Below are 56475 nucleotides of genomic sequence, written 5' to 3' on the forward strand. Positions count from 1 at the left end.
CACACCCTTGTTGATGTTGATTTCCACCACAGCGCGTGCAGGCATGGTGCAGACAAGACTTGCGGCAATCATGCAGGCGAAAGCCGAGAGGACTGTCCGGATCTTAGTTGTCATGATGCCGGTTTTCATATCTTCTGGGACCTCTTTTGTCCTTTGCCCATAGTGGGCTTCATTTAGTCTGGTGACCGGGAAACCCCGATCAGAACATTTCGCTCGGGTCGAAGTTGACGATCACTTCCGACCATGAATCATATTTGTCGACTGGCAGATTGTACGGGGCGCAGCGTGCGACCGCGCGCTTGGCGCTTTCAGCCGCTGCACGACCAACACCATCACCGCCACCGCCGGATGTCACTTCTGGAACGCCCTGGATGGAGCCGTCCTGGTTCAGTTTCATCTTCACGGTCACAACCAGTCCCGGCGCATCGGCCACACCGGCAGGCACGTTCCAGCACTTGGAAATCGCACCGCGCAGCGCATCCATTTCACTCTGGCTCAGCTTGGAGCCGCCGGTATTCTTCTTGCCGCCCAGCGATGCCTGATCGGTCGAGCGCTTTGCGCCGCCACCGGAAGCCTTCTGCTTGTTGAGCAGCGCCGACACTTCATCGGCAATCGCATCGTTTTTCGACTGCGATGTCTGTGATGCGGACTGCGTCGGCTTCTTCTCTTCCGTCGGCTTGCGATCCGGCGTCTTGGCGGTCTGCGCCTGCGGCGGCTTCGGCTTGGTCTGCGGAGCGGGAACATTGTCCGGCAGCTTCGGCGTATTCGCATCCGGCGTTTCAGCCTGCTTTTCGATGGCTTCCGCCACCGGGTCAGGCTTCACTTCCTGCTTCGGCTCAGGCTTGGCCTGCATTTCGGTCGCGGGAACCGGCGTCGGCTTTTCTTCCGGCTTCGGTTCGGGCTTTGGCTCAGGCTTCGGTTCCGGTTTCTTCACCGGTTCCGGTTGTGCCTTGGGCTCTTCTGCCGCCTCAATTGGCTTTGCCTTGGTGTCGGGTTTCGGCGGGGTCGTGGTATCGACCTCCTGATCACCGACATTCTGGGCATTGGGAACGGTTTGCGGCTTAGTGGTCGGAATCGGCGCGGACTTCTCCTTCATCGGAGCCGTCTTTTCGCCTTGCTGAATTTGCGTGATGGATTCAATCGGCACGATGTCGACCGGGAACGATTCCGAATCCTGCACGTCGAAAGCCTTCGGCGAGGAAAAGGAAAAGAGCCCCAGCGCAATGACGATGGTATGGAGCGCTACAGAAGATGTCAGGCCAGCCTTCATGATGGCGTCAGCTATCCTGCTCCTGGAGGGTCACAAGGCCGATATTCTTGAAACCGGCGGCGGAAATGCGGGCCATGACCTTCATGACGGTGCCGTAATCGGCAGCCTTGTCACCGCGCACGAAAATGCGCTCCTCATAGCCCGTCTTGGAAATGGCCTGAAGCTTCGGCACAACCTCTTCAATCGGAATTTCGGTTTCCTGCAGATAGATCTTGCCTTCGTTGCTGACCGAAACCGTGATCGGCTGCGTATCGGCGTTCATCGCCTTGGCCTGCGTATCCGGCAGGTCAATCGGCACGCCGACCGTCAGAAGCGGCGCAGAGACCATGAAGATGATGAGCAGCACCAGCATCACGTCGACGAACGGCGTAACGTTGATTTCACTCATCAATGCCTTCTTGCGACCACGCCTGCGGCGTCCGCCCGACTGCATTCCATTTCCTACCGACATGCCCATTGCAAGATTCCCGAAAGCTCGATTTGCCGTATTCGCTGGAAGGCGCTCAACTGCGCGGCGTCAGCTTCTCATCAATTTGGCGCGACAGTATGGCGGAAAACTCGTCCGCAAAGCCCTCGAGCCGTCCACCGATCTTGCCCGCATCGGACGAGAGCTTGTTGTAGGCGATAACAGCCGGAATGGCGGCCAGAAGACCAATGGCCGTCGCCAGAAGGGCTTCCGCGATACCCGGCGCCACAACCGCAAGGCTGGTATTCTTGGAGGCCGCGATAGCCTGGAACGAGGTCATGATACCGACGACCGTACCGAACAGACCGATAAACGGTGCCGCTGAACCGATGGTGGCAAGGAAGCCGAGGCGCGATTCCATCTTTTCGCTTTCACGCGCCAGCGCAACATCCATCGCCTTGTCGATACGCATCTGAAGTCCGATGGGGGAACGTGCGCCCTTCTCGAAGGATTTCTTCCATTCGCGCATGGCGGCCATGAAGATCGACGCCATGCCGGTGGTGCGGCGTTCGCCAAGATTGCGATAGAGTTCTTCCAGAGACTGGCCCGACCAGAAAGCCTGTTCGAAGCGGTCGATGGCGCGGCGCGCGCGGCTATAGGCAATCACCTTGTCCACGACGATAGCCCAGGTCCAGACCGAAGCGCCAAGCAAGCCCAGCATGACCAGCTTGACCACCCAGTTCGCCTGCATGAACAGGCCCCAGAGGGTAACATCGGCGGCGGGGGCCGCTAACGCAACATTTTCCATCGATCCACCGTTTCGAGGCTCGTGTCGGTCTGCCGCGCAGACCGATGACCCCAACCTTCTCTGTCTTTAGGCATTTCCATCCGCAGAGCCGTTTCGTACTTCTGCTGGAAATATCCTGTTTTTGAATCCAAACGCCCGGCACGGGACCGGGCGGCATCGCAAATCGTCACGGATCGCCCCTAAACGCGGGTGACCCAAATCTGCGCAGCTTTACGTCTTGTTCGATGCAGTTCGACCAGGAAAAACGCTCGGCACTTTTCCCGAAACTGCTTCGCGCGCTGTTCGCACATCCAGGCAGGACATGCAGACATTCGCATCACAACCGCCCCAAAGCACACATGCCGGATTTGCAACTTTAAATCCCTACGGCGCTTGTTACGGTTAATTTTGGTGAAAGGAAGGCGCTGCGCTTCAGCCCGACCCTTCAACCGATTCCGTCAGGATGATTAATCGGAGATTATGGTTAAAGATGCGTTAGCATTTGCACCTATATCGGCCCAACGCGCCAAAATCGGCCATCAAATGAGCCTGCGCTTTAAAATAAACGCGACAGGCGCACCCTCAATTCTTGGGAGCGCGCTGGAAATCAGCTTTGCTTCGTGAAAGCCTCGCGCCACTCATCCGGTATTCGGCGCGGGTGGCCTTCCTTGGTGATCATCACCGCTTCCACTTTCGCTTCCGAAAGCAAGCGGCCGTCGCAAGTGATCTTCTGCGCCATGATAACCCGTGCGCCGCGAATTTCGCTGACACGCGTTTCAATCAGGATGAGGTCGTCCATTCTGGCCGGAGACTTGTAATCGATCTCCATACGCCGCACGACCCAGACCATTTCTTCACCAAGCGAGCCTTCGGCAAGCTCGATATGATGCACATCCTGCAAGCGAAGGAAATCGGTGCGTCCGCGCTCGTAAAATTCCAGATAGCGCCCGTGATAGACAAAGCCGGAAAAATCCGTGTCGGCATAATAGATGCGCGCATAAAGGTGATGCGCCCCGTCTTTCAGCGCACCCGATACGGCTTCAAGCGCCGAATGTTCGTTTCGATCAGTCCCGATACTCTTAGTCATTGTCTTCCATGAAGAGGCCGAATTGCGCCTGCTGGATGATTTCCGCTGGCGCAGGCAATCCCAGATGCTGCCATGCAATCGCCGTCAGAACACGACCGCGCGGCGTGCGCTGCAAAAAGCCCTGCTGAATGAGATAGGGTTCGATAATGTCTTCAATCGCATCACGCGGTTCGGAAAGCCCAGCCGCAATGGTTTCAATCCCGACCGGACCGCCGCCGAAGTTGCGCGCGATGATATTGAGGTAACGCCGGTCGAGCTGATCCAGCCCGCGATTATCCACTTCAAGCCGTGACAGCGCCTCATCGGCAATCTTGCGGTCGATGACGTCGCTACCAGCGACCAGCGCGAAATCGCGCACGCGGCGCAACAGACGTCCGGCGATACGCGGTGTGCCCCGTGACCGGCGCGCGACTTCCAGCGCACCATCCGGCGAAATGCCCATCTGCATGATGCGCGCGCCGCGGCGCACGATATATTCCAGTTCCTCAACCGTATAGAAATTGAGCCGGACCGGAATGCCGAAGCGATCGCGCAATGGCGTGGTCAGAAGGCCGAGCCGCGTCGTCGCGGCAACCAGCGTGAATTTGGCAAGATCGATCTTCACCGACCGCGCCGCCGGGCCTTCGCCGATGATCAGATCAAGCTGAAAATCTTCCATCGCCGGATAGAGAATTTCTTCCACTGCCGGGCTGAGGCGATGAATTTCATCGATGAAGAGCACGTCTCGCTCTTCGAGATTAGTAAGCAGAGCCGCCAGATCGCCCGCCTTGGCGATAACCGGGCCCGAAGTAGAGCGGAAATTGACGCCCAGTTCCTTGGCCATGATTTGCGCCAGCGTCGTCTTGCCAAGACCGGGAGGGCCGACGAACAGCACGTGATCGAGCGCTTCGCCGCGCACCTTGGCAGCTTCAATGAAGACCTTGAGATTGGCGCGCGCCGCCGCCTGCCCCACGAAATCGTCGAGCATCTGCGGGCGCAGCGTATTGTCTTCGTCTACGCGTCTGTCGGCATCGATGAGAGGGTTGCGGTCGCTCATGCCTTCCTCCTCGCATGAACACTCTGCCGAGACAAGCTAATCACCGCGACAATTCCTTCAAACCCAGACGGATAAGCTTCGCCGAATCGGCGTCCTCGCCCGCCTCTTTCAGCGCAGCCGCAACGGCATTCGCCGCCTGATCGCGCGAGTAACCGAGATTGGAAAGCGCCGACACGGCATCCGCGACGGGAGCCGGGGCCGCACCGGCTCCAAGCTCCTGCTTCAGCCCGATGGTGCCGCTCGCCTCACCGGCGAAAGCCGGGGCCTTGTTCTTCAATTCGGTGACGATGCGCTCCGCCACCTTCTTGCCGACACCCGGCGCGCGCGACACCATGGCGATGTCTCGCAGTGCAATCGCATTGGCCAGTTCCGACGGCGACAATGTGCCAAGCACCGCCAAAGCCACCTTGGCGCCAACGCCCTGCACGTTCTGCAACAGGCGGAACCATTCGCGCTCAAGCTGATTGGCAAAACCGTAAAGACGGATCATGTCCTCACGGACATAAGTCTCGATGAACAGAATGGCCGCCTCGCCCGCGCCGCCAAGATTGCCCAGCGTGCGCGGCGAACAAAACGCGACATAGCCAACACCATGTACGTCGATGACCGCATGATCATCGGCAATTTCATCGATCACGCCCTTAAGCTTGCCGATCATTCTGGTCCTACCCCGCTAACAACGCCTGCATCCGGCGGGCGCTTACAATGCTCTGACGATGATGGGCATGGCAAATGGCAATGGCCAACGCATCGGCAGCATCGCTCGTATCGAACGACGCGCGCGGCATCAGCACTTTGACCATCATGTGTATCTGTTGCTTTTCGCCGTGACCGACGCCGATCACCGCTTTCTTGACTGCGTTCGGCGCATATTCCGCAACGGGCAGGCCCGCCTGTGCAGGAGCCAGCAAGGCAATGCCGCGCGCCTGGCCGAGCTTGAGCGTTGCGGTCGCATCCTTGTTGACGAAGGTATGCTCGACCGCCGCCTCGTTCGGCATGAATTCATGCAGAACTTTGGAAAGCCCCTCATGCAACTGGCAAAGACGTGAAGCAAGATCCATCTCGGCATTCGATGTCACCGTGCCTGAGCCGATGAAGTGCAGTGAATTGCCCAGCGATTCGACAATGCCCCACCCCGTGCGGCGCAGGCCCGGATCGATGCCAATAATGCGAATCGTTTCTTTCATAAGCGAACCCTATCCTCAGACGGATTCACTTGACAGCAGAAAAGTGAACAAAAGAGAAACATGCGCATCCATAGACGCACATGAAGAGATATTAAGAAGCGCCGAAGGCAGTCTTGAGCAGCACAATCTGCTCGGAAACCGGGTTGCCGTGCGGGTTGGCCTGCAAGGAAACCACATCGCCATAGACTTCGCGGTCCATGCGGCGCACACGCGCTTGCAAGCGCATTGAGCGCTCCACCAGTTCGGCAAAAGCGGCAGGCAGTTCGCTCCAGCCCGGAGCGCCTTCGCCAGCCGATGGCGTGTCGAGACGCACCTTTGCCTTTTCGGCAGACACCTGCTGGCGGTTCATCTCGCCGTTGCGGGCAGCGCGCTGCAGCAGAAGCCAGGAAGCGATCTGCATCAGACGGGTGGTGAGACGCATCGATTCGGCGGCATAAAGCGTCGCAGCAATCCGTGACAGATTGCGCGCTTCTTCACGGCCTTCGCCGTCGAGATAGCTCGCCGCTTCCTCGACCATATCCATGCCCTGGCTGTAGATCGGCTTGAACGAATCCGAGAAGACCATGCGCTCTGCGAGGCTGATCATATTGCTCGGCACCTGTCTCTGTTCGCTAATCACTGCTCTGTCACCCTGCATGACCGCCTGCATCGGCGGCCCATTCCGTTGATCGCATCCACTGGAGGATGAACGCGACTGAAAATTACTGAACCGCCGTTCGACCACGCGAGACGTTCGGACGGAACAGTCACATCAAACAAGTCCACGATAAACTGCACCTTCATGCACGGTCGCGCAAGATTATGTTTAACGTTCGGTTAACATTTTCAAGGGGTGGTTAACTGCCCCTGCAAGCAGAACGGGTCGAACCGGTTTCCGGTTCCCCTCATGCGTTCAAAACGCCAGTGACTAGTGAGGTTAAAGCCTTGCAGGCACAAAAAAAGAGCCGCGATGGCGGCTCTCAGGAGTTTAACAGGGAGGCGTCAAACAGAGTGGCTAAACCACTCGGTAAGAATCCAGCCGAACTGGATGTAAATGATTAAACCCTCTTAAGATTAATGAATGGTTAATTTCGGCCTCACCCTGAGGAAAATACCAGCAGGCCCGGGCCGTCCAGAAAGAAAAAAGCCGCCCGAAGGCGGCTCATTATCAATAGCGCTGCATCGCAGGCTGGGGTTTCGTCGCCGCTTGAACCTTGACCGGCTCGGCGGCTGGGACGGCAGGTTTGACTGCACCCTGTTTGCCCCAGCCAATGGTCGGCAGCCATTCCAGATAATAGGCCAGCGCGAACTGCATCACGATACCGGTTGCAATCAGCAGCGTGTCATAGGGAAGACCGCCCGGATTCACCAGCTTCATGACCTGCGCCACCATGGCAAGCAGCGTGCCTGCGATGAACACCGGCAACGAATGCTTGCCGAGGATTGCCAGCGGATTATCCGGCGCAGTGCGGGCGATATTATTCAGCGTCGGCACCACGGCGATGAGATAGGCCATCGCCAGAATGTGCAGGAGACGCGGACCCGACAGGAAGGTCTTGTCGAAGCCCGTGATGACCATCGGCATGCCCATCGAGGCGTCAATGCCCCAAAGCGGAATGCGGACCCAGGCCAGTGCCAGCACCAGATAGCCGACCGCAAGGCCGATCAGGGCCGGATGCGTCGGCAGCTGGCCGCCACGGCGCACATGCATCACACCTGCAATGCCAATGGCAAACAGGAACTGCCAGGAAAGCGGGTTCAGGAACCAGACGCCCTCCGTCGGATAATTGATCGGTGCGACCTGATAAAGACCGGACAGGAACCAGACCATCCCCGAAACGCCCAGCATCAGCGGCAGGCTGATGCGCGCCAGCAAAAGCAGGAGCGGCGTCAGGACCAGCATGACGGCATACATGGACAGGATGTTGTTATAGCCAAGCTGATGGCCGAGCGTGACGAGACCGAACAGCGATTCCACCGGATGCTTGAGCAGCGGCTCGATATTGATTTCCTTGAGCAGTTCGGAACGCTTCAGGAAGATCGCAGCGGAAGCGAAGATGGCGATTGTCGCCATGGTCGTCATGATGTGGGTTGTATAAAGCACGCCCGCGCGACGCCACATCTTCAACGTCAGAAGAAGACGGTTGCCCGGGCCGAACTTGCTGCCATAGGCCAATGCCACAGCCATGCCGGAAATCAGCACGAAAGCTTCTGCCGAATCGGAAAAACCGAGGTTCTTGTGCGTGAAATGCTCGTAGATGGTGCCCGGCACGTGGTTGATGAAAATGGTCAACAGGGCGAGCGCACGGAACACGTCAATGCGCGTGTCGCGCACTTTCACGTTCTGCGCGGGCATCGCTTCTCTAGCGGTCGCAATCGTCATTTACCAGCCTGTCTGTCTCTGCTGGAAAGCACCGGCGCTTGGGACCGCGACACTCTCCAATCTCTCAGTTGCAGCTCTCCGAATGGGAGATCGGATGAAAGCCACATGCTTCATCGGGGCGTTCATTGCCCGACGTTTGATGGGACCTATATACGCAATAATCCCGGCAGAACGGGGTTGGTTCCGATCAACTTTCGTTCCAGTGGATAACATAATGCCATACCGGGCGATGAACCGGGGGCTCGAACAGCCCGCAAGCAAGACAAGACTTGCCGTCTGTCCGTCGGATCGCATAAATGCGCCGGAACAATTAGCCTGACGCATATCTGCGTCAAAACAATTAGATAGAGCGCGGCTTCCGTTTCGGATAAACAGAACTTCACTCTTGCCCGAATTCCATCATGTTTTTCTCGTTAGGCTTCGCCCCATGAACAAGTCCGCTCCCAAAACCGAACCCGAACGCTGCCGCATCGTGCTGGTCGCCCCGCCGATTGCCGATAGCGCGGTTTTGGCCAGGCTTTTGACGGAAGCGCTTTCCGGCGGTGATGTTGCTAGCGTGATTCTCGACACCGGCGATCTGGATGAAGCAACCTTTCAGGCCGTCGCCGCAAAGGCCGTGCCGATCATTCAGGAAAAGGGTGCAGCCGCGCTTATTTTGAACGATACGCGCATTGCTGGCCGCGTCGGCGCCGATGGCGTGCATATCGAAGGCAAGGCGGCTGAACTCGCCGACGCCATCGAAAAGCACACACCGAAGATGATTGTTGGCACCGGCAATCTGCGCGACCGCCATGGCGCGATGGAAATCGGTGAATTGCAGCCGGACTATATATTCTTCGGTAAAGTCGGCGCGGACAACAAACCGGATGCGCATCCGCGTAATCTAGCACTCGCCGAATGGTGGGCGCAGATGGTCGAAATTCCCTCCATCGCGCAGGCTGGAAACACGCTCGAAAGCATCATCCCCGCAGCCGAAACCGGCGCGGATTTCGTGGCGCTCGGTCGTGCCGTATTCGACGCGGAAGATCCAGCGAAAGCCGTTGCGGAAGCCAATCGGCTTCTCGATGAACACGCGCCGCGTTTTGAAAACTAATCCTCCAGATTTGGTTCCCAAGGTCTTGTTGATGCCCATGAAGAGCAAACTTCTTCTCGCTGCCGCTTTGACATTCGCGCTGCCTGCCCTGCCGGCGGTCGCCGCTGGCGAGGCAGCGAAAAGCCAGAGCGACAGCGCCAAGGGCAACCACAAGGACAAGAAGAGCGACAAGCCCGCCAAGCAGCCGGTGATGCTGCCGCAGCCCGCGACAACCGCACCGATGCCGCCCATCGATCTCAGCCGGTTCGGTGACAAGCCTGCCGACGAGGCCTTCGGCGCTTTTCAGCGCGGGCTTTATCTGACCGCATTCAATCTCGCGAAACCGCAGGCCGAAAAAGGCGATCCGGCATCGCAGGCGCTGATCGCTGAAATATATGCACGCGGCATGGGCATTCCTGCGGATCAGAAACTTGCAGCCGAGTGGTACGGCAAGGCCGCCGATAACGATATCACCGAAGCGCAGTTCCGTTATGCGGCCCTGCTGCTTCAGGGCACTTTTGTCAAAAAGGATCAGGCCAAGGCCGAAGCCCTGATGCAGAAGGCGGCAGAAGGCGGTAACGCCATGGCGCAGTTCAACTGGGGCCAGATGCTGATGGTGAAGCATCCCGGCAAGCCCGGTCTCGACCTCGCCTTCCCCTGGTTTGAAAAGGCGGCTGACGCCAAGCTGGCCGATGCTCAATATGCGATAAGCCAGATCTATGCCAATGGCACCGAAAAAATCGCTCGCGACGACAAGAAGGCGCGCGTCTATCTGATCCTTGCAGCCCGCAAGGGCTACGATACGGCCCAGTTCGATCTCGGACGCTGGCTGGTGGAAGGCCGCGGCGGCGACAAGGATTATGAACAGGGCTTCCGCTGGATGCAGCTTGCCGCCGGACGCGGCATGGTCATGGCGCAGGTCTGGCTCGCTCGCCTTTATCGCGACGGGATCGGCACCGACGGCGATACGGTGAAGGCTGCGGCATGGTATATCATTGCGCAGCGCGCCGGTTTTCGCTCTCCGGACCTCAACGACCTGATGGACGGACTGGCCGATGATCAGATCAAACAAGCCATTCAGACGGCTAACGATCTGCGCGTGCGCTAGCAATTCTGACGATTCTACGTCTCCAAAAGATTCTCTTTTCGTGCTCAGGCTTGCACAAAGCGCCGTTTTGTGGTCTTGGAGACGCCGATTATCGTGGTTCGAGTATAAGACGCTGACGCAATCCCCGTAACAGAGCGGGTGGTTGCCTTTCTGTCGTCATGCGCCGGACCGCAATTGGTTTCAATTCATTCCGGATCAAGCTCATGAAGATCAATGGTAACGAAATCCGTCCCGGCAACGTCATCGAACATGACGGCGGGCTCTGGGTTGCCGTCAAGACCAACGCCGTCAAGCCCGGCAAGGGCGGCGCCTACAATCAGGTCGAACTGAAGAACCTCATCAACGGCACCAAGCTCAATGAGCGTTTCCGTGCTGCTGAAACCGTCGAGCGCGTGCGCCTCGAGCAGAAGGACTTCTCGTTCCTCTATGAACAGGGCGAAGCGCTGATTTTCATGGACACGGAATCCTACGAACAGCTCGAACTCCAGAAGGATTTCGTCGGCGATCGCGCTGCCTTCCTTCAGGACGGCATGATGGTCACGGTTGAACTCTACGAAGACAAGCCAATCGGCATTCGTCTTCCGGATCAGGTCACGCTGGCGATCACCGAAGCCGATCCGGTCGTCAAGGGCCAGACTGCGGCTTCGTCCTATAAGCCTGCCGTGCTTGAAAACGGCATCCGTATCCTCGTTCCGCCATTCATCGCTTCCGGTGAACGCGTGATCGTCGACACCAACGAACTGACCTACGTCAGCCGCGCTTAATCCAGCGCCGATCTTTTGCGATGCCCTCACGGGCATCGCAGCTTGTCGCGATTGAACCGCGACTGTTCTTTCTCAGATTGCTCAATTCCTCGAAAGTCTGTGCGCTCGCATGTGTTTGGCACATGGGCCGGATTTCAAGGATCTGTTTAACTGCATGGTCCACGCTCATATCCACGCCTTATCAATGGCCGTGGGATCATGCCAAAAAGGATAAAGAAATGGCCCGCTCAGCCCTTCTTAACGTTATGGTACAGGCCGCTATGAAAGCTGGCCGTAACCTTGCCCGCGACTTCGGCGAAGTCCAGAATCTTCAGGTATCCCTCAAGGGCCCCGGCGACTATGTCAGCCAGGCCGACCGCAAAGCGGAACAGATCATCTATACGGAATTGAGCCGCGCCCGCCCGGATTTCGGCTTCCTGATGGAAGAATCCGGCGAGGTGGAAGCCAAGGACGGACAGCATCGCTGGCTGATTGATCCGCTCGACGGCACAACGAATTTCCTGCACGGTATCCCGGTTTTCGCAGTCTCTATCGCTCTTGAGCGTCAGGGACAGATTGTGGCTGGCGTCATCTATAATCCGGCCATGGACGAGCTTTACACCGCTGAACGCGGCGGCGGCGCGTTCCTCAACGATCGCCGCCTGCGCGTTGCTGCCCGCAACAAGCTGGTCGATACGGTGATCGGCACCGGCATCCCGCATCTGGGCCGCGGTCATCACGGCCATTATCTGGTTGAACTGCGCAATGTCATGGCGGAAACAGCCGGTGTGCGCCGCATGGGCGCCGCTGCGCTCGACCTCGCTTATGTCGCTGCCGGTCGCCTGGATGGTTTCTGGGAAGATGGCCTCAGCCCATGGGATATCGGCGCGGGCATTCTGATGGTGCGCGAAGCCGGTGGTTTCGTCTCCGACAAGGACGGCGGACAGGACATGTTCGACAAGAAGAACATTGTTGCTGGCAATGAAGCCATTCAAGGCGCGCTTCTCAAGACGCTGAAGAAGCCGATCTGATCCGGATCGCCCTCCATCTTCAATAACCTGCCTTCAGCGCGCCCATGGCGCGCTGAAGTTTTTTACAGCTCATTTTTTCCTGCTCAGACGATTCCGCTTCACATAATTATGAAGTAGGCTCCGCATCAAACAGCCGACGATGGAGCGGAGCGCATGAGTGACTTTAGGGAAACGAGAACACGTCTGGATGAGGGACGCGATTATGACCCCTATCGCCTGAGCAGCCCGCGTATTGTTATATTATCCATGGTGATTTTCCTGATCATCGTTGCCTTTCTGGCAGCGGTTTTGATGCGGCAGATCCATACATTCTTCGTCACCAATCCCGGCCTCAACGGCCTCATTCTCGGTGTTTTGCTGGTCGGTATCTTGCTGGCTTTCGGGCAGGTTCTGCGGCTTTTGCCGGAAATACGCTGGGTCAACTCCTTCCGCGATGGTGACCGCGACGGCACCACCCGCCCGCCGGTTTTGCTTGCGCCGATGCGCGCGCTGATCGGGCGTCGCCAGTCCATGGCGCTGTCGACCTCGTCTATGCGCTCCATCCTCGATTCCATCGCCACCCGCCTCGATGAAAGCCGCGACATCTCGCGCTATCTCATCGGACTTCTGGTTTTCCTGGGCCTGCTCGGAACGTTCTGGGGCCTGCTTGAAACGGTTGGCTCCATCGGGCGCACCATCCAGACACTGGACCCAAGCTCCGGTAGCACGGGCGATGTTCTGGATGCACTGAAGGCCGGATTACAGGCGCCGCTGTCCGGCATGGGCACCGCCTTCTCGTCCTCGCTGTTCGGTCTGTCTGGCTCGCTCATTCTGGGCTTCCTCGACCTGCAGGCAGGTCGTGCGCAGAACCGCTTTTATACCGAGCTGGAAAACTGGCTTTCCTCGGTTACCGATCTCGGCTCCGACCTCAACGCCGAAAACGGACAGGCAGGCGAACTGCATGCGCTGGCCGACCGTCTGAAAACGCAAGGCGGCGACGCCTCCACCCAGCGGACGACCGCAGCCCTTGCCAATCTGGCCGAAGGCATTCAGGGGCTGGTGAAAAGCATGCGCAGTGAACAGCAGATCATGCGTGACTGGGTGGAAAAGCAGGCTGACGAGCAGAAGGCCATTCGCCAGACGCTCGACCGGCTATCCAAGGCGATCGGTACACCACCACATGAGCGCAAATCTGACCGAACCGATTCCCATCCAAGCGACAAGGCGGAGTAAGCCCCATGGCTCTTGCCCGCAACCGCCGCCAGCAAAGGCATGTCGACTACTGGCCCGGCTTCGTCGACGCGCTGACCACGCTGCTTCTGGCGATCATGTTTCTGCTCACGGTTTTCGTGCTGGCGCAGTTTCTCCTCAGCCGAGAGGTGAACAACAAGGATAGCGTGCTGGCCCGCCTCAACAGCCAGATTCAGGAGCTGACGCAGCTTCTGTCGCTGGAGAAGAGCAATTCGCAGGACATGCAGGATACCATCGCCAATCTGCAAGCCTCGCTATCCAACGTGGAGAGCGAACGCTCCCGCCTGCAAACGCTGCTGAGTGAAGGCAGTGGGGCTGGTGCCGCCGCTGAAAAGCGCGCCGGTGAACTATCCGATAGTCTTGATGCCGAAAAGCAGGTCAGCGCCCGGGCGCTCAGCCAGGTGGAACTGCTGAACCAGCAGATTTCCGCCCTGCGTCGGCAGATTGCAGCACTGGAAGATGCGCTCAACGCATCGGAAAGCCGCGACCGCGAATCGAATGCCAAGATTGCCGATCTCGGCAAGCGCCTCAATGTGGCGCTGGCCCAGCGCGTACAGGAGTTGAACCGCTATCGCTCCGACTTCTTCGGACGGCTGCGAGAAATTCTTTCCGACAAGGACAATATCCGCATCGTCGGAGACCGTTTCGTCTTCCAGTCGGAAGTGCTGTTCCCGACGGGATCGTCGGATATCAATCCGGCTGGCGAAGTGGAGATGAAAAAGCTCGCCGACGCCGTCATCGAGCTGAACAAGGAAATCCCGGACGATATCAACTGGGTACTGCGTGTGGACGGCCATACCGACAATGTGCCGCTCGCCGGTACGGGGCGCTTCCGCGACAACTGGGAGCTTTCCTCAGCCCGCGCCACGTCAGTCGTCAAATTCCTGATCGCCAATGGCGTTCCGGCCAACCGCCTCGTTGCAGCAGGCTTCGGCGAGTACCAGCCGCTGGAGGCATCGGATGCTCCAGACGCACGCGCCCGAAACCGTCGTATCGAGCTGAAACTGACCGAGAGATAAAGAAAGGGCGCAAAAGCGCCCTTTTTCTCTAATTCGTTGGATTGATTAATACACCCCTGCCCCGGCCTCGAATTGCAGCTTGGCCAGACGCGCATAGATGCCGCCGCGTTCCACAAGGCTTTGGTGGGTGCCTTCTTCGACGATCTTGCCCTTGTCGAGCACAAGAATGCGATCCGCCTTCAGAACAGTTGCGAGGCGGTGTGCGACCACCAGCGTGGTGCGTCCATGCATGAGACCGTCGAGCGCCTTCTGCACCAGCATTTCGCTTTCTGCATCGAGCGCCGAGGTGGCCTCATCCAGCAGCAGGATCGGAGCCCCACGCAGAATGGCGCGGGCAATGGCAATGCGCTGGCGCTGGCCGCCGGACAATGTCACGCCGCGCTCACCGACCTCAGTATCGTAGCCATTGGCGAGCGCCATGATGAAATCATGCGCCAGTGCCGCCTTGGCCGCAGCCTCGATTTCCGCGTCGCTTGCACCAGGTCTGCCGAAGCCGATATTGTCCCGGATCGAGGTGGCAAAGATCGCCACGTCCTGCGGCACCATCGCCACGCGCCCGCGCACGGCTGCGGGATCGGCTTCCGGCAAGGCAACGCCATCCATCAGTATCTTGCCGGACTGTGGATCGTAATAACGCATCACCAGCGAAAACACCGTGCTCTTTCCTGCACCTGACGGGCCAACAATGGCGACCGTTTCGCCGGGTTTGACCGCAAAGCTCACACCATTCAGCGATGGCGCATCGGGACGCGTCGGATAGGAGAAATAAACGTCATCGAAGACGATCTCGCCACGCGCAGGCTCCGGCAAGGCGACCGGATTGCGAGGGGCGGAAATATCCGGATCTTCGTCAAGAATTTCGGCAAGGCGCTCTGTGGCACCGGCAGCCTGCGCCAGTTCACCGCCGACCTCCGATAGCGCGCCAAAAGCGCTGGCCGCGAAAACGGCATAGAGCACAAACTGACCGAGCGTGCCGGGCGATATGGTGCCGGACAGCACATCGCGCGAGCCAAACCACAGTACCGCCACCACGCTGGAAAAGATCAGGAAGATGGCGAAGGCCGTCAGCACCGCGCGTGCTTTGATGGACGAGCGCGCCGCCTGATAGGCATTTTCCACCGCACGGGCAAAACGCCCGACCACCATGTTTTCATTGGTGAAGGCCTGCAAGGTGCGCATCGCACCAATCTGCTCGCTGGCATAGGCATTGGCATTGGCGAGCATGTCCTGCGTCAAACGCGAGCGGCGACGCACAGAGCGCCCGAAAGCGATCAGCGGCACGACGATCACCGGAATGGCTGCAATCACCAGCACGGACAGTTTCGGACTTGTGACGACCATCATGGCCAGCGCGCCGACGCCCAGAATGACATTGCGCAGCGCCACCGACGCGGTCGCGCCCACCACCGACTTGATCTGCGTCGTATCGGCGGAAAGCCGCGACACGATTTCACCGGACTGCGAACGATCGAAGAATTCCGGTGAAAGCGCCGTCACATGCGCGAAGACTGCATTGCGCAGATCGGCCACGACCCGCTCACCCAGAGAGATCACGAAGAAATAGCGCAGCCCCGATGCAACAGCCAGAACCAGCGCCAGCAGCACCAGCATTCCGAAATAGTTGTTCACGAAAACGGCGTTGGCGCCGGTAAAGCCGTGATCAATCATGCGGCGCAGCGCAACAGGCACTGCAAGCGTGGTGACCGCAGCCAGAACCAGCGAAAAAAGAGCGCCAATGACCAGCCGCTTGTAGCGGGCGACGAACGGAACCATTCGCCGGAGAGGCTTAAGGGAACGGCGCTTGCGCGCCTCTTCTGCATTCGATTCCGGATTCACACCAGTTGGATTATTATGATCGGCCATTCTTGAGATTGTGCCCTTGTTATTGCCGTGCGCCTGATGTATAGGCTCGGCAACCCTTTTGGAAGCCGTCGCTTGCGGGTGATGGGTCTTCATAAATGCCATTGGGCGAAAGTGCCGCAGTTTTGACATTCAGGCTGCGCTTTTCTTCCAGACTTTCAGGCCAGACTATCAGGATTGAGAAGATGAAAGCCAATATCCATCCCGACTACCACACCATCAAGGTCGTGATGACCGATGGCACCGAATACCAGACCCGTTCGACCTGGGGCAAAGAAGGCGATACGATGAACCTCGATATCGACCCGACCACCCATCCGGCCTGGACTGGCGGTTCGCAGACCCTGCTCGATCGCGGCGGTCGCGTTACGAAGTTCAAGAACCGTTTCGGCAACCTCGGCATCTAATACCGGGTTACCTATTCAAAGAACCCCGCTTCGGCGGGGTTTTTTATTGCCTGCTCTTTGCCGGAAGCGGGCATAAAAAACTCCCGGACAAACTTGGGTTTTGGCCGGGAGTTTCGAAAATCCATGAGCGTTGAAAATCAGGCGCTCAGCTTTTCCATCACTTCGTCGCTGACTTCGAAGTTGGTGTAGACGTTCTGAACGTCGTCATCATCTTCAAGCGTGTTGAGAAGCTTGAGAACGGAGCGGGCCTTTTCTTCGTCCAGCTCGGTGTTGGTCTGCGGCTTCCAGATCGTCTTGATCGATTCGGCTTCGCCAAGGGCTGCTTCAAGCGCCTTCGACACTTCGCCGATGTCTTCGAAAGCGCAGATGATGACGTGCTCTTCCTCACCGGACTGCACATCCTCAGCGCCAGCTTCGATGGCCGCTTCCATGACCTTGTCGGCATCGCCGACGGAGGACTTGTAAACGATTTCGCCAACGCGATCGAACATGAAGGAAACCGAGCCGGTTTCGCCCAGCGCGCCGCCAGACTTGGTGAAGGCTGCACGAACGTTGGATGCGGTGCGGTTACGGTTGTCGGTCAGTGCTTCAACGATGACCGAAACGCCACCGGGGCCGCGGCCCTCATAGCGCACTTCATCATAGTTTTCGCCGTCATTGCCGGCAGCCTTCTTGATGGCGCGCTCGATGTTGTCCTTGGGCATCGACTGCGCCTTGGCGTTCTGGATCGCCAGACGCAGGCGCGGATTCATCGTCGGGTCAGGCAGACCCTGCTTGGCGGCGACGGTAATTTCGCGTCCGAGCTTGGAAAACATTTTCGACCGCACGGCGTCCTGACGGCCCTTGCGGTGCATGATGTTCTTAAACTGTGAATGGCCAGCCATGGCACCCCTGTTCTGTTCTAATCAACGCGCACGGAAGAGCGTTACGCATGAACAGACAATCTCACGCAGAGAGTATCACGCAGGCGGGGCCGCAAGTCCGGCCACAATGCTTTCCGTGCAGAATGGCGGCGTTATAAGGAATTGAGCCTCATTCGTCCAGCAAAAGCGCGGATCGATGCCCGCACCTGTCAAAAAATTCAATAGTGCTCGACCGGCGCGACAAAGCAGCTTATCGATAAAACCATGAATCAACGCCCGCAAGACCCGTCCCCAAAGGCCCCGAACGAGACCATCGCTGCCCGCATCAGCCGTGTTCTGGCCGACCGTATCATCGAAGGGGAAATCGAGCCGGGCACCAAATTACGGCAGGATCACATCGCCGAAGAGTTCCAGACCAGCCATGTGCCGGTGCGTGAGGCTTTTCGGCGGCTGGAGGCGCAAGGGCTTGCCGTTTCGGAGCCGCGCCGGGGCGTGCGGGTCGCGTCCTTCGATATCAGCGAGATTCGCGAAGTGGCGGAAATGCGCGCAGCGCTTGAAGTGCTGGCCTTGCGGCACGCGGCCCCGCATATCACCCGCGCCACACTCGACGCTGCGGAACGCGCGACGCTCGACGGCGACAAGTCACGGGATGTGCGTAGCTGGGAAGACGCCAACCGGCGCTTTCACCGGCTCATTCTGGAACCGTGCCGGATGCCGCGTCTGCTCGCCGCCATTGACGACCTGCACGCGGCCAGCGCACGGTTTCTGTTTGCGACCTGGCGGTCGGAATGGGAAGCGCGCACCGATCATGATCACCGGGCGATTCTCGATGCCCTGCGCAAGAACGACATAGACCACGCCGCCGCCATTCTCGCCCGTCATGTGCAATGGATCGGACACCGCCCAGTCAGAACGGCTTCCGGCAAGGTGCGCGATTCTTTTGCGATTGTGGGCTAAAGCACATCCCGGAAAGTGCGGTGCGGTTGCGACGATTCAATCACCGCTGGAACCGTTCTAGCGCCAGAATTCGGGGATTGTTTCTTCCAGACGTGCACCGATGCGCAAAGGGGCTGCTTTTTCGGCAAGGCCAGTGCGATCGGAAATCTCGATACCAACGCCGCAGATGGTCGCCGGACCATTGGCCGCTTCGAAACGTCCTTTCGGCACCTTGGACAGAAAGCGGTTCAGCGGCTCTTCCTTGTCCATACCGAGCGAAGAATCGTAATCGCCGCACATGCCGGCATCCGACATATAGGCTGTGCCGTTGCGCAGGATCTGGCAATCAGCGGTCGGCACATGCGTATGCGTTCCGACGACAGCACTGGCGCGACCATCGACGAAATGGCCGAAACACTGCTTCTCGCTGGTCGCTTCCGCATGGAAATCGAAGAACACCGCATCCGCCTGCTCGCCCAGAGGGCAGGCTTCGAGGATTTTCTCCGCCGCGATGAACGGATCATCCAGATCAGGATGCATGAAGACGCGCCCCATGACATTGGAGACGAGCACGCGGGCGCCGTTTTTGGCGATGTAAAGCCCCTCGCCCTTGCCTGCCGTTCCTTTCGGAAAATTGGCTGGGCGCAGGAAGCGATCCTCGCGCTTGGAGAAATCGAGCGCCTCGCGCTGATCCCAGACGTGATTGCCCGTTGTCACAACATCCGCGCCAGCGCGGATCGTTTCATGGAAAATCTCTTCGGTAATGCCAAAACCGCCCGCGGCGTTCTCGCCGTTGACGATCACGAAGTCCAGCTTCAGATCGGAAATCAGCCCCGGCAGCTTTTCATACACTGCCGTGCGCCCCGACCGGCCCACCATGTCACCTAGAAAAAGCAATCTCATGAGATGAGCCTTATAAGCCTGCGCCCAGCGAACGCAAGCCGCTCTCCGTCAGTATCTGATTGAGCGCGATATCGTGCGGCTCATCGGGCACACGCTCCAATTCCTGACAGTCATAGGCCATGCCGATAAGCAGTGGCTGCAAATCGCGCTCGGCAAAGCGCGCCAGCGCGCGATCATAATGTCCAGCACCATAGCCGAGGCGATGCCCGCGCCGGTCAAAACCGGCAAGCGGCATCAGCATGATGACCGGGTCGACCAGCGGTGCACGTGCATCGGGGCCCATGGTGCCAAAGCCCGTCTGCACAAGCTGCGCATCGGGCAAAAACTCGCGAAAAGCAATCGTTTCCTTGTCCAGCACGACCGGCAGGCAAAGCCTTGCGCCCTTGCCACGCAAGACGGACAAAAGCGGACGCGGATCGATTTCAGAGCGGATCGGCCAATAGCCCGCCACCAGCGTTCCCTTGGGAATGACCAGCGCCTCTTCACCATGTTTTGCAGCAGCCAGCGACGCTTCATATTGAAAGCGCGGATCCAGCGCATCACGACGGGCAAGCACGGCACGCCGCAGCGTCTGCTTTTCCTGACTGCTTTCCGGTTTCGTTGCTGCCATCCCCAAAACCTCTCCGCTTGCATAATCCGACTATAACAGTGGAACCGCAATGAGACGATCCGTCAAGTGATGGATCAGACAGCCTCCGCAATCCGCTCCGACCGGTCACGGATGACCTTCAGCACAACGCCATGAAAATCGTTGAGAAACACCTTGCCCCACAGGTCGCAATAGAAGTCGATCGGGGTTGCAATGCGATAATGCGTGGTCAGCGTCAGACGGGTGCGACCATTCGGCAAAGGTTCCAGCCGGTAATCGCCATTGGCCAGTTGCAGATAGCTGCTATTCACCTTGATATGGGCTTCGACGGCAGAGGGAATGGAGCCCGGCGCGAAACGGAAATCCCACGCCAGCAGCCGGTTTTCTTCCCACTGCGTCACGATCTCCTGAAAATTCACCCCGCGCGTCCACTGCAACTGACGCACGGCCCCGACACCCTCGCCTTCAATACGCGCATCAACCGGCTGCGGAACGCCCAGAACGCCGTGACTGAACGTCCAGGACAGTTCATCCGCGCGCACATTGCGGATTTCGACGGTCTGCTTCCACACCACTTCCGGCGGCGCGGCAATGTCGATCACAGTCGTGACCGACCCGTCATGTGGGGCATAATTGACGTGAAGCTCGGCTGGAAAGACAACCAGCGGCAGGGCGATCACCAGCATCGTTGAGCGGCGCGAGCGCAGCTTGCGGATGATCCACAAGGTCAATGTCGAGCCAAGCGTCGAGAACACCACAAAGAAGGGGGCCGCCATGGCGACGCAGATGCCCGCTTCGCGAAACAGCACCATACTCACCACGACCAGCACACCGATGATGGCCCAGCCCATGCGGACATGCCGCCACAGGTCTTTCTCGGCACGCGGGTCCGCCAGACAGGACGCGAGGCTCGCGACCGCCATCGGCAGCAACATGAGACCGGCGAAGAACGGCATCGCATCGTCGGCCACACCGGACCAGATCAGCATGTATAAAATCAGGCCATAGATGAAAGCCACCGGCACAGCGACCGACAGTCTCTCAAACGAGCGAGGTGTATGGGGAGGCGTGGCTTGGGGCGTTTCCATCAGAACATGCGAAAATTGAATGTTACCGCATGTTTACGGGCAATACGCAGAGCAGATCAAGCCTCGAAGGCTGAATTTGCATTAGCATTGCAAGATGAAAGGAAAGCGGCGACCACGACAACCGATGGTAGTGATTGATCCCGGGAACCTACAAAGTAGGTGGGCACCATATGCGAAAGCCCGCAAGCCTTCACAGGGACAGTTCCCTTAGAGATCAATAAGGCCCCGGGGATGCTGTTACACCTGTCGGGAAGCGCAGTACGCCGCTGACGAATATAGTCGCTCGTGACGGGCTGCGCCAGTGGTCCGCAAGCTTTCGCCACGAATTCTTTTCAGAAAATTCAGAAGGGTGTTACGAGCCGGCACGCGGCGCGATGCGCGACGCCACCTGTTCCAGACGCGATGCGACATCCGACAGCATGCCGGTCAGCGCCGCATCGTTGCTGTCGGCGCGGCCAAGCGCTTCATCGCGCGCACGGCGCAGCGTTTCAACTTCGCTCTCCAGACCATTGATGCGCTTTTGCATCTCGGCCATCTCGTCCATCACCATGATCCCGGCCATGACGGTCAGGCGCAAATCGCCGATCTCTCCGAAAGACGATTTGAGATGCGTGACATATTGATCGAAACGGTCGGCAAGTCCGCTGAGGTGCTCTTCCTGCCCCTCATCGCACGCCATGCGATAAGCCTTGCCATCGATGGTTACGGTAACGGTCGCTATGATAGCCTCCTATCGATCCAGAACGGCGCGGATGGTTTCCATCGCCGTGACAAGGCGCCGCGAAACTTCGCGGTTGGCAGCTTCAAGCCGTTCAGCACGGGCTTCGGATTGGTCGAGTTCCTGAGCGAGACGGCTGCGGTCAGCATTCATGCGCTGCACCTCTTCCTCGGCCTCGGCGAAATCGCCTTCCTTGTCCAGCCGCAGATCAACCGCGCCTTCGAGCGTGTTGAGTGCTTTTTCCAGCCGTTCCAAAACGTGCCTGAGGGTCGCTTCGGGTGCCATCCATGTCCTTTCTGACGCCTTTTACCGGCATCGAATCGCGTCTGCCGGACAGGCCTCTTTGAAAAGATTGTAATAATCGACCGCCGGATAAGCAACAAATGAGGTGTCCATATGAGCTTTCATGCACCGTTAATCGGTGCAAAAATGGCATTTAAGGGATTGCCGCGTCGCTTTCCACAGAACTCAATCGATTAGTCGCAGACAGTTTATTACCCAAAAGCCACGCATTTATTGACTCCTCATGCGCAGGTGCTATGTGTCCCGGTGCCTTCTGGAGTACGGACCCGAAAAACGGAGGACGGTTTTCGGCGCCATTCGTGCTCAGCCAAAAGGCATCGCCGCAACCCCGTTAAACCCTCCCATGGAAAGACGGCTGAGACCATGAGCAATTCCGACAAACAGAACCAGTTGGCCAACGCGATCCGCTTCCTCTCGATGGATGCGGTTGAGAAAGCCAATTCCGGCCATCCCGGCCTGCCGATGGGCGCAGCTGACATAGCGACGACGCTTTACACCCGCTTCCTTTCGCACGACCCGCAGAACCCGCATTGGCCGGATCGCGACCGTTTCGTGCTTTCAGCCGGTCACGGCTCGATGTTGCTTTATTCGCTGCTCTATCTTTCGGGCTACGAAGACATCACCATCGATGAAATCAAGAATTTCCGCCAGCTCGGCGCCCGTACGGCCGGTCACCCGGAATACGGCCATGCAGCCGGCATCGAAACGACGACCGGCCCGCTCGGCCAGGGCATTGCCAATGCCGTCGGCATGGCGCTCTCCGAACGCATCCTGAACGCACAGTTCGGCGACAGCCTCGTCAACCACTACACCTATACGCTTGTCGGCGACGGCTGCCTCATGGAAGGCATTAGCCAGGAAGCCATTGCGCTTGCCGGCCACTTGAAGCTCAGCAAGCTGATCGTCTTCTGGGACGACAACAACATTTCCATCGACGGCCCGATCTCGATCGCCGACAACACCAACCAGCCTGCCCGTTTCGCCGCTTCCGGCTGGAACACGCTGGCCGTTGACGGTCACGATCAGGACGCCATTGCCAAGGCAATCGAACTGGCCAAGGTTTCCGACAAGCCGACCCTGATCGCCTGCAAGACGACCATCGGCTTCGGCGCACCGAACAAGGCCGGCACCAACAAGGTGCATGGTTCGCCGCTCGGCGCGGACGAAATCGCAGCCACCCGCAAGTCGCTTGGCTGGTCGGCAGAACCTTTCGTCGTTCCGGCTGAAATTCTGGACGCATGGCGCGTGGCTGGCCTCAACGCCGCCAAGAAGCGCCAGGAATGGGAAAAGCGCTTTGCCGCTGCCGATCCGGAAACCCGTGCGGAATTCGAACGCCGCATGCGTGGCGATCTGCCTGCCGGTTTCGATGCAGCGATCGTCGAATACAAGAAGAAGCTTTCCGCTGAGAAGCCGAAGGTCGCCACCCGCAAGTCTTCGGAAATGGCGCTGGAAGTCATCAACGGCATCGTACCGGAAACCATCGGCGGCTCTGCCGACCTCACCGGTTCGAACAACACCAAGACCAGCCAGACCAAGGCTGTCACGCCGGAAAATTACGGCGGCCGTTATGTCCATTACGGCATCCGCGAACTCGGCATGTCGGCTGCCATGAACGGTATCACGCTGCATGGCGGCCTGATCCCTTATTCCGGCACCTTCCTGACCTTCTCGGACTATGCGCGTCCGGCAATGCGTCTGTCCTCACTGATGGGCATCCGCGTCATCTATGTCATGACGCATGATTCCATCGGTCTGGGTGAAGATGGCCCGACCCACCAGCCGGTTGAACATCTGGCAGCACTGCGCGCCATTCCGAACCACAATGTCTTCCGTCCGGCTGACGCTGTGGAAACGGCGGAATGCTGGCAGATCGCCCTGCATTCGACCAAGACCCCGTCCACGCTGGCTCTGACCCGTCAGAACCTGCCGGTCGTCCGCACCGAACATCGCGAAGAAAACCTCTCCGCTTACGGCGCTTACGAACTGGCGACCGCCAGCGACGAAGCCAAGGTGACGATTTTCGCCACCGGCTCGGAAGTGGAAATCGCACTCAAGGCCCGCGACCTTCTCGAAGGCAAGGGCATTGCCACGCGCGTTGTCTCGGTACCATGCTTCGAACTGTTCGAAGGCCAGAGCGACGCCTACAAGCACGCAACCATCGGCAATGCGCCGGTCAAGCTTGCCATCGAAGCGGCAATCTCGCTCGGCTGGGAACGCTTCATCGGTGAAAACGGCGTGTTTATCGGCATGAAGGGCTTCGGCGCTTCGGGCGAGATCAACGATCTCTACAAGCATTTCGGCATCACGGCGGAACACGCCGCTGAAGCCGCGGAAAAGAAGCTTAACGCCGCAGCATGATTTTTGAACGCCGGCGTCTCAAAAACGCCGGCGTTTAAGTTTCCGGTCAGTGCCGCGCGGGATTCGTCCGAATGCCCCGCACCGGCTGAATTATGAAGCACTGCAAGTGCAGTATCCTATCGGGAGATTTACAGAAAATGGCAGTCCGCGTCGCAATCAACGGTTTTGGCCGCATTGGCCGCAATGTTCTCCGCGCCATCGTGGAATCGGGCCGCACCGACATTCAGGTCGTCGCGATCAACGATCTCGGCCCGGTGGAAACCAATGCGCATCTTCTGCGCTATGACAGCGTCCATGGCCGTTTCCCCAAGGAAGTAAAGGTCGCAGGCGACACCATCGACGTCGGCTATGGTCCGATCAAGGTACATGCCGTTCGTAACCCGACCGAACTGCCGTGGAAGGAAGAAGGTGTCGACATCGCGCTCGAATGCACCGGCATTTTCACCGCACGTGACAAGGCGGCCATGCATCTCGAAGCTGGCGCAAAGCGCGTCATCGTTTCGGCTCCTGCTGACGGCGCCGACCTCACGGTCGTTTACGGCGTCAACCACGACAAGCTCACCAAGGACCATCTGGTCATCTCCAATGCCTCCTGCACCACCAACTGCCTTGCACCGGTGGCACAGGTTCTCAACGATGCCATCGGCATCGAAAAAGGCTTCATGACCACGATCCACTCCTACACGGGCGACCAGCCGACGCTGGACACCATGCACAAGGATCTCTACCGCGCCCGCGCGGCCGCCCTGTCCATGATCCCGACCTCGACCGGTGCAGCCAAGGCTGTTGGTCTCGTTCTGCCGGAACTGAAGGGCAAGCTGGACGGCGTCGCCATCCGCGTACCGACCCCGAATGTCTCGGTCGTTGACCTGACCTTCATCGCCAAGCGTTCGACCACCGTGCAAGAAATCAACGACGCGATCCGCGCCGCTGCCAATGGCCGCCTCAAAGGCATCCTCGGCTACACGGACGAGCCGCTGGTTTCGCACGACTTCAACCACGATCCGCATTCCTCGGTCTTCCACATGGACCAGACCAAGGTCATGGACGGCACCATGGTTCGTATCCTGTCGTGGTACGACAATGAATGGGGCTTCTCCAACCGTATGGGCGACACTGCCGTCGCTCTCGGCAAGCTGATCTAAGCCTCGTGGCCTGACTATGTTTCGCGTCCTTCTCCCCACTGTCGCCCGCTGGCGTCCGCTGGAAGGAGAAGGGCTCGAACATTTGAATCTTGCGCCCTCGGGCCGTAATATTCACGCCGAAAGCGTGGTGATCGGCAATCGCGGCGGCGATGCTTACGGCGTCCGCTATAGCATTGACTGCGACAGCACCTGGCGCGTTCTTCATTTCCTTATCGAGACCACATCCGGCCAGAAGCTGGAACTTTCCTCCGATGGCGAAGGCCATTGGCAGACGATGAACGGCAATTCTCTGCCGGAATTCGATGGTTGTATCGATATCGATCTGGCAGGAACGCCCTTCACCAACTCACTGCCAATACGCAGGCTTGGCCTGACACCGGAAAGCGGCACCGTTCAGCTCGACATGCTTTATGTGCCGTTCGACAGTTTTCAGCCGCTGCGCGACCGTCAGCGTTATAGCTGTCTGGAAGAAGGCAGACTCTATCGTTACGCGGCGGCGGACCGCACTTTCACCGCCGATCTGCCCGTCGATGAAGACGGGCTTGTGACCGATTATCCAACCCTTTTCCAGCGTCTGCCCGTTTAAGCCGTACGATCGAACAGATAGTTGCTTTACGAAGCGCCGGAACAAGCCAGGGAGAAAACTTATGGGTTTCCGCACTCTCGACGACGCCGACGTCAAATCCAAACGCGTTCTGGTCCGCGTTGACCTCAATGTGCCGATGGCTGACGGACAGGTGACCGACCTCACCCGTATCGAGCGCATCGTTCCAACGATTGCCGAACTGTCGAAGAAGGGCGCAAAGGTTATTTTGCTCGCCCATTTCGGTCGCCCGAAAGGCGTTGCTTCCGACGAAAATTCGCTGAAGCATGTTGTGAAGCCGCTCGCCAAGGTTCTCGGCCACGGTGTTCACTTCGCGGAAGATAGCATCGGCGACAAGGCCAAGGCCGCTGTCGATGCGCTGAAGGACGGTGACGTTCTGCTGCTGGAAAACACCCGTTTCCACAAGGGCGAAGAAAAGAACGATCCGGAATTCGTCAAGGCGCTGGCCGCCAATGGCGATCTCTATGTCAATGACGCATTCTCTGCGGCCCACCGCGCCCATGCTTCGACCGAAGGTCTGGCCCACGTGCTGCCCGCTTTTGCCGGTCGCGCCATGCAGGCTGAACTTGAAGCACTGGAAAAAGGCCTCGGCAATCCGGCCCGTCCGGTTGTCGCCATTGTCGGCGGTGCCAAGGTCTCGACCAAGCTCGACCTCCTGTCGAACCTCATCGAAAAAGTCGATGCGCTGGTGATCGGCGGTGGCATGGCCAACACCTTCCTCGCGGCTCAGGGCCACGATGTCGGCAAATCGCTCTGCGAACATGATCTCGCCCATACGGCGCGTGAAATCATGGCCAAGGCCGAAACGACCAAATGCGCCATCATCCTGCCGGTCGATGCGGTTGTGGGCTGGCACTTTGCTGCCGACACGCCAAACAAGACCTATGGCGTCGATGCTGTGCCAAGCGACGGTATGATTCTCGATGCAGGCGCATTGTCGACCGATCTGATTGCTTCGGCCATTGACGATGCGGCAACGCTGGTCTGGAACGGCCCGCTCGGCGCATTCGAGTTGCGCCCGTTCGATACGGCAACAGTCAAGACCGCCAAGCACGTCGCGGCTCGCACCAAGGCAGGCAAGCTTGTTTCGGTCGGCGGCGGCGGCGATACGGTTGCAGCGCTGAACCATGCCGGTGTGGCCGACGACTTCACCTATATCTCAACTGCAGGCGGCGCTTTCCTCGAATGGATGGAAGGCAAGCCGCTTCCGGGTGTCGACGTACTCAAGAAATAGTGCGAAGCGATTTCGCGCGGGAAAATGCGTATGAACAAATGAAAAGGCCCCGGAAACGGGGCCTTTTCATTTCTGGATTTGGTCACGATTTCGGCGTCAGTTTCAAAAGGCGTCCGGGATTATCATCTTCGATCACCCAGATCGCTCCGTCTGGGCCGACAGTCACATCGCGGATGCGATTGCCCATATCGAAGCGCTGCGCTTCGTCGGGCTGGCCTTTGCCATCGAATGACACTCGCACCAGCGCCATGGATGAAAGACCGGCAATCAGGGCCGAACCATCCCAGGATTTGAACATATCGCCCTTGTAGAAGACCAGACCGCCCGGTGAAATCACCGGCGTCCAGTACAGCAACGGCGCTTCGAATTCCGGTCGGGTGCTGTGACGTGGGATCGGCCTGCCGCTATAATTGTCGCCATTGGAAACAAGCGGCCAGCCGTAATTGAGGCCGGGCTTGATCAGATTGAACTCGTCGCCGCCCCTTGGACCCATCTCATTTTCCCAAAGCTTGCCATCCGGCGCAAAGGCCAGCCCATAAGGATTGCGGTGGCCGGTCGTCCAGGTCAGGCCGCGAATACCGCCCTCGCTCGCATGGGGATTGTCTTCCGGCACGGACCCGTCGAGATTCATGCGCAGGATCTTGCCCATGGGGGCTTTGTCATCCTGTGCGGTGGCAGGCTGCATGCGTTCGCCGACCGATAGGAACAAGTGCTTGCCGTCCGGCGCGAAGGCGATCTTTCCGCCCGGCTGTCCGCCCTTGGCAACCACATCCTGCTTCCACAGCGTGGTCACGTCTTCGAGCGCGGCCCTGCCGTCGCTCTCCGCCAGTATGGCCCGCGCCAGCACAACACTGCTTCCGCCTTCAGCCGGCTCGTTATAGGTAAAATAAAGCGCCTTGCTCTTCGCAAAATCTGGCGCTGGCTCCACATCGAGCAAACCATTTTGTCCGCTATAGGCGACCTTGGGCACGCCGGACACGTCAGTCTTTTTGCCCGCCTCCGTGGCGATGAAAATCTCACCGGGCTTTTCGGTCACGACAAGTCGGCCATCGGGCAGGAAAGCAATTGCCCAAGGCGTGTTGAACTCCGCAACGCTTGTGACATTGAAAGGCAGCTCGGCCTCGGCTTTCCGATCGCCCGCATTGATGCTGGCGGACCAGGCGGAATGGATCGGAACAGATGCCACCGATGCGGCGAGAGCAAATAGCAGACTGAGGTAAGCGGCGCGCATGTCTTCTCCTCGGAGGCTTTGACGATGAGAATGGCAGGTCATTGTTACATGGGGTCTTGTCGCCGAGATGAAACCCCTCATCGAAAAAACCTTGAACGGGCCTCGTCTGACAGACGGTAAGAAAACTTGTCCAATCTAAATCGTTTAAAAAAATTTCAATCGTTTCAATCGGTTGCGCTGCCATTTGTTTTACCGAACACTTCTGCTATCGGCGGTGAGCCATTAATTTCCGATGCCGGCGGAAGCCACTTCCGGTCGGCCTGGCCTGTAGAGGAGCTTTACGAATGACCGAACGTCTCGAAGATATTGCGATTGCCATGGTCGCTTCCGGAAAGGGCATTCTGGCCGCTGATGAAAGCTCCGGAACCATCAAGAAGCGCTTCGATTCGATCAATCTGACGTCCACGGAAGATGCGCGCCGCGATTATCGCGAGATGCTCTTCCGCGCCGACGATGCGATGAAGAACTACATTTCCGGCGTCATCCTTTACGATGAAACCATCCGCCAGAAAGCCAAGGACGGCACGCCGCTCGCAGAAATCATCCGCAATGCGGGTTCGATTCCGGGCATCAAGGTCGATGCTGGCGCAAAGGCCCTGGCCGGTTTCCCGGGTGAAACCATCACCGAAGGTCTGGACGGCCTGCGCGAACGCCTGAACGAATATTACGGTCTCGGCGCACGTTTCGCCAAATGGCGCGGCGTCATCGCCATTGCCAATGGCGTGCCGACCTGGGGCGCGATCAAGCAGAATGCCCAGGCGCTGGCGCGCTATGCAGCGCTTTGCCAGGAAGCTGGCATTGTGCCAATCGTCGAGCCGGAAGTTCTGATGGACGGCAAGCCGGGCGATCACAACATCGACCGCTGCTATGAAGTAACCGAACTGGTTCTGAAGACCGTCTTCGCCGAGCTTTATGACGGCCGCGTCAAGCTGGAAGGCATGATCCTCAAGCCGAACATGGTCATCGACGGCAAGAATGCCCGCAAGGCATCGGTCGAGGAAGTTGCAGAAAAGACCGTGCGTTGCCTCAAGGCGACCGTACCGGTAACCGTTCCGGGCATCGCCTTCCTTTCGGGCGGCCAGTCCGACGAAGAAGCAACCGCGCATCTCTCGGCCATGAATGCCGGCTACGATATGCCGTGGCAGCTGACCTTCTCTTACGGTCGTGCTCTTCAGGCAGCAGCGCTTCAGGCATGGGGCGGCAAGCCGGAGAATGTTGCTGCTGGTCAGCGCGCCTTCACGCACCGCGCCCGCATGAACGGCCTTGCGGCAACTGGCGGCTGGAAAAAAGAACTCGAAAAGGCTGCCTGATCCATTTCAGAGCCAGAGACATGAAGAAAAGCCCGGTTTCAACCGGGCTTTTTTACGATTCGCGGAAATGAAAGCCGACAGCCAGCGCCATGACAAACAAGGCGATGACGGCAATTTTCCAGAAATCGCCGCGACGCTTCAATCCCGGCAAGCCGAGCGGTTTGATGATGTGCAGTCCCATCAGCAGGACAAGCAGCACAGGCAGAACTTTGGTCACGGCGACACCTCTCCCCTCCTTGTGACGCAGGTGCCTGCAAGCTGCAAGCACTCTTGCTGAAGAGCATCTCGAAAAATGCAAAGCGCCATTCGGTCAAGATGCGCATAAAAACAAACAATTAGACCGCCCTCAAAAGGCCGTCGCTTTATGTTCCGATCTTCATCTTAAGTCCCATGGACGAAGCTTTATGGCTCGGCGTAAATTAAGGATGGAGGAGATGTAAGCGCACTGTGAAATCCGGGAGGATTTCGGTCTGAGGAGGCCGCTCGCGCGCTGACATCTGATGAAAAATCGCACCATGAAACGCCCCTTATACGGGCGGTGACGGGTGCGTGTTTCTGGGAGGAACAGCATGACTTCGAAATATGCCGAAACCTATGCCGCCTGGCAGGCCGGTCCCGAGCGTTTCTGGGCGGAAGCCGCGCAGGCGATCGACTGGTTCAAGCCATGGGATCAGGTTTTTGCAGGAGACGAAGGCGTCTATGGCCGCTGGTTCACCGGCGCGGAATGCAATACCTGCTACAATACGCTCGACCGTCACGTCGCCAATGGGCGCGGCGATCAGCTTGCACTGATCTACGAAAGCCCCGTCACCGGCAAGGTGCGCAAATTCACCTATAGCGAACTGCTGGAGGAAGTGGAGGCGCTTTCTGCTGTCATGCTCGACAACGGCGTGACGAAGGGCGACCGCGTCCTGATCTATATGCCGATGGTGCCCGAAGCTGCCGTCGCCATGCTCGCATCCGCGCGAATCGGCGCTGTGCATTCCGTCGTTTTTGGTGGTTTCGCCGCCAATGAACTCGCAACGCGCATCGACGACGCCAAGCCCGTGATGATCATTGCCGGTTCCTGCGGCATCGAGCCGACGCGCGTGGTGCCCTATCAGGACATGCTCGACAAGGCCATTGCAACCGCCCATCACAAGGTCGGCCATTGCATCATCTTGCAACGCGAACAATATGCGCACGCCCCCGTTGAAGGGCGCGATATCGATTACAAAACCGCCGTTGACGCGGCGCGCGGCCGCCACATCCCCTGTACGCCAGTCGCCGCGACCGATCCTCTCTATGTGCTCTATACGTCCGGCACCACCGGCGAGCCGAAAGGCGTGGTGCGCGACAATGGCGGGCACATGGTGGCGCTGGCCTGGTCGCTCAAACACGTTTTCGGCGTGGAGCCGGGGCAGGTTTTCTGGGCAGCCTCGGATGTCGGTTGGGTGGTCGGCCACTCCTATATCGTCTATGCGCCGCTGCTGGCCGGAGCCACGACGATCCTGTTCGAAGGCAAGCCCATCGGCACGCCGGATGCGGGCACCTATTGGCGCATCATCGCCGAACATGGTGTGGAGGTGATGTTCACTGCGCCAACGGCGCTGCGCGCTATCAAGAAGGAAGATGCCGACGGTCACTTCGTCCGCAAATATGACCTGTCGAAATTCCGCGCGCTGTTTCTGGCGGGTGAACGCGCCGATCCGGACACGATCCATTGGGCGGAAAACCTGATCGGACGCCCGGTGATCGATCACTGGTGGCAGACCGAAAGCGGCTGGCCCATGGTCGCCAATCCGCTTGGCCTCGGTCTTCTGGAAACGAAATATGGATCGCCTGCAGTCTGTCTTCCGGGCTATGATATCCGCGTGCTGGACGATGAAGGCCATGAGGTCGAACGCGGCCAGCTCGGCAATATCCTGATCAAGCTGCCGCTGCCGCCCGGCTGCCTGCCGACACTGTGGAATGCCGATGAGCGCTTCAGATTAGCTTATCTCGCGGAGTTCCCCGGCTATTATAAAACCGCCGATGCCGGATATATGGATAGTGACGGCTATCTCTACATCATGAGCCGCACCGACGACATCATCAATGTCGCGGGCCATCGCCTGTCGACGGGCGCGATGGAAGAGGTCCTTTCCAGCCATCCCGATGTGGCGGAATGCGCGGTGCTCGGCATTTCCGATCCGGTCAAGGGTCAGGCGCCTTGCGGCTTTCTGGTGCTGAAATCCAATATCGACCGCGATACAAGCGAGGTCGAAAAGGAATGCGTCGCCATGGTTCGTGATGCTATCGGCCCGGTAGCAGCCTTCCGGCTGGCCTTGACCGTCAAGCGCCTGCCCAAGACCCGCTCCGGCAAGATCCTGCGCTCGACCATCCAGAAAATCGCCGATGGCGAAACATGGAAAATGCCCGCCACCATCGAAGATCCGGCGGTTCTCGATGAAATCAGCACGATCCTGCGCGAACGTCACATCGGCATGGCCTTCGCCTGAGCCTTGTAACGGCATCAGACCCAAACTATTGACCGGCGGTTTTCGCCGGTCCACTCTCCGCGCGAAACGGAGAACAGACCATGCAGCTTGAAGGCAAGGTAGCCATCGTCACCGGTGCTGCCCGCGGTATTGGCTATGCCATCGCAAAACGCTTCCTCATGGACGGCGCCAGCGTCGTTCTTTCAGATATCGACACCACGGCAACCTTGCAGGCGGTCAAGGACCTCGAACAATTCGGCGATGTGCGCGCCATGGCGGCGGATGTCGGCGACAAGCTCGATATCCATAATCTGATGACCTTTACCGTCACCAATCTCGGCGAGATCGATATTCTCGTCAACAATGCCGGTATCGTGCACAAGGCGGATTTTCTCGACCTCAAGGAAGAGGATTTCGACCGCGTCATGCGCGTCAATCTGAAGGGCGCATTCCTGTGCGGACAGGCTGTCGCCAAGCGCATGGTCGCCCGTGTGGAAGCCGGTGGCGAAGCAGGCACGATCATCAACATGTCATCGATCAACGCCATTTTCGGACTGCCGGAACAGCTCGCTTATTCCGTCTCCAAAGGCGGGCTGAGCCAGCTGACACGCACCATGGCCGTAGCGCTCGCGAAATGGGGCATCCGCGTCAACGCCATCGGTCCCGGCTCCATCCAGACAGACATGCTGTCGGCAGTGAACACCGACGCCGAGGCGCGCAAAACGATTCTGTCACGCACGCCGCTTGGCCGAATCGGAGAACCGGCGGAAATTGCATCCATCGCCTCGTTTCTCGCATCGCGGGACGCCAGTTATATCACCGGCCAGACGATCTATGCCGATGGCGGACGTCTGCCGCTCAGCTATATGGCCGAACCACGTTTCAAACCGTAAGTGCTTGCGATGCGCTGGTACCGATACCTATATATTAGCGACATAATAATATCGCTTTGCTCCTGACAGAAAGCTGTCAGGAGGGGTGTGCGATAGTGTTTCCCTAAGGATGAGGGAGATCAACTATGGCACTCGCAATCGCACCGCTGATCGCAATCTTGAGGGAATACAGGCGCAGGCATGATGAGCGCCGCCGTTACGTCCGCACCGAACGCGCACTGGACGGTTTGCCGAAAGATTTGCGCAAGGATTTGGGCTGGCCGGATCGCTATCTGGAACAGCGCAAGACCAAATATTGCAACGGAGAGTAAACCCGGAATGCGCAGAGCAGACCGTCTTTTCCAGATCGTTCAGCACCTGCGCGGTGGCAGGCTTGTCACCGCGCGCCAGCTTGCCGAACGGCTGGAAGTCTCCGAACGAACCATCTATCGCGACATATCCGACCTGCAATCGACCGGCGTTCCGATCGATGGCGAGGCCGGTGTCGGCTATATATTGCGGCAGGGTTTCGAGCTGCCGCCGCTGATGTTCACGCGTGATGAAATCGTTGCGCTGGTAGCGGGTGCGCGCCTCATCCGCGCCTGGGGCGGTGTATCCATGGCGCGCGGCGCCGAGGAAGCTCTGGTCAAGATCGAGGCCGTACTGCCCAAGGAAGAGCGCGCGCGCATCACCGGCACACAAATCCACGCCCCTACTGCCAGAATCAGTATCGACGAGCGCCGCATCATCGACGCTGTTGAGCGCGCGGTTGACGAAAGCAGCGTGCTCAATATCCGCTACCGTGATCTCGAAGCCCGTGAGAGCGAACGCGATATTCGCCCGCTCGGCCTGTGGTTCTGGGGCAAGGTATGGACCGTGATCGGCTGGTGCGAACTGCGTAATGCGTTCCGCACCTTCCGCACCGACCGCATTGTCGAGGCAAGCGAAGCTGGCCGCCGGTTTAGGGCCGAACGCGGCAAGACACTGGCCGACTTCTACCGCCTGATGGAAATGAGCGAGTACAACGCGTTCAAGGACTGAAACGCAGCATAATAAAAAACCCGCCGAACCGGCGGGTTTTTTGATCACTTGTTACGAAGATTATTCTTCGTCTTCGTCGGTGTTCGTGCCCTTGAGGGACGAGAGCTTCGCGAAAACCTTGTCCGCGTCGAGTTCTTCTTCTGCAGCCGGTTCGTCGCGATAATCGAAGTTTTCCGTTGCGGAAGCTGGCAGCAGCGTGCTGTCGGATTCCGGTGCAGCCGGACGGTTGCGCGCTGCGCGTTCGACTTCAATGTCGAGATCGATCTGCGAGCAAAGGCCGAGCGTGACCGGGTCCATCGCCGTCAGATTGGCCGAGTTCCAGTGCGAACGGTTACGGATCTGTTCGATGGTCGACTTGGTCGTGCCGATCAGGCGCGAAATCTGCGCATCCTTCAGCTCAGGATGATTGCGCACCAGCCAGAGAATCGCGTTCGGACGATCCTGACGCTTCGACAGCGGCGTGTAGCGTGGGCCCTTGCGCTTGGCTTCAGGAACGCGAACCTTCGGGTCGGCAAGCTTCAGACGGTAGTACTGGTCCTTTTCGCCCTTCGCGATTTCCTCGCGCGAAAGCTGTCCTGTAATGACCGGGTCGAGACCCTTGATACCCTGCGAGGCTTCGCCATCGGCAATCGCCTTCACTTCCAGCGGATGCAGCTTGCAGAAAGCTGCAATCTGATCAAACGACAGAGCCGTATTATCGACAAGCCAGACGGCCGTTGCCTTCGGCATAAGAAGCTGAGTGGCCATTAGATATAATCCTTCTGTTCGTCCGCTCCGGTGGCGCGGGACGTGGAAAAAACCACAATTTCCGGGAAATCACGGCCTATATATAGGTTTTTTGGCAGCAGGGCAAGAATGCGCTGAAGCCGTCACAACAATCTGTGCGTGATTTCCCAATTGCGGCCATGACGAGCCAAAAATGGCGGGTTTGAGCAGCTGAAGCGCAAAACCACGCCATTTGCAGGCCGTCAGAACCGGAATTCTCAGGCTATATCGAGCACGATCTTCCCGATATTTCGCCCCTCTTCCATGCGCTCATGGGCACGCCAGGCATCCTTCAGGGAAAAGATCATGTCCATGACCGGCGCAACGCGGCGCTGGGCCAAAAGCGGCCAGACCTTGGCCTCCAGCTCGCGTGCAAGGCCTGCCTTGAACTCGACCGGGCGGGCACGCAAGGTCGATCCGGTATGAGTCAGACGCTTGGTCATCAGCAGCGCGAAATTGGCTGTTGCCTTGGCGCCATTCAAAAAGGCGATCTGCACGATGCGGCCATCTTCGGCGGCAACCTTATAATTACGGTCGACATAATCGCCGCCCACCATGTCGAGAATAACATCGGCACCCTTGCCACCGGTCGCGTCCTTGACGGCGGTGACGAAATCCTCATCGCGATAGTTGATTGCCCGGTCTGCGCCAAGTTTCAAACAGGCATCGCATTTGTCCTTCGAACCGGCGGTCACAATGACCTTTGCCCCAAACGCCTTACCCAACTGGATGGCGGTCGTACCGATACCCGACGAACCACCGTGAATAAGCAGGGTCTCGCCTTCCTTCAGCCCACCACGTTGAAAAACATTGTGCCAGACGGTGAAGAAGGTTTCCGGGATGGCGGCGGCCTCGATATAGCCATAGCCGGAAGGCAGCGGCAGTGCGTTGGTTTCATGCACCACGGCATATTCGGCATAGCCGCCGCCGGGTAGCAGCGCCACGACCTGATCGCCTTTTTTGAAGCGCTTCACACCCGTACCGAGAGCGACGATATCGCCTGCGATTTCCAGTCCCGGAATATCGGATGCGCCGGGCGGCGGCGCATAGCTTCCCTGGCGTTGCAGCACGTCGGGGCGATTAACGCCCGCAGCCCGCACGCGCACCAGCACCTGCCCCTCTCCCGGCTCCGGCATGGACCGCTGAACGGGGCGCAGCATATGCGCGCCACCCGGTTCGGAAATCTCGATTGCAGTCATCCGGGAAGGTAAATCGGCCATCATCATCAACTCCTGTTCGAACGCAGCCGGAATCTTGTGCGCCTTACACAGCTTCGCACCGTCGCAGAAATGCCTCACATAAGGTCTGATCTGGTGCCGTTCTCGGACACACGCAATTCCGTTAGAGAAATCGTAATCGATTTTCCCAAATATATATGCGAAGATTCAAGGTGTTAAATCTTTTCTCGGTGACTAAGCCATCATTGACCACGGAGGAAGGCCATGAGCGGTTTCGAAGAAGATGCGATAAAGCCACGTGACAGCGCGGTGCTCAGCGAAGATGAACTGTCGCTGCTTTCGGTCGCAGAGATCGATCAGCGCATTGTCTTGTTGCAATCGGAAATCGAGCGACTGAAAACCCAGAGACTGAAAAAAGGCGACAGCCGTGCTGCGGCCGAAGCCCTGTTTCGCTAGAATAGAAGCCTCCGGGCTTTGCCGGTTCGATAAGCCCTGACAGAGCTGAAGCGGCTTCAATCCGATCACACATATTGAAGCCGCCTCAACCAGACCACACCCCTTGATGCCCATCGAAAGCCGCATAAGGCGGCTTCAGCCAGTTTCCGGGCATTCATCCACGGGGCAATCACATAGGAATGTCGTTGTGCGCGTTTACATTCAGGTCCTGTCCCTTCTCTGTGGTACAGCCTTTCTCCTGATGGCATCGGGTCTACACGGGTTGCTCCTGCCCTTGCGTGGTGGCGCCGAAGGCTTTTCGGTCGCATCGCTCGGCATGCTGGGCACCACCTGGGCAGGCGGCTTCGTGGCGGGTTGCCTCTTCGCCCCGCGCCTTGTGCGCCGTGTCGGCCATGTGCGCGCCTTCGGCTGTTTCGCAGCATCGGCGGCAGTCATTGCGCTTCTTTCCGGCATCTTCGTAGACGCAACCATATGGGTCATCCTGCGCGCCTTCACCGGCTTCTCAATGGCGGGCGCCTTCATGGTCATCGAAAGCTGGCTCAACGAACGCGCCACCAATGAATCACGCGGCAAGATCTTCGGCCTCTATATGATGGTCAATTACGGGGCCACCATGTCCGGCCAGATGCTGGTCGCAGGCGGTGATGTGCATTCCGACCACCTGTTCATGATCTGCGGCATTCTCTTCTGCCTCGCGCTCATTCCAACCGCTATTTCCACGGCCGTCAGCCCGCGACCGCTCACCGAAGTCCAGCTTGATCTCAAGGCGCTTTACCGCAACTCGCCTGCCGCCTTCGTCGGCTGCATATTGATCGGCATTGCCAATGGCGCATGGGGCACGCTCGGGGCTGTCTTTGGCGCGAAATCCGGCATATCGACCACCGAAATCGCTCTCATGGTCAGCGTGACCATCGCTGCGGGCGCTTTGATGCAGATCCCTATCGGACGTATTTCCGATCTGGTGGATCGCCGTTTTGTGCTGGCAGGCGTCGCAGCGCTGGCCGCTTTCGTCGGTCTGATCGCATTTCTCGTCGGACCATCAAGCGGGCCGGTCATCATCGTCATGACAGGCTGCTACGGCGCGCTTGCCTATGCGCTCTATCCCGTTGCCGTTGCTCATGCCAATGACCATGCAACGGCGGAAAGCTTTGTGAAGGTTTCCAGCGGCCTGCTGCTGCTTTACGGCTTCGGCACCATGCTCGGGCCGCTTCTGGCCGCTGCCGCCATGGATATATTCTGGCCATCCGGGCTCTTTGCCATCACCATGCTGGCGCATATTTCCATTACCGGATACGCGCTGTTCCGCTCGCGCCAGCGTGCCGCTGTGCCGAAAGAAGAAAAAGATCAGTTTAAGAGCATGCCTTCCGAACGTGGTGCAACGCCGGAAGCGATGAACCTCGATCCGAGAGCTGAAGCAGAAAGCTGATGTGACAGGTCAGGTCGCCAGACGCGCGAGAGCATGAAGGCGCTGAAAATACGCTGATAAAAATATATGAATCAGAATGTTTGGCGGCTGAGGCACAGCCGCCAACTACAGCCCCAGATACAGCCATCAAAAGCCCAACCGCCATTCGACCGTTCTGGCCGAGATGCTTAATGCGATATCAGGGCAGCAACACCCGGCTTTCGCCGGTCTGTTCCACGTCCGATATGAAATGGCTTGAAGCGCCTTTGCGGCTTTCCCTGTTTGTGCGCCCGGCGGGCGCTAGCGTCAGTGACGCGTTACCTGAGATCTAAGCTTCTCAATCTGGTCCTTCAGCATAAGCTTCTTGCGCTTGAGAGACGCGACGTGAAGATCATCCATTGCCGGTGACGCCAAAGCATCGGAAATTTCCTGCTCCAGAGCGCCGTGCTTCTTTTCAAGCGTGGCAAGATGGGACTCGATAGCCATCATCAGTTCTCCTTGGTTGATTTCCACACAATAATGGAACAGCCAGACCAACCTCCGTGGCAGGTGCTGTTGCTCCATTTGCTCAACTGCATGAACGCCCGGCACACCTCCTGTTTATCCGGGCCAGACACACAGTCCCGGCTGTCAGGGACGCGGTTTTGATTTGTCGCCTTCGACAGCCGCTATCCATGACAGAACCATGACAGTTTGGCATGAGTTTGGTGCAAAGTCGATTTTGTCGTGGTAGCATTTTCCAATCGCGAAAAATGTGATAAGGGCTTGCCCGAAACGGGCTTGTGACGTGCCTTGACCAAGGTTCGACGCAGCCCGTAAAACTATTCAACAGAATGGGGTTCCGCATGTCCGATCAGGAACAGGCCGAGATCAGGTTGGCCGTCGCACGTCTGAAACAGGAACACGCGGATTTCGATGCAGCCATCAATGCGATGATAGCTGTCGGCTGCGACCAGTTGCGCGTCCAGCGCATGAAGAAGAAAAAACTCGCAATCAAGGACAAGCTTCAGGAAATGGAAGATCAGGTCATTCCTGACATCATTGCCTGATTGCGTCTCATATTGAAAACAAAGCCGGGGTTCGCCCGGCTTTATCATTTTTATCCACGCAACATCTCATCCGCGAACGCATGAAACAGAGCAGGACAGATCAATGAGCGTTACAGCCGACGTCGCCATTATCATGGGCAGCCAATCTGATTGGGAAACCATGCGCCATGCCGCAGACACGCTGGAGGCGCTGGGTATCGGCTTCGACGCCCGTATCGTTTCCGCTCATCGCACGCCGGACCGGCTGGTCGCTTTCGCCAAGGGCGCGAAGGCTGAAGGCTTCAAGGTCGTGATCGCCGGTGCAGGCGGCGCGGCGCATCTTCCCGGCATGACCGCCGCCATGACGCCCCTGCCCGTCTTCGGCGTACCGGTCCAGTCGAAGACGATGTCGGGACAGGACTCGCTCCTGTCCATCGTGCAGATGCCTGCCGGCATCCCCGTCGGCACGCTGGCCATTGGACGCGCCGGCGCCGTCAATGCCGCCCTGCTCGCCGCTGCCGTTCTGGCGCTCCACGACGACGCCCTTGCCGCACGTCTCGATGAGTGGCGTAGCGCCCAGACCGAGAGCGTGGCTGAACGTCCTACCAATGAGGTCTGATATGGAAAAATCCGCACTTCAATCCGGAGCGACGATCGGCATCATCGGCGGCGGACAGCTGGGCCGCATGCTCGCCATGGCCGCCGCACGCCTCGGCTTCCAGACGGTCATTCTCGAACCGCAGGCAGATTGCCCGGCGGCGCAGGTGGCAAACCGCCAGATCGTGGCAGCCTATGACGATCCAAAAGCACTGGCCGAACTCGCCGCTGCGTCAGACGTTATCACCTATGAATTCGAAAACGTGCCGGTCAGCGCCGCCGACAAGCTCGCCGAGACCGCAATTGTTTTACCGCCGCCGGCAGCGCTTGAAATCTCGCAGGATCGCTTCAACGAAAAGCAGTTCCTCAACGAAAGCGGCATTGAAACCGCGCCATGGCGTTTGGTTGACGATGAGGAAACGCTGATCGCAGCGCTCGGTGCGCTCGGCGAACGCGGCATCCTCAAGACCCGCCGCCTCGGCTATGACGGCAAGGGACAGGTGCGCCTGACATCGCTGGACGAAACCGCGGCCCATGACGCGCTGGTCGCCATCAACAACGCCCCGGCCATCCTCGAAGGTTTTGTCGATTTCGAACGTGAAGTCTCGGTCATTGCCGCCCGTGACCGCAGCGGCAATGTCGCCATCTACGACATTGCCGAAAACGTGCATAAGGACGGCATTCTCTCGACATCGACCGTTCCTGCCCACATCACCGCACAGACGGCTGATGCTGCGCGGCAGGCCGCAGAGAAGCTCTTGCACGCACTCGATTATGTCGGCGTTCTGGGACTTGAATTCTTCGTCTTGAAGGATGGCTCGCTGCTCGCCAATGAATTTGCGCCACGCGTGCACAATTCCGGCCACTGGACGGAAGCCGCCTGCGCAATCTCGCAGTTTGAACAGCATATCCGTGCGGTTGCCGGACTGCCGCTTGGCAATACGGACAGGCATTCCGATTGCGTGATGGAAAACCTGATCGGCAATGATGTCGACAAGGTGCCAGCGATTCTCTTGGAACCCAATGCCGTGCTGCATCTCTACGGCAAAAAGGAAGCCCGCGAAGGCCGGAAAATGGGCCATGTGACCCATATCAAGCCCCGCGCGAGCTAAGCTTTGTCGGGAATCTTGACGATTCCCGATGACTCCGCCGTCTGCGACAAGATTTTCGGCCCCTCACCCGTGAATCTGCCGCGCAGGAGTTGACATTTACCCGAAACCTTGTGTATTTCGGCCAACCCTTCAGGCACATATACCGTGTCTGTAATCAATTGGCGCCTTGGGCGCTGTTTTTATGAAGCCCGGCGGCGTGTTCATGTCGATGGGCCAACCAGACCGGTGATTGACATGAAGATCAAGAACTCGCTTAAAGCGCTTAAGGGCCGTCATCGCGACTGCCAGCTGGTCCGCCGCAAGGGCCGCGTTTACATCATCAATAAGACTGCTCCGCGCTACAAGGCTCGTCAGGGCTAATCTTATTTTTGATTTTGCATTTGACGTTCCGCCGTGCATAGGGAAATCTATGCATATGCGGAACGTTTTTGCATGTCTGAAGATTTTTGCGACGGTTGCCGCATTCGGTGCGGCGACATTGTTTGTCGACGGCGCACGCGCCGAGATGACGCCTGATAAGGCGCCTTTGAATTCCCCGCTGATCGCTCCGCTCACGCCCGTGCAAATTGGCGCAGACAGCGAGCAGAAGCCAGATTCGACGCAGCCAGCCCCTGCCAAAGCTGCCGAGCCCCAGACGCCGGAAGAGCGCCTCGACAAGCTGTTTGCCGAATTGCGCAAAACGCCGGACGAAGCCAAGGCACGGCGCATTGCTTCGCAGATCAATACGCTCTGGTCGCAATCCGGCAGCGCTACGATTGACCTTCTGGTGCAATGGGCCAATGCTGCCCTGCTCGAACGTCGCTATGCGTCGGCGCTTGATTTCCTGAATGAAGCCATCGCTCTCAATCCGGATTATGCTGAAGCATGGAATCGCCGTGCGACCGTCTATTTCCTGCAAAAAGACTATGCCCACGCCATGTACGACATCAATCGTACGCTTGAGCTGGAGCCGCGCCATTACGGTGCCCTGACGGGCATGGCGGCCATTCTGCGCGCCCGTGGTCTCAAGGAGCAGGCGATGAAGGCTTACGAGCAGGCGCTGATCGTTTATCCGATGATGCGCGATGCCCAGAAGAGCTTCAACGACCTCGCCGACGAGCTGGCCGACACCCGCACCTGACACTGCAAGTTGCATTCTTCGTGATGCCGGTCTGCAACGAGCAGTTTGCTCCGCTCCGGTACTCGAAAATCACTCGTTTCGTCACGGCCTGACGAATTTGCAACTGTAGTGCTGATCTGCAAACAGAACTATCCCACAAAGCAAAACGCGCCCCGAAAGGAGCGCGTTTTTCGAACTTATGCGGATGAGCACCCGAAACTGGATGAGATTCGGGATGATGGTGTGCCGAAAATGGTGGGGCTTTGAGACCCGGAGCGGAATGTACTTAACGTACATGAGCACCGGAAGCTCAAAGGCGCGCCATTTGCAGGCCACCAGAGCCCGAATATCGCCAGTTTAGACGCCGGACTTGCCGTCCGCGCCGATATAGGCGATGCGCAGCATGTTGGTCGCGCCTGGCGTACCGAAAGGCACACCGGCGGTGATGATGATGCGCGAACCGGCCTTGCCGAATTCTTCTTCGAAGACGATCTGGCAGGCGTGGTCGACCATGTCTTCCAGATCATGCGCATCGGCGGTCACGACGCAATGCAGGCCCCAGACGAGCGAAAGCTTGCGGGCGGTATCGACGACGGGCGACAGCGCGATGATCGGCGTGCGTGGACGCTCGCGGGCGGCACGAAGGCCAGTGGTACCGGAAGCCGTGTAGGTCACGATGGCCGACAGCTTCAGCGTTTCGGCGATCTGGCGGGCTGCGAGCGAAATCGCATCGGCGCCGGTTGGCTCAGGTGCTGCACGCTGCGCATCGATGATGGTCGAATAGGTCTGTTCCTGCTCAACCTGCTCGGCAATGCGGTTCATGGTGGCGACCGCTTCGACCGGATACTGGCCCGATGCGGATTCAGCCGAAAGCATGATGGCATCCGCGCCTTCGAACACAGCCGTTGCAACGTCCGACACTTCGGCGCGGGTTGGCACCGGCGCGGTGATCATGGATTCGAGCATCTGCGTCGCGACAACGACCGGCTTGCCAGCGCGGCGGGCACGACGGGTGATCTGCTTTTGAATGCCGGGAACGCTTTCAAGCGGCATTTCCACGCCGAGATCGCCACGGGCAACCATCAGCGCGTCGGAAAGCTCGATGATCTCATCAAGACGCGTGACAGCCTGCGGCTTTTCGATCTTCGACATGATGCCGACCTTGCCGCGCGAAACCTTGCGCACTTCGGCCAGATCTTCGGGACGTTGAATGAAGGACAGCGCAACCCAGTCGATTTCTTCCTTCAGCACGGCATCAAGGTCCTTGCGGTCCTTTTCGGTCAGAGCGCCGACACCCAGCGTGGTGTCCGGCAGGCTGACGCCCTTGCGGTCGGAAATGCGGGTGCCGGAAATGACCTTGCAGCGGATAGACTTGCCGTCGGTTGCTTCCGCAACCAGATGCAGCTTGCCATCGTCGATGAGCAGGCGGTGACCCGGCTCGACCGCTTCCAGAATTTCCGGATGCGGGAGGAAGACGCGGGTTTCGTCGCCCGGCGCTTCGTTATTGTCGAGCGTGAAGGTCTGGCCGGGAACGAGATCGACCTTTCCGTCCTTGAACTTGCCGACGCGCAGCTTCGGGCCCTGAAGGTCGGCGAGAATGCCGATCGGGCGGCCAATGGCCTTTTCCACATTGCGGATGCGCTTCACGAGGGTGCGCATCAGGTCATGGTCGGCATGGCTCATATTGATGCGGAAAACATCGGCACCGGCTTCAAAGAGCTTGCGGATGACGGCTTCCTCGCCAGACGCCGGACCCAGCGTTGCGAGAATCTTGACCTTGCGGTTACGCTTCATTGACTATTCGTTCCTGTAACAGTGGGGGTTTCCGGCGGTGTTTCGTCTGCAAGCTGAACCATCCAGCTCGACTGTTCCCCGGTATCATATTCCTGGAAGCCATTGCGCTGGAAGCCGCGCGCAAAGCAATCCTGTACGCCTGAAATGCGGAATTCCTTTTCCGCGACGCACATATTCACATTGCCCTGCCAGCGACCGTCGCCCTGGGCGTCCTCGGCATAGAGGTAATAATAGCGCGAAGTCAGCGGGCCTTCGATCAGCGTTTTGCAGGTCGAGCCTTCGATATGCCACCAACCTTCCGTTACCCAGCCGGTCTTGGCCCGGTAACCGATGGCGACGCCAACAAGATTCTGCGTCGAATTACATACGCGGAAATCGGCACGCGCCTCCACAGATGTCATGCCGAGTGCGCCAAGCAACACAGCGGAAAATACAGCTAGGAAGTGTGGAAGTCGCATCCGCCGAACCCCTTCAGCCCGCAATCGCTTTTGTTTCACGTCTGGAAATCCCATTTCGGTCGCTCTCTTTTCGGCAGTTTCGCCGGTGATGTCAACGCAGTCCCAGCGAGAAGAAAGAACATGACGAAAGAATGATCGTTGCAATCCCGGCTTTCTCATGACAGACCTGAAACAGCTTCCCGCGCCCGATGAAAATCAATCCCGAATTGTTCCTGGGAATTCAATCCGTGTCGTTCGCCAAACCGTCAGTCACTTCGTTCTCGCCTGTTTACAGGGTTGAAGGCGATTTTCGCCTCGGCCTGCTTCTGACCGCCGACCATGCACGGCGCGACGTGCCTGCCGAATACGGTAGTTTGGGTCTGGAAGAAAGCGAATTCGACCGTCATATTGCTTATGACATCGGTGTCGAAGCCCTGACGCGCGAACTGGCCGCCCGACTTGGGGCGCCTGCGGTGCTGGGTGGTTTCTCCCGCCTGCTGATCGATCCCAATCGCGGCGAGGACGACCCGACGCTCATCATGCAGCTCTCGGATGGCGCGGTTATCACCGGCAATTATCCGATGTCGGCAGGCGAGCGGGAAGACCGGCTGACCCGTTTCTATCGCCCCTATCATGATGCTGTGACAGAAATGAGCGCCCGCGTCGCAAGCGAAAGCGGCCATGCGCCTTTCATCGTCTCGATCCATTCATTCACACCACGCTGGAAGGACAAGGCCCGCCCCTGGCATATCGGCCTGCTCTGGGACAAGGACGACCGCGCCACCGTCCCGCTTCTCTCGCTGCTGCGCGCCGAACCGGGCTTGGTGGTTGGTGACAACGAGCCTTATGACGGCGCACTGCGCAACGATGCCATGTATCGCCACGCCACGGCCAAGGGCTTTGCCCATGTGCTGATCGAAGTGCGGCAGGACCTGATTGCCGACGCGGCCGGAGCGATGGAATGGGCGGAACGGCTTGCTCCGATGCTACAGCAGATCAACAGGCTCGAAGGCATTCACGAGGTCCGACACTTCGGCTCGCGCACCGGCGCAGTGGCGTAAGCCGCCGCTTTTCCACAGTGTTCCACAGGGTTTGACCCTATAAATCGTGCCGGGCATCGAAAAGGCTCTTAATTTTGCCCGCGACTCGCGGGAAAACCGGTCCAGAGTTTCAGACATGCGAAATCGTGCATCTGCGCCATTCGCATCCATCAAAAATGAGAATTGGAGAAACCGCGTGAGCGACGACATTACCAGCGAAGCCCAAACCATTGCCGTCGGCCAGTTGCGTGCCTTCATCGAGCGCATCGAGCGCCTCGAAGAAGAAAAAAAGACCATCGCAGACGATATCAAGGAAGTTTACGCTGAATTGAAGGGTTCAGGGTTTGACAGCAAGGTCGTGAGGACCATTATTCGTCTGCGTAAAAAAGAAGACCATGAACGTCAGGAAGAAGAAGCGATGCTCCAGCTCTATATGGACGCGCTTGGCATGGGCTGACCGAAAGCTCTTCCCGGAGCTTTTACCCCTTCTTCCTGAAATCGGAACCCGGCGGATCAAGCCTGATTCGTATTCAGAGGAAGGGGATTGGGTCCATGGAGTTTAAGAAGCTCGGACGTACCGAACTAAAAGTCTCGCCGCTCTGCTTCGGCGGCAACGTATTTGGATGGACGGTCGATGAAGCGACTTCGTTTTCGCTGCTCGACCGTTTTGTCGATGCAGGCCTGAATTTCATCGACACGGCGGATGTCTACTCCGCCTGGGCCAACGGCAATGTCGGTGGCGAATCCGAAACCATCATCGGCAACTGGCTGAAATCCCGGGGCCTGCGCGACAAGGTGGTTATCGCGACCAAGGTGGGCTCGGAAATGGGGCCTGACGAAAAAGGCCTTTCTCCCGCTTATATCCGCAAAGCCGTCGACGCCTCTCTCAAGCGGCTGCAAACCGACTATATCGACCTCTATCAGTCGCATTGGGATGATCCCGAAACACCGTTCGAAGACACGCTCGGCACCTATAAAGAGCTGATCGACGCCGGGAAAGTGCGCGTCATCGGCGCTTCCAACCTGACGCCGGAACGCCTGACGGAAGCGCTGGACGTTGCGAAGAAACACAACCTCCCGCGCTACGAAACCTTGCAGCCGCTCTATAATCTTTATGACCGGTCGGGTTTTGAGGACGGGCTGGAAGCAATCTGCCGCGACAACGAGATTGGCGTCATCCCCTATTACGCATTGGCTGCGGGCTTCCTGACCGGCAAATACCGGTCTGCCGATGATCTTGGCCAGAGCGCTCGTGGCAAGTCGGTTGAGAAATATCTGACGGATCGCGGTTCGCGGATCATTGCCGCGCTGGACGAAGTGGCCCGCAATGTCGACGCCACGCAGGCACAGGTGGCTATCGCCTGGATGATCGCGCACCCGTCAATCACCGCCCCGATTGCCAGCGCCACACGCCTGACCCAATTGGGAGAACTGATCACTGCCGCCGAGCTGAAGCTGCGCGACAGCGACATTGCCCTTTTGAACAAGGCAAGCGCCTAAATCCACAGAAACCCGCCGAGATATCGGCGGGTTCGTTTATCCCTCAATCTCTTCCCGCAGCATTTCGAGTTCCAGCCATTCTTCTTCCATGGCGGCGTTCTCGCTGCGCTTCTTTTCCAGAAGATCGGCAGTCTTGGCAAAAAGCGTCGGGTCCTTGGCATAGAGCTGCGGATCGGCAAGCTTGCCTTCAAGGACGGTGATTTCCTTGCCCAGAGCGTCCATCTTGCCCGGCAGCGTTTCCAGCGCGAATTTCTGCTTGAAGGAGAGCTTGCGCTTTTCCTCACGCTTTGGCTGCGAAGCCTCCTCGCTGCTATCGCCGCCCTTATCACCAGCGCGGGCGTTCGCCGTCTTGACGTTGCGACGTTCCAGCGCCTGTTCCTTGCGCTGCGCCATCATGTCGGCATAACCACCCGCATATTCCAGCCAGCGCCCGTCGCCTTCCGGCGCGATCACAGAGGTCACCGTGCGGTCGAGAAAATCGCGATCATGGCTGACCAGAATAACCGTACCCGGAAAACCTGCGACCAGTTCCTGCAACAGATCCAGCGTTTCCATGTCGAGATCGTTGGTCGGCTCGTCGAGGATCAGCAGGTTGGCGGGGCGAGCCAGCACGCGGGCCAGCATCAGACGCGCCCTTTCGCCACCGGAAAGCTCGCGGATCGGCGTCCGGGCCTGTTCCGGCTGGAACAGAAAGTCCTTCATATAGGAAACAACATGGCGCTGCTCGCCATTGATGACGAGGTTTTCCCCGCGCCCGTCGGTCAGATAATGCGACAGCGTCTCATCCAGATTGAGGCTGTCACGCTTCTGATCAAGCTCGGCCATTTCCAGATTGACGCCCAGCCGAAGCGTGCCGGAATCTGGCGCCAGCTTGTCGGTCAGGAGCGAGAGCAGTGTGGTTTTTCCCGCGCCGTTGGGGCCGACCAGACCGATCCGGTCGCCGCGCTGCACGCGCGTGGAGAAATCCTTCACCAGAACACGGTCGCCATAGGCTTTGTTCAGCAACTTGGCTTCGATCACCAGCTTGCCGGATTCCTTGGAATCGCTGGCCGTCAGAACCGCCGACCCTTGCGCCTTGCGGTGATTGCGGAAATCCGCGCGCATGGAATGCAATTCGCCGAGGCGGCGCATGTTGCGCTTGCGGCGTGCCGTCACGCCATAGCGCAGCCAATGCTCCTCGCGGGCAATCTGGCGGCCAAGCTTGTGATGATCGCGCTCTTCTTCTTCCAGAACCTTGTCGCGCCATTCCTCGAAATGGCCGAAACCCTGCTCCAGACGGCGTGTGATACCACGGTCGAGCCAGACAGTCGCGCGGCTGACATTTTCCAGAAAGCGACGGTCATGCGAGATCAGCACGATGGCCGAACGGATCTGGCGCAATTCGCCTTCCAGCCATTCGATGGTTGTCAGATCGAGATGGTTGGTCGGCTCGTCGAGCAAAAGCACATCGGGCTGCGGCGCGATCACACGCGCCAGCGCCGCACGGCGCGCTTCGCCACCCGAAAGATGATCCGGATTTTCGTCGCCGGTCAGGCCCAGATGCTCCAGAAGATAGGTCACGCGATGCGGATCGTCGGTCGGTCCGAGCCCCGCTTCGACATAGGCGCGCACGCTGGCAAAGCCGTCCATGTCCGGCACCTGCGGCAGATAGCGAACGGTCGCGCCCGGATGCTTGAACACTTCGCCCGAAGTCGGCTCGACCATGCCGGCGGCGATCTTCAAAAGCGTGGATTTGCCAGAACCATTGCGCCCGACCAGCGCGATGCGGTCGCCCTCGCTCACCGAAAGGCTCGCATCCTCCAGAAGCGGCGTACCGCCGAAGGTGAGCTTGATCTGGTCTAGGCGAAGGAGCGGTGGTGCCATGGTGTCTTCTGAGGCTTTCTGGGCGGTTCTCGGGATGTGCTTTGAAATTCCGCCCTGCTTGTCCGCGACAAAAGCCGTTCTGTCAAATGGATCGATAGGAAAGAGGCACGAAAAACAAACAGGCCGGGTTTCCCCGGCCTGTCCGCGATACGATTTTAAGCTTCAAGCTTACTGGCAGCGTGCTTCGTAGACGCGGCCGTAGTTGTCGCGATAGCGGCAGTACTGCACGCCATTACGCGTCTGGGCAGCGCCAACCAGCGTACCGGCAACAGCACCAATAGCAGCACCCGTGAGAGCGCCACGGCCGTTACCGCCGATTGCACCACCGGCGAGAGCACCGATTGCTGCACCGCCAACACCGTAACCAGCTGTGCGCTGTTCGTTGGTCGTGCATGCTGCTGTCGACAATGCGAGCACCCCGGCAACCGCAATCATGGAAAGACGTGACTTCATCAAACAATCTCCTGTCAAAGTTGACACTTCAGGTGCCGATTTTGCGTCCCCAATTTCGGCGCTAACTAATAACCCGCTTACCGCATTTGAAATACGTTTCGCTGTCGAGCGTCAAGCCTTTTCAATCGGTAAGGTTAGCGACACGCCGTCAGCATGCTCCGAATTTAAGTTTGCAACAAGTATCGCTAAGCCAGAACGCACAGTAATGCGAAGTGTTCCACGCACTATATTGGAAACTGTCCACGAAGAACCAAAAGGAAGGGTCACGTTGTCTAACGGCCACTCTGCATTTGTGATTGAAAGCCCGTCCACAGCGGTGAAACTGATGACGCTGAACAGCGTGCCGTCAGGGAAATCATAGGTAAACTCGCCAGCCGTCACCGGCCATGCCTCTTCCGCACCGCTGGACAGGAGGACATTCCGCCCCTTGTTGGCCTGCGCTGTCGCCATTGTGAGATGCAGCAGCGTGTGGTCGGTGCGCTGGCCGCCAAAAGCACCGCACAAAATGGCGCGTGTCGCGCCACGGGCAAAGGCTTCCTCGAAAGCCAGTTCGCCGTCTGTCATGTCCTTGGCGCGCGGAAATGTCTTTTGCGGCACATGCGCATATTGATCGAGCAGGGCTTGTGGCGTGGAATCGAAATCGCCGAGCCACAGTTCCGGTTCGACGCCCAGAGCGGCCGCATGACGAATACCACCATCGGCGGCCAGAATGCGCGCGCCGGCTATCTGCTGACGCAGCCGTTCGGTTACGACGAGGTCGCCGCCGAGAAGGATGACGAATGTGCTCATAAGCCGCTCTTATCATGGGCAAATCCCAGCTGGAAGTCTGCTCTGTCCCAGTTTGTATCGCTTTTGCCTCTCTTGCCCTTCATGGCCTGACATATTAATGTCGCAACGCTCTAACGGGGTGCCATTTGTTCCCATGAATGGCTGAGAGGTTTTTCAAAAAACCAACCCGCTGAACCTGATCCGGTTTGCACCGGCGGAGGGATTAGATGCTGCTCTGCGGCACGATCCCGAAAAGTAGCAGCTTTTCGGTTATTGTTGTGCTCCAGACCCCAAGCGGCGCTAAATCCTTTTAACTTTATGAAAGGACGTGCCGTTATGCGGCTGTTATCTTTGCTGGCCTTCTCTTTCGCGGCAGCCGTTAGTCTGGCACCTGCGGCACAGGCCAAAGACAAGCTCACCATCTATACCTATGACAGTTTCATTTCCGAATGGGGTCCCGGTCCCAAGGTAAAGGAAAACTTCGAGAAGGAATGCGACTGCGAGATCAACTGGGTCGCTTCCGCCGACGGTGTGGCCCTGCTCAACCGGCTGAAGCTTGAAGGCGGCAACACCAAGGCCGATATCGTGCTTGGCCTCGACACCAACCTGACCACGGAAGCGCGCGCCACTGGCTTCTTTGCGCCAAGTGGCATCGATCTTGGCAATGTCAGCGTGCCGGGTGACTTCAAGGACGATATTTTCGTACCCTATGACTATGGCTATTTCGCCATTGTCTATGATTCGGAAAAGCTGCCCAATCCGCCCAAGAGCCTGAAGGAACTGGTCGAAGGCGACCCGTCGCAGAAGATCGTGCTTCAGGATCCGCGCACCTCGACACCGGGTCTTGGTATGCTGCTTTGGATGAAAGCCGTCTATGGCGATCAGGCCGGCGATGCCTGGCAGAAATTGCAGAAGCGCATTCTCACCGTCACGCCGGGCTGGTCGGAAGCCTATGGCCTCTTCACCAAGGGTGAAGCGCCGATGGTGCTCTCCTATACCAGTTCGCCAGCCTATCATGTCATTGCGGAGAAGACAGATCGCTACAAGGCGCTGGCCTATCCGGAAGGCAATTACCTCCAGATCGAGCTTGCCGCCCAGACGACGACCGGCGCCAAGAACCCGCTGGCGCAGAAATTCCTGTCCTTCATGACCGGCCCCGGCTTTCAGGATGTGATCCCGGAAACCAACTGGATGTTCCCGGCAGGCAAGACATCAACGCCGCTTCCCGCCGCTTTCGACGCCTTGCCGAAACCGGAAAAGACCTTGCTCATTCCAGCCGACGAGGTTGCGAAGAACCGCAAGGCCTGGGTCGATGAATGGCTGGCAGCTACCAGCAAATGATCAACGCTCCGGCAGGCAAGAACACCAGCCCCACCCCCGCGATGAAACCCGTCGCGGGGGCTTTGGCGCTGGCCTTCCTTATCGTGCTTGCCGGTGGCGCGCTTGTCGCTCTTGCCTTTGAAGCCAGCGGCGGCTTCGATGTCGCCGCAAATTTCGATGCCTATCTCTGGCGAACCGCCCGTTTCACCATCGCACAAGCCGTCGCTTCGAGCCTGCTTTCGGTCGCCTTTGCGATCCCAGTTGCGCGCGCCTTGCATTCGGAAGCGCATTTTCCCGGACGGGGTTTTATTCTGCGGCTGTTCGCCCTGCCGCTCGCGTTGCCTGCCCTTGTGGCCGTGCTGGGCGTTACCAGCATTTACGGTCGAAACGGCCTCATCGCCCATATATCGGAGGCTGCGGGCCATTCGTTCCAGCCGGATATCTATGGCATTACGGGCATTTTGATTGCGCATGTGTTCTTCAACATGCCGCTGGCAGTGCGGCTCATCCTCGCCGCCTATGAATCGATACCCGCCGACTATTGGAAACTCGCGGCCCAGCTTGGCATGGGCAACAGCGCCCGTTTCCGGCTGATCGAATGGCCGGTTATCCGCCGCAGCCTGCCCGGCATGGCGGGGCTCATCTTCATGCTGTGCGTGACGAGCTTCACCACCGTGCTGACGCTCGGCGGTGGTCCACGGGCGACAACACTGGAAGTGGCGATCTATCAAAGCCTGCATTTCGATTTCGACCCGGCACGTGCGGTGGCGCTCACCGTCACCCAGCTCGGGCTGACCTTGCTGATCCTGCTGGCCCTGCGCCTGACCGGGCGTCCTTCCGAAGAAGGCTTTACCCACACGGCAACACCGCGCCGCTATGGCAGGCCTGCGCGTGGTGAACGCCTGTTCAACATCATCGCCATTCTCATCGGCTTTCTTTATGTCGCCTTGCCGATTGCAGGCGTGGTCGTGTCTGGTCTTGCCGCCGACCTCGCCCGCCTGCTCAGCGAACAGACGGTCTGGCGCGCCATCGGCACTAGCCTGGCGCTCGGCTTTTCTGCGGCAACGCTCTCGGTGCTTCTCTCACTGGCGCTCGTTTCAGCCCGGGAAGCGGTAAAAAACAACAAAATAGCCAGCCTGTTCGATACGGGCGCGAGCCTCATTCTGGTCATGCCGCCCATCGTGATCGGCGCCGGATGGTTCATCCTGCTGCGCCATTTCACCAATCCTTTCGCCATCGCACCGGTGATGGTGGTCACGGTCAACGCAGCCATGGCCATGCCTTTCGCAGTCCGGCTGTTGCGCCCGGCCTGGGACACGGCAGCCGCACGCCACAATAGGCTCTGTGCCCAGCTTGGCATTTATGGCCTCAATCGGCTGCGGCTCATTGACTGGCCGTCGATCCGCAGACCCTTTGGCATGGCCTTCGCCTTTGCCATGGCGCTTTCCATTGGCGACCTTGGCACAATCGCGCTGTTCGGCAGCGATGCGCTTCTGACCCTGCCCTATCTTCTCTTGCAGCGCATGGGCAGTTACCGCACATTCGATGCGGCCGGTCTCGCGCTCATTCTGGGGCTTCTCTGCCTCGGTCTGATGATGCTTGCCGACCGCGCCGCCACATCCCGGAAAGAGAATTCCGCCTCATGACTGCTTCCGCCGACATCCGCCTTACCGACGTGCGCTTCAGCTATGGCGAAACCGCAATGCGCTTCGATCTGGCTATTGCGGGCGGCGCTATTGCGGCCATTGTCGGCCCAAGCGGCTCGGGCAAGTCCACGCTCCTGAATCTCATTGCCGGTTTCGAGACGCCTTCATCGGGCGCCATTGCCATCGGCGGTGTCGATGTAACTCACCTGCCGCCGCCGCAACGGCCGGTTTCGATGGTGTTTCAGGAAAACAACCTGTTTGCCCATCTGACAGTCGCGCAAAATGTCGGCCTCGGTCGCGCGCCCAACCTGAAACTGACGGATAGCGACCGCGCCGCCATTGCCGACGCGCTGACCCGTGTCGGCCTCAAGGATAAAGAACAGCGCAAGCCCGAAGCCCTGTCCGGCGGTGAACGCCAGCGGGTGGCGATTGCCCGCGCGCTTGTTCGCGAACGCCCGGTGCTGTTGCTGGATGAAGCCTTCGCCTCGCTTGGACCCGCATTGCGGCATCAGATGCTCGATCTGGTCAATGAACTGCGCCGTGAAACCGGCATGACCGTGTTGATGGTCACCCATACGCCGGAAGATGCGCTCTATCTCGATGCGCAATTGCTGTTCATCGAAAACGGTGAGGTCGTGGCGCAAGGACCGGCGAAGGACCTTTTGTCGGAGACTGGACCTGACGCGCTTCGGCGCTATATCGGTGATAAAAGCCGATAGAGCGGCTTCTGTTGTGACGTAATCGTTGAAACCGCTCTATCCTTTTTTACGCCGCATCGTCCGACGCAAAACCGCTTCGCACTTTTGCTGGAAATGCTCTAATCTCAAATAGAGTTACGGTAACGGACATATTTTGTTCGCAATCCACCGGAAGAACCGTATTCAACTTTACTGGGCCGCTTGTACGTCTGCTGGTCTGTGACTAGATTTGCGGACGACCTGATGATGTATGAATCGCGAGGATAAAATACTGTTCCGTCACAAGACCCTTTTCCGGGCCTCCCTGTGTCTTCCAGTCTCCCTGCCAGAACGGACGCAGCGCAATTGGCGGAAAACAGCCGTGGGTTTTGGCTTGTTTGCTGTCGCCCTGATTTCCGGGTGCCAGTCGATCAATTCCAGCAAGGATCTCGGCTTGCAGCCATCGGATAATCCGGTGACGGTTGATAATGTGACGCGCAACGACAAGCTGGCGCAGATCGGTGCACAGCAGCATCCGCGCATTCTCGCCACCTATGGCGGCGAATACAAGGATCAGCGGCTGGAGCGCATGGTCGCGAAGATCGTGGGCAAGCTCACGACCGTTTCCGACAAGCCGGACCAGACCTACCGCATCACCATTCTCGATTCACCCAACATCAACGCCTTCGCCCTGCCCGGCGGCTATCTCTACGTGACGCGCGGCCTGCTTGCGCTCGCCAATGATTCCTCGGAAGTCGCAGCGGTGATCGCCCATGAAATGGGCCACGTCGTCGCCAATCACGGCATTCTGCGGCAGGAAAAGGAAGCAGAAACAGAAATCGCCGGTCGTGTGGCCAGCGAAGTGTTGCACAACGAATCCGCCAGCCGTGAAGCGCTTATTCGCGGCAAGCTGCGCCTTGCCCAGTTCTCGCGCAATCAGGAACTGCAAGCCGACGCTATCGGTATCAAGATGATCGGCGAAGCGGGTTATGACCCATTCGCCTCGGCACGTTTCCTGCAATCGATGGAGGCCTATACCGGTTTCCGTTCGGTGTCGGGTGCGACCGATGCGAGCCTCGACTTCCTCGCCAGCCACCCCGCCACCCCGCAACGCATCGAACTGGCGCTGGGCCATGCCCGCCGCATTGGCGCGCCGGGCGTGGGCACAACCGACCGCGATTCCTTCCTCGATGGCATTGACGGGCTGCTCTATGGCGACTCGCCCACTGAGGGCTATATTCGCGAGCAGACCTTCATTCATCCGAAGCTCGGCGTGACGTTCCGCGCGCCCGAAGGCTTCACTATCGACAATTCCGCTACCGCCGTCATGGCGAGCGGTCCCGGTGAAGTGGCAATCCGTTTCGACGGCGCTTCCCTGCCATCCGGTTCCAGCCTTACCGATTATATCAAGTCGGGCTGGGTGACGGGTCTGGACGAAAGCTCCATTCAGGCGACCACCATCAACGGATTGCCTGCCGCAACCGCGCGCGCTGCTGCCGACCGCTGGCAGTTCGACATCGTGGTGATTGGCGCAAACGGAAAGGTCTATCGTTTCCTGACTGCGGCACCGAAAGGCAGCAACGCTCTGCTGCCCGCCTCGCAGACCGTGACGCAGTCCTTCCGCCTTCTCACGCCCGCCGAACAGAACGCCATCAAGCCACTGCGCATCCGCGTTGTGACGGTGAAGCCGGGCGACACCATGGCAAGCCTGTCGTCACGTGTTCAGGGGACGACGCGCAAGCTTGAACTGTTCCGCCTGCTCAACGCCATGCCAGCCGGAGCCACTGTCTCCGTCGGCGACCGCGTGAAGATAATCAGTGAATAATATGGAAACCCGTATCGACGCATTGCTTGCAGGCCAGATCGCTCCACTCGGTCCACGTAACGCGCCGAGCGCGATCGACAAGCGCCCTGTTACCGGCAAGGCCCGCGTGACGTTGGTCGGTCTCGATTGCGACGAGCAAGGCGACCGCAAGGTGCATGGCGGGCCAGAGAAGGCGCTGCATCACTATCCTCACGATCACTACGCTGTCTGGCGCAAGGACATTGGCGACAATCATCGGCTTGGCGCAGCTGGCGCTTTCGGTGAAAACATTTCCACCACCGGTCTTGATGAGCACAATGTCGCTGTCGGCGACCGTTTCCGCTTCGGAACGGCGCTGATCGAAGTTTCGCAAGGGCGTCAGCCGTGCTGGAAGCTCAATGCACGCTTCGAGACACCGGATATGGCAATCCGTGTCCAGAAGACCGGAAGAACCGGCTGGTATTATCGCGTACTGGAAGAAGGTGAAGCGCAGACCGGCGACAGTATGGTGCTTGTTGACCGTCTTTCGCCCGAATGGTCGCTGCACCGCGTCTGGCATCTGCTTTATGTCGATATGCTCAATTACGACGAGCTGGCACTTATGGCCGTAATTCCGCATCTGGCGGATGGCTGGAAGCGCTATGCCATTCGTCGTCTGGAAAACCGCAAGGTTGAGGATTGGTCAAACCGCCTCGAAGGCGACAAGTCCTGACTGCCGAAAAGAAAGGGCGGTCCGACCGCCCTTTTCTTGTGCTGCCCAAGTGTTGTGAATGTCTGGCCGTCAGGCCTGATAAGCTGCCAGTTCGTGCTGGCTGAGCAGCGCGATCTTGAGCTTTTCCAGCGCACGACTTTCGATCTGTCGTACACGTTCCTTCGAAATACCGAGCTTTTCGCCAAGCGCTTCCAGTGTCACGCCATCATCGTCCAGACGGCGTTCACGGATGATGTGCAATTCGCGCTCGTTGAGCGAGTGCAGCGCAACATGCAGCCACTGGTTCCGGCGTTCCATATCGATGGAGCTTTCGGCGACTTCATCCTGAAGCGGATGATCATCGACGAGAAAATCCATGCGCCGCGACGCACCGGACTCATCATTGTTGACCGGCGCAGACAAGGAGCTGTCGGGGCCGGACAGGCGACTGTCCATGAACTCCACATCGGTGGCCGAAACGCCCAGCTGATCTGAAATCTCGCGATAGATTTCCGCCTTGCTCATGGTGTCGTCGGCCTGAGCCAGCTTGGAACGCAGACGACGGAGATTGAAGAACAAAGCT

60 protein-coding genes, 1 other RNA gene and 1 riboswitch (2 of these 62 running past the window's edge) are annotated in these 56475 nt (G+C 58.6%); of the genes, 32 read left to right on the plus strand and 29 right to left on the minus strand.

The features are described 5' to 3' along the window. From tolB to FHW00_RS15120, 10 genes are all read right to left on the minus strand, one after another. A protein-coding gene (gene tolB / locus FHW00_RS15075) for a Tol-Pal system beta propeller repeat protein TolB (RefSeq protein ID WP_078339477.1) crosses the window boundary here: on the minus strand, positions 1-129 show its beginning. 1203 nt of this gene lie to the left of the window's left edge; 129 of the gene's 1332 nt are visible here — the first part of the coding sequence; the start codon lies at positions 127-129; the stop codon falls past the left edge of the window. Between the two features lie 70 nt (positions 130-199). Then, entirely contained in the window at positions 200-1270 is a 1071-nt protein-coding gene (locus tag FHW00_RS15080) for a cell envelope integrity protein TolA (RefSeq protein ID WP_078339478.1), read from the minus strand. 7 nt (positions 1271-1277) lie between these two features. Further along, positions 1278-1727 (minus strand): protein TolR, encoded by a 450-nt coding sequence (gene tolR, locus FHW00_RS15085; RefSeq protein WP_078339479.1) that lies wholly within the window; start codon positions 1725-1727, stop codon positions 1278-1280. 46 nt (positions 1728-1773) lie between these two features. After that, positions 1774-2484, minus strand: a complete 711-nt coding sequence (gene tolQ, locus FHW00_RS15090; RefSeq protein WP_078339480.1) for a protein TolQ — start codon at positions 2482-2484, stop codon at positions 1774-1776. Positions 2485-3070: 586 nt separating this feature from the next. Next, complete coding sequence (locus tag FHW00_RS15095; protein ID WP_078339481.1) at positions 3071-3550, minus strand: YbgC/FadM family acyl-CoA thioesterase; 480 nt, start codon at positions 3548-3550, stop codon at positions 3071-3073. Next, the gene (gene ruvB, locus FHW00_RS15100; RefSeq protein WP_078339482.1) at positions 3543-4586 is read right to left on the minus strand and encodes a Holliday junction branch migration DNA helicase RuvB; all 1044 of its coding nucleotides are present in this window, start codon (positions 4584-4586) and stop codon (positions 3543-3545) included. The genes FHW00_RS15095 and ruvB overlap by 8 nt, the downstream gene beginning before the upstream one ends. 40 nt (positions 4587-4626) lie before the next feature. Further along, positions 4627-5244: a Holliday junction branch migration protein RuvA gene (gene ruvA, locus FHW00_RS15105; RefSeq protein WP_078339483.1), complete on the minus strand. Its 618-nt coding sequence runs from the start codon at positions 5242-5244 to the stop codon at positions 4627-4629. A gap of 7 nt (positions 5245-5251) precedes the next feature. Continuing rightward, entirely contained in the window at positions 5252-5773 is a 522-nt protein-coding gene (ruvC, locus tag FHW00_RS15110; protein WP_078339484.1) for a crossover junction endodeoxyribonuclease RuvC, read from the minus strand. Positions 5774-5864: 91 nt separating this feature from the next. Further along, entirely contained in the window at positions 5865-6371 is a 507-nt protein-coding gene (rcdA, locus tag FHW00_RS15115) for a protease adaptor protein RcdA (protein ID WP_078339585.1), read from the minus strand. A 549-nt stretch (positions 6372-6920) separates the two neighbouring features. Continuing rightward, the gene (locus FHW00_RS15120; protein ID WP_176168337.1) at positions 6921-8108 is read right to left on the minus strand and encodes an OpgC family protein; all 1188 of its coding nucleotides are present in this window, start codon (positions 8106-8108) and stop codon (positions 6921-6923) included. Positions 8109-8562: 454 nt separating this feature from the next. Here FHW00_RS15120 and FHW00_RS15125 point away from each other — a divergent pair, with 454 nt between their 5' ends. From FHW00_RS15125 to FHW00_RS15150, 6 genes are all read left to right on the plus strand, one after another. Beyond that, the gene (locus tag FHW00_RS15125; protein ID WP_078339486.1) at positions 8563-9228 is read left to right on the plus strand and encodes a thiamine phosphate synthase; all 666 of its coding nucleotides are present in this window, start codon (positions 8563-8565) and stop codon (positions 9226-9228) included. A gap of 37 nt (positions 9229-9265) precedes the next feature. After that, a complete protein-coding gene (locus FHW00_RS15130) occupies positions 9266-10315 on the plus strand; it encodes a tetratricopeptide repeat protein (RefSeq protein ID WP_078339586.1) in 1050 nt (349 codons plus the stop codon). 203 nt (positions 10316-10518) lie between these two features. After that, the gene (efp, locus tag FHW00_RS15135) at positions 10519-11079 is read left to right on the plus strand and encodes an elongation factor P (protein ID WP_078339587.1); all 561 of its coding nucleotides are present in this window, start codon (positions 10519-10521) and stop codon (positions 11077-11079) included. Positions 11080-11297: 218 nt separating this feature from the next. Further along, a complete protein-coding gene (locus tag FHW00_RS15140) occupies positions 11298-12089 on the plus strand; it encodes an inositol monophosphatase family protein (RefSeq protein WP_078339487.1) in 792 nt (263 codons plus the stop codon). 153 nt (positions 12090-12242) lie between these two features. Further along, positions 12243-13301, plus strand: a complete 1059-nt coding sequence (locus tag FHW00_RS15145; protein ID WP_078339488.1) for a MotA/TolQ/ExbB proton channel family protein — start codon at positions 12243-12245, stop codon at positions 13299-13301. Positions 13302-13306: 5 nt separating this feature from the next. Further along, positions 13307-14338 (plus strand): peptidoglycan -binding protein, encoded by a 1032-nt coding sequence (locus FHW00_RS15150; protein WP_078339489.1) that lies wholly within the window; start codon positions 13307-13309, stop codon positions 14336-14338. Positions 14339-14383: 45 nt separating this feature from the next. Here FHW00_RS15150 and FHW00_RS15155 read toward each other — a convergent pair whose 3' ends face one another. Continuing rightward, on the minus strand, positions 14384-16303 hold the full coding sequence (locus tag FHW00_RS15155; protein WP_139364387.1) for an ABC transporter transmembrane domain-containing protein: 1920 nt from the start codon (positions 16301-16303) through the stop codon (positions 14384-14386). 80 nt (positions 16304-16383) lie between these two features. Here FHW00_RS15155 and rpmE point away from each other — a divergent pair, with 80 nt between their 5' ends. After that, positions 16384-16605, plus strand: coding sequence for a 50S ribosomal protein L31 (gene rpmE, locus FHW00_RS15160; protein ID WP_078339491.1), 222 nt, complete (start codon positions 16384-16386; stop codon positions 16603-16605). Positions 16606-16742: 137 nt separating this feature from the next. Here the strand turns inward: rpmE and FHW00_RS15165 are convergent, their stop codons facing one another. Continuing rightward, positions 16743-17489, minus strand: coding sequence for a YebC/PmpR family DNA-binding transcriptional regulator (locus FHW00_RS15165; RefSeq protein WP_078339492.1), 747 nt, complete (start codon positions 17487-17489; stop codon positions 16743-16745). A gap of 243 nt (positions 17490-17732) precedes the next feature. On the opposite strand from FHW00_RS15165, the gene FHW00_RS15170 reads away from it, so the two are divergent. Beyond that, positions 17733-18425, plus strand: a complete 693-nt coding sequence (locus FHW00_RS15170) for a GntR family transcriptional regulator (RefSeq protein WP_078339493.1) — start codon at positions 17733-17735, stop codon at positions 18423-18425. 57 nt (positions 18426-18482) lie between these two features. On the opposite strand, the gene FHW00_RS15175 is transcribed toward FHW00_RS15170, so the two are convergent. The 6 genes from FHW00_RS15175 to FHW00_RS15200 form a co-directional block, all read right to left on the minus strand. Continuing rightward, on the minus strand, positions 18483-19307 hold the full coding sequence (locus FHW00_RS15175) for a TIGR00282 family metallophosphoesterase (RefSeq protein WP_078339494.1): 825 nt from the start codon (positions 19305-19307) through the stop codon (positions 18483-18485). 10 nt (positions 19308-19317) lie between these two features. Beyond that, positions 19318-19917, minus strand: a complete 600-nt coding sequence (locus FHW00_RS15180) for a 5-formyltetrahydrofolate cyclo-ligase (RefSeq protein WP_078339495.1) — start codon at positions 19915-19917, stop codon at positions 19318-19320. Positions 19918-19991: 74 nt separating this feature from the next. Beyond that, positions 19992-20984 carry an SRPBCC family protein gene (locus FHW00_RS15185; RefSeq protein ID WP_078339496.1) on the minus strand — a complete coding sequence of 331 codons (993 nt, stop codon included), beginning with the start codon at positions 20982-20984 and terminating at the stop codon, positions 19992-19994. A gap of 106 nt (positions 20985-21090) precedes the next feature. Further along, a non-coding RNA gene (ssrS, locus tag FHW00_RS15190) (6S RNA) lies at positions 21091-21249 on the minus strand. An 87-nt stretch (positions 21250-21336) separates the two neighbouring features. Beyond that, positions 21337-21705 carry a cell division protein ZapA gene (locus FHW00_RS15195; protein WP_078339497.1) on the minus strand — a complete coding sequence of 123 codons (369 nt, stop codon included), beginning with the start codon at positions 21703-21705 and terminating at the stop codon, positions 21337-21339. A gap of 9 nt (positions 21706-21714) precedes the next feature. Beyond that, entirely contained in the window at positions 21715-21987 is a 273-nt protein-coding gene (locus tag FHW00_RS15200; protein WP_078339498.1) for a DUF4164 domain-containing protein, read from the minus strand. Positions 21988-22368: 381 nt separating this feature from the next. Here FHW00_RS15200 and tkt point away from each other — a divergent pair, with 381 nt between their 5' ends. The 4 genes from tkt to FHW00_RS15220 all read left to right on the plus strand — a co-directional run bounded on the left by tkt (position 22369) and on the right by FHW00_RS15220 (position 27346). Further along, positions 22369-24363: a transketolase gene (gene tkt, locus FHW00_RS15205; RefSeq protein WP_078339499.1), complete on the plus strand. Its 1995-nt coding sequence runs from the start codon at positions 22369-22371 to the stop codon at positions 24361-24363. A 137-nt stretch (positions 24364-24500) separates the two neighbouring features. Further along, the gene (gap, locus tag FHW00_RS15210; RefSeq protein WP_113534746.1) at positions 24501-25508 is read left to right on the plus strand and encodes a type I glyceraldehyde-3-phosphate dehydrogenase; all 1008 of its coding nucleotides are present in this window, start codon (positions 24501-24503) and stop codon (positions 25506-25508) included. A gap of 16 nt (positions 25509-25524) precedes the next feature. Then, on the plus strand, positions 25525-26094 hold the full coding sequence (locus tag FHW00_RS15215) for a putative glycolipid-binding domain-containing protein (protein ID WP_078339500.1): 570 nt from the start codon (positions 25525-25527) through the stop codon (positions 26092-26094). A gap of 61 nt (positions 26095-26155) precedes the next feature. Next, positions 26156-27346 carry a phosphoglycerate kinase gene (locus tag FHW00_RS15220; protein ID WP_078339501.1) on the plus strand — a complete coding sequence of 397 codons (1191 nt, stop codon included), beginning with the start codon at positions 26156-26158 and terminating at the stop codon, positions 27344-27346. 82 nt (positions 27347-27428) lie between these two features. Here FHW00_RS15220 and FHW00_RS15225 read toward each other — a convergent pair whose 3' ends face one another. Further along, a complete protein-coding gene (locus FHW00_RS15225) occupies positions 27429-28577 on the minus strand; it encodes a PQQ-dependent sugar dehydrogenase (protein WP_078339502.1) in 1149 nt (382 codons plus the stop codon). Positions 28578-28861: 284 nt separating this feature from the next. Between FHW00_RS15225 and FHW00_RS15230 the strand changes: the two genes are divergently transcribed. Continuing rightward, on the plus strand, positions 28862-29887 hold the full coding sequence (locus tag FHW00_RS15230; protein ID WP_078339503.1) for a class I fructose-bisphosphate aldolase: 1026 nt from the start codon (positions 28862-28864) through the stop codon (positions 29885-29887). Positions 29888-29939: 52 nt separating this feature from the next. Here the strand turns inward: FHW00_RS15230 and FHW00_RS15235 are convergent, their stop codons facing one another. Beyond that, the gene (locus FHW00_RS15235) at positions 29940-30104 is read right to left on the minus strand and encodes a hypothetical protein (protein WP_171058803.1); all 165 of its coding nucleotides are present in this window, start codon (positions 30102-30104) and stop codon (positions 29940-29942) included. 352 nt (positions 30105-30456) lie between these two features. Between FHW00_RS15235 and FHW00_RS15240 the strand changes: the two genes are divergently transcribed. The 4 genes from FHW00_RS15240 (at position 30457) to FHW00_RS15255 (ending at position 34259) form a co-directional block, all read left to right on the plus strand. Then, a complete protein-coding gene (locus tag FHW00_RS15240) occupies positions 30457-32367 on the plus strand; it encodes a propionyl-CoA synthetase (protein WP_078339504.1) in 1911 nt (636 codons plus the stop codon). 80 nt (positions 32368-32447) lie between these two features. Then, the gene (locus FHW00_RS15245; protein WP_078339505.1) at positions 32448-33239 is read left to right on the plus strand and encodes an SDR family NAD(P)-dependent oxidoreductase; all 792 of its coding nucleotides are present in this window, start codon (positions 32448-32450) and stop codon (positions 33237-33239) included. Positions 33240-33364: 125 nt separating this feature from the next. After that, positions 33365-33550 (plus strand): hypothetical protein, encoded by a 186-nt coding sequence (locus tag FHW00_RS15250; protein WP_078339506.1) that lies wholly within the window; start codon positions 33365-33367, stop codon positions 33548-33550. A gap of 7 nt (positions 33551-33557) precedes the next feature. After that, positions 33558-34259 carry a helix-turn-helix transcriptional regulator gene (locus tag FHW00_RS15255; RefSeq protein WP_078339507.1) on the plus strand — a complete coding sequence of 234 codons (702 nt, stop codon included), beginning with the start codon at positions 33558-33560 and terminating at the stop codon, positions 34257-34259. A gap of 60 nt (positions 34260-34319) precedes the next feature. Here the strand turns inward: FHW00_RS15255 and FHW00_RS15260 are convergent, their stop codons facing one another. Together FHW00_RS15260 and FHW00_RS15265 are read right to left on the minus strand one after the other, a co-directional pair. Beyond that, positions 34320-35006, minus strand: coding sequence for a DUF1013 domain-containing protein (locus tag FHW00_RS15260; protein WP_078339508.1), 687 nt, complete (start codon positions 35004-35006; stop codon positions 34320-34322). A 236-nt stretch (positions 35007-35242) separates the two neighbouring features. Next, positions 35243-36247, minus strand: a complete 1005-nt coding sequence (locus FHW00_RS15265) for an NAD(P)H-quinone oxidoreductase (protein ID WP_078339588.1) — start codon at positions 36245-36247, stop codon at positions 35243-35245. A 219-nt stretch (positions 36248-36466) separates the two neighbouring features. On the opposite strand from FHW00_RS15265, the gene FHW00_RS15270 reads away from it, so the two are divergent. Then, positions 36467-36658, plus strand: coding sequence for a DUF1192 domain-containing protein (locus tag FHW00_RS15270; protein ID WP_078339509.1), 192 nt, complete (start codon positions 36467-36469; stop codon positions 36656-36658). Positions 36659-36845: 187 nt separating this feature from the next. Continuing rightward, positions 36846-38084, plus strand: a complete 1239-nt coding sequence (locus FHW00_RS15275) for an MFS transporter (RefSeq protein WP_078339510.1) — start codon at positions 36846-36848, stop codon at positions 38082-38084. Between the two features lie 285 nt (positions 38085-38369). On the opposite strand, the gene FHW00_RS15280 is transcribed toward FHW00_RS15275, so the two are convergent. Further along, entirely contained in the window at positions 38370-38552 is a 183-nt protein-coding gene (locus FHW00_RS15280; RefSeq protein WP_171058804.1) for a YdcH family protein, read from the minus strand. Between the two features lie 356 nt (positions 38553-38908). On the opposite strand from FHW00_RS15280, the gene FHW00_RS15285 reads away from it, so the two are divergent. From FHW00_RS15285 to FHW00_RS15305, 5 genes are all read left to right on the plus strand, one after another. Further along, positions 38909-39112, plus strand: a complete 204-nt coding sequence (locus FHW00_RS15285) for a YdcH family protein (RefSeq protein ID WP_078339590.1) — start codon at positions 38909-38911, stop codon at positions 39110-39112. Between the two features lie 103 nt (positions 39113-39215). After that, positions 39216-39710: a 5-(carboxyamino)imidazole ribonucleotide mutase gene (gene purE, locus FHW00_RS15290; protein WP_078339511.1), complete on the plus strand. Its 495-nt coding sequence runs from the start codon at positions 39216-39218 to the stop codon at positions 39708-39710. A gap of 1 nt (position 39711) precedes the next feature. Continuing rightward, positions 39712-40800 carry a 5-(carboxyamino)imidazole ribonucleotide synthase gene (locus FHW00_RS15295; RefSeq protein ID WP_078339512.1) on the plus strand — a complete coding sequence of 363 codons (1089 nt, stop codon included), beginning with the start codon at positions 39712-39714 and terminating at the stop codon, positions 40798-40800. Between the two features lie 234 nt (positions 40801-41034). Then, positions 41035-41160, plus strand: a complete 126-nt coding sequence (ykgO, locus tag FHW00_RS15300) for a type B 50S ribosomal protein L36 (RefSeq protein ID WP_010661422.1) — start codon at positions 41035-41037, stop codon at positions 41158-41160. A gap of 37 nt (positions 41161-41197) precedes the next feature. Next, positions 41198-41920 (plus strand): tetratricopeptide repeat protein, encoded by a 723-nt coding sequence (locus FHW00_RS15305; RefSeq protein ID WP_078339513.1) that lies wholly within the window; start codon positions 41198-41200, stop codon positions 41918-41920. Positions 41921-42256: 336 nt separating this feature from the next. Here the strand turns inward: FHW00_RS15305 and pyk are convergent, their stop codons facing one another. Both pyk and FHW00_RS15315 read right to left on the minus strand, forming a co-directional pair. Further along, positions 42257-43693: a pyruvate kinase gene (gene pyk, locus FHW00_RS15310; RefSeq protein ID WP_078339514.1), complete on the minus strand. Its 1437-nt coding sequence runs from the start codon at positions 43691-43693 to the stop codon at positions 42257-42259. After that, entirely contained in the window at positions 43690-44151 is a 462-nt protein-coding gene (locus FHW00_RS15315; RefSeq protein ID WP_078339515.1) for a DUF1036 domain-containing protein, read from the minus strand. Before FHW00_RS15315 ends, pyk begins: the two co-directional genes overlap by 4 nt. Before the next feature lie 188 nt (positions 44152-44339). On the opposite strand from FHW00_RS15315, the gene FHW00_RS15320 reads away from it, so the two are divergent. The 3 genes from FHW00_RS15320 (at position 44340) to FHW00_RS15330 (ending at position 46670) form a co-directional block, all read left to right on the plus strand. Continuing rightward, on the plus strand, positions 44340-45191 hold the full coding sequence (locus FHW00_RS15320) for an N-formylglutamate amidohydrolase (protein WP_078339516.1): 852 nt from the start codon (positions 44340-44342) through the stop codon (positions 45189-45191). Between the two features lie 175 nt (positions 45192-45366). After that, entirely contained in the window at positions 45367-45627 is a 261-nt protein-coding gene (locus FHW00_RS15325) for a DUF2312 domain-containing protein (protein ID WP_061348000.1), read from the plus strand. Between the two features lie 95 nt (positions 45628-45722). After that, positions 45723-46670: an aldo/keto reductase gene (locus FHW00_RS15330; RefSeq protein WP_078339517.1), complete on the plus strand. Its 948-nt coding sequence runs from the start codon at positions 45723-45725 to the stop codon at positions 46668-46670. A 36-nt stretch (positions 46671-46706) separates the two neighbouring features. Here the strand turns inward: FHW00_RS15330 and FHW00_RS15335 are convergent, their stop codons facing one another. The 3 genes from FHW00_RS15335 to FHW00_RS15345 form a co-directional block, all read right to left on the minus strand. After that, entirely contained in the window at positions 46707-48533 is a 1827-nt protein-coding gene (locus FHW00_RS15335) for an ABC-F family ATP-binding cassette domain-containing protein (protein WP_078339518.1), read from the minus strand. A gap of 168 nt (positions 48534-48701) precedes the next feature. Further along, a complete protein-coding gene (locus FHW00_RS15340) occupies positions 48702-48986 on the minus strand; it encodes a glycine zipper domain-containing protein (RefSeq protein WP_078339519.1) in 285 nt (94 codons plus the stop codon). Between the two features lie 111 nt (positions 48987-49097). Beyond that, on the minus strand, positions 49098-49775 hold the full coding sequence (locus tag FHW00_RS15345) for a thiamine diphosphokinase (protein WP_078339520.1): 678 nt from the start codon (positions 49773-49775) through the stop codon (positions 49098-49100). A gap of 104 nt (positions 49776-49879) precedes the next feature. Then, positions 49880-49994, plus strand: a riboswitch (TPP riboswitch). Between the two features lie 96 nt (positions 49995-50090). Between FHW00_RS15345 and thiB the strand changes: the two genes are divergently transcribed. The 5 genes from thiB to FHW00_RS15370 all read left to right on the plus strand — a co-directional run bounded on the left by thiB (position 50091) and on the right by FHW00_RS15370 (position 55913). Continuing rightward, positions 50091-51095 (plus strand): thiamine ABC transporter substrate binding subunit, encoded by a 1005-nt coding sequence (gene thiB / locus FHW00_RS15350; RefSeq protein ID WP_078339521.1) that lies wholly within the window; start codon positions 50091-50093, stop codon positions 51093-51095. Then, positions 51071-52720, plus strand: coding sequence for a thiamine/thiamine pyrophosphate ABC transporter permease ThiP (thiP, locus tag FHW00_RS15355; protein ID WP_445557948.1), 1650 nt, complete (start codon positions 51071-51073; stop codon positions 52718-52720). The genes thiB and thiP overlap by 25 nt, the downstream gene beginning before the upstream one ends. Then, complete coding sequence (gene thiQ, locus FHW00_RS15360; RefSeq protein WP_078339522.1) at positions 52717-53439, plus strand: thiamine ABC transporter ATP-binding protein; 723 nt, start codon at positions 52717-52719, stop codon at positions 53437-53439. The genes thiP and thiQ overlap by 4 nt, the downstream gene beginning before the upstream one ends. Before the next feature lie 301 nt (positions 53440-53740). Continuing rightward, complete coding sequence (gene cdlP / locus FHW00_RS15365; protein ID WP_113534762.1) at positions 53741-55222, plus strand: cell division protease CdlP; 1482 nt, start codon at positions 53741-53743, stop codon at positions 55220-55222. A gap of 1 nt (position 55223) precedes the next feature. Further along, the gene (locus tag FHW00_RS15370; protein ID WP_078339523.1) at positions 55224-55913 is read left to right on the plus strand and encodes an MOSC domain-containing protein; all 690 of its coding nucleotides are present in this window, start codon (positions 55224-55226) and stop codon (positions 55911-55913) included. A gap of 69 nt (positions 55914-55982) precedes the next feature. Here the strand turns inward: FHW00_RS15370 and FHW00_RS15375 are convergent, their stop codons facing one another. Then, a protein-coding gene (locus FHW00_RS15375) for an RNA polymerase factor sigma-32 (RefSeq protein WP_078339524.1) crosses the window boundary here: on the minus strand, positions 55983-56475 show its 3' portion. It continues 443 nt past the right edge of the window; the window shows 493 of its 936 coding nt (coding positions 444-936); its start codon lies beyond the right edge, outside the window; the stop codon is at positions 55983-55985.

Source organism: Ochrobactrum sp. P6BSIII, assembly GCF_014138065.1.
In the GTDB taxonomy this organism is placed as follows: domain Bacteria; phylum Pseudomonadota; class Alphaproteobacteria; order Rhizobiales; family Rhizobiaceae; genus Brucella.

Coding starts and splice junctions, on each gene's coding strand:
- FHW00_RS15165 (WP_078339492.1), bottom strand. CDS start 17,489: ATGGCTGGCCATTCACAGTTTAAGAACATCATGCACCGCAAGGGCCGT.
- pyk (WP_078339514.1), bottom strand. CDS start 43,693: ATGAAGCGTAACCGCAAGGTCAAGATTCTCGCAACGCTGGGTCCGGCG.
- FHW00_RS15175 (WP_078339494.1), bottom strand. CDS start 19,307: ATGAGATTGCTTTTTCTAGGTGACATGGTGGGCCGGTCGGGGCGCACG.
- thiP (WP_445557948.1), top strand. CDS start 51,071: ATGGCTGGCAGCTACCAGCAAATGATCAACGCTCCGGCAGGCAAGAAC.
- FHW00_RS15095 (WP_078339481.1), bottom strand. CDS start 3,550: ATGACTAAGAGTATCGGGACTGATCGAAACGAACATTCGGCGCTTGAA.
- FHW00_RS15340 (WP_078339519.1), bottom strand. CDS start 48,986: ATGAAGTCACGTCTTTCCATGATTGCGGTTGCCGGGGTGCTCGCATTG.
- tkt (WP_078339499.1), top strand. CDS start 22,369: ATGAGCAATTCCGACAAACAGAACCAGTTGGCCAACGCGATCCGCTTC.
- thiQ (WP_078339522.1), top strand. CDS start 52,717: ATGACTGCTTCCGCCGACATCCGCCTTACCGACGTGCGCTTCAGCTAT.
- FHW00_RS15155 (WP_139364387.1), bottom strand. CDS start 16,303: ATGGCATTTATGAAGACCCATCACCCGCAAGCGACGGCTTCCAAAAGG.
- FHW00_RS15280 (WP_171058804.1), bottom strand. CDS start 38,552: ATGATGGCTATCGAGTCCCATCTTGCCACGCTTGAAAAGAAGCACGGC.
- FHW00_RS15270 (WP_078339509.1), top strand. CDS start 36,467: ATGAGCGGTTTCGAAGAAGATGCGATAAAGCCACGTGACAGCGCGGTG.
- FHW00_RS15345 (WP_078339520.1), bottom strand. CDS start 49,775: ATGAGCACATTCGTCATCCTTCTCGGCGGCGACCTCGTCGTAACCGAA.
- FHW00_RS15265 (WP_078339588.1), bottom strand. CDS start 36,247: ATGATGGCCGATTTACCTTCCCGGATGACTGCAATCGAGATTTCCGAA.
- FHW00_RS15315 (WP_078339515.1), bottom strand. CDS start 44,151: ATGCGACTTCCACACTTCCTAGCTGTATTTTCCGCTGTGTTGCTTGGC.
- efp (WP_078339587.1), top strand. CDS start 10,519: ATGAAGATCAATGGTAACGAAATCCGTCCCGGCAACGTCATCGAACAT.
- thiB (WP_078339521.1), top strand. CDS start 50,091: ATGCGGCTGTTATCTTTGCTGGCCTTCTCTTTCGCGGCAGCCGTTAGT.
- tolR (WP_078339479.1), bottom strand. CDS start 1,727: ATGGGCATGTCGGTAGGAAATGGAATGCAGTCGGGCGGACGCCGCAGG.
- FHW00_RS15250 (WP_078339506.1), top strand. CDS start 33,365: ATGGCACTCGCAATCGCACCGCTGATCGCAATCTTGAGGGAATACAGG.
- FHW00_RS15215 (WP_078339500.1), top strand. CDS start 25,525: ATGTTTCGCGTCCTTCTCCCCACTGTCGCCCGCTGGCGTCCGCTGGAA.
- ruvC (WP_078339484.1), bottom strand. CDS start 5,773: ATGAAAGAAACGATTCGCATTATTGGCATCGATCCGGGCCTGCGCCGC.
- FHW00_RS15260 (WP_078339508.1), bottom strand. CDS start 35,006: ATGGCCACTCAGCTTCTTATGCCGAAGGCAACGGCCGTCTGGCTTGTC.
- FHW00_RS15285 (WP_078339590.1), top strand. CDS start 38,909: ATGTCCGATCAGGAACAGGCCGAGATCAGGTTGGCCGTCGCACGTCTG.
- FHW00_RS15125 (WP_078339486.1), top strand. CDS start 8,563: ATGAACAAGTCCGCTCCCAAAACCGAACCCGAACGCTGCCGCATCGTG.
- FHW00_RS15140 (WP_078339487.1), top strand. CDS start 11,298: ATGGCCCGCTCAGCCCTTCTTAACGTTATGGTACAGGCCGCTATGAAA.
- FHW00_RS15240 (WP_078339504.1), top strand. CDS start 30,457: ATGACTTCGAAATATGCCGAAACCTATGCCGCCTGGCAGGCCGGTCCC.
- FHW00_RS15130 (WP_078339586.1), top strand. CDS start 9,266: ATGAAGAGCAAACTTCTTCTCGCTGCCGCTTTGACATTCGCGCTGCCT.
- rpmE (WP_078339491.1), top strand. CDS start 16,384: ATGAAAGCCAATATCCATCCCGACTACCACACCATCAAGGTCGTGATG.
- ruvA (WP_078339483.1), bottom strand. CDS start 5,244: ATGATCGGCAAGCTTAAGGGCGTGATCGATGAAATTGCCGATGATCAT.
- FHW00_RS15170 (WP_078339493.1), top strand. CDS start 17,733: ATGAATCAACGCCCGCAAGACCCGTCCCCAAAGGCCCCGAACGAGACC.
- FHW00_RS15295 (WP_078339512.1), top strand. CDS start 39,712: ATGGAAAAATCCGCACTTCAATCCGGAGCGACGATCGGCATCATCGGC.
- ykgO (WP_010661422.1), top strand. CDS start 41,035: ATGAAGATCAAGAACTCGCTTAAAGCGCTTAAGGGCCGTCATCGCGAC.
- FHW00_RS15120 (WP_176168337.1), bottom strand. CDS start 8,108: ATGCCCGCGCAGAACGTGAAAGTGCGCGACACGCGCATTGACGTGTTC.
- FHW00_RS15255 (WP_078339507.1), top strand. CDS start 33,558: ATGCGCAGAGCAGACCGTCTTTTCCAGATCGTTCAGCACCTGCGCGGT.
- gap (WP_113534746.1), top strand. CDS start 24,501: ATGGCAGTCCGCGTCGCAATCAACGGTTTTGGCCGCATTGGCCGCAAT.
- FHW00_RS15180 (WP_078339495.1), bottom strand. CDS start 19,917: ATGGCAGCAACGAAACCGGAAAGCAGTCAGGAAAAGCAGACGCTGCGG.
- purE (WP_078339511.1), top strand. CDS start 39,216: ATGAGCGTTACAGCCGACGTCGCCATTATCATGGGCAGCCAATCTGAT.
- ruvB (WP_078339482.1), bottom strand. CDS start 4,586: ATGAGCGACCGCAACCCTCTCATCGATGCCGACAGACGCGTAGACGAA.
- tolQ (WP_078339480.1), bottom strand. CDS start 2,484: ATGGAAAATGTTGCGTTAGCGGCCCCCGCCGCCGATGTTACCCTCTGG.
- FHW00_RS15225 (WP_078339502.1), bottom strand. CDS start 28,577: ATGCGCGCCGCTTACCTCAGTCTGCTATTTGCTCTCGCCGCATCGGTG.
- FHW00_RS15335 (WP_078339518.1), bottom strand. CDS start 48,533: ATGGCACCACCGCTCCTTCGCCTAGACCAGATCAAGCTCACCTTCGGC.
- FHW00_RS15230 (WP_078339503.1), top strand. CDS start 28,862: ATGACCGAACGTCTCGAAGATATTGCGATTGCCATGGTCGCTTCCGGA.
- FHW00_RS15320 (WP_078339516.1), top strand. CDS start 44,340: ATGAAAATCAATCCCGAATTGTTCCTGGGAATTCAATCCGTGTCGTTC.
- FHW00_RS15145 (WP_078339488.1), top strand. CDS start 12,243: ATGAGTGACTTTAGGGAAACGAGAACACGTCTGGATGAGGGACGCGAT.
- FHW00_RS15370 (WP_078339523.1), top strand. CDS start 55,224: ATGGAAACCCGTATCGACGCATTGCTTGCAGGCCAGATCGCTCCACTC.
- FHW00_RS15245 (WP_078339505.1), top strand. CDS start 32,448: ATGCAGCTTGAAGGCAAGGTAGCCATCGTCACCGGTGCTGCCCGCGGT.
- FHW00_RS15185 (WP_078339496.1), bottom strand. CDS start 20,984: ATGGAAACGCCCCAAGCCACGCCTCCCCATACACCTCGCTCGTTTGAG.
- FHW00_RS15220 (WP_078339501.1), top strand. CDS start 26,156: ATGGGTTTCCGCACTCTCGACGACGCCGACGTCAAATCCAAACGCGTT.
- FHW00_RS15200 (WP_078339498.1), bottom strand. CDS start 21,987: ATGGCACCCGAAGCGACCCTCAGGCACGTTTTGGAACGGCTGGAAAAA.
- FHW00_RS15330 (WP_078339517.1), top strand. CDS start 45,723: ATGGAGTTTAAGAAGCTCGGACGTACCGAACTAAAAGTCTCGCCGCTC.
- FHW00_RS15080 (WP_078339478.1), bottom strand. CDS start 1,270: ATGAAGGCTGGCCTGACATCTTCTGTAGCGCTCCATACCATCGTCATT.
- FHW00_RS15150 (WP_078339489.1), top strand. CDS start 13,307: ATGGCTCTTGCCCGCAACCGCCGCCAGCAAAGGCATGTCGACTACTGG.